Below are 55,620 nucleotides of genomic sequence, written 5' to 3' on the forward strand. Positions count from 1 at the left end.
ACAGTCACGACCTCAAATCCGGTAACTGTCAGATGAAGTCTGAGTTTCTACAAATTAGTGGTCTCGACAATTCTCCAAAGCGCTGCTTAAGTTGCAGAGCTAACGCTGTTCTCACGCCCTCAATCCGTCCCAAGGTACTTGCCGCATCGAGACTCATCTGGCGCGATTCTTCCGTATCTCGCGAAGGAAATGAATGACGCAGGATATGCCCGAGACGCAGGCGGTCTGTCTGCCGCCGGTTGCCGCGGTTACCGATATTGGCAAAGTCGAACAGAAGATCACGGACCTCATGCTTTAAATCGTTGATATTAGTGATATCAAGCATTTCGAATTCGCGGTTGGCTTTGTAAATACGCGTGGCCATCTCATCGGCTACTTCGGTTTTATTACTATTCGCGAGATCAGGTTTGTTGTAGAGCATACCTTTGACCATGGTGCGAATAAGTTGGGAGGTCATCTTGCTGGAGGGTTGTTGGTTTTTAGCGTGGCCTCCCCGGGCCGCGCGTACCCCATAGTGTTTGCCCTCTAGGTTCTTCAGTGCTTCTAGCATCGCCAAGTGACGATTGGCGAGCATCAAGGCCGTGATCATTTCCTGCAAGTAATGCTCATAGGCGGCGGTTGGGCTCGACGTACTCTGTGGTGGCAGGTATTTGTCGTGGATAAACTGCACGTAGACTGCTTGACGAAGGGCAGTGTCGGCATGCTCGATCAACTGTTCTTCAATCGCGACCTGGCCCTGTCGGATAATCAGATCGACTTTTTTGTCCTGGTGAGGCTGGATCTCAAAACTGCCCATCCTTTCATACAGGGTCTGCAATTGTTGATTTTGTGCAGGTGGAGGGGTTCCTAGCTGATTGAACACGCTCTCTACGACATTTTTAGCTTGGGTGAGCAGCATCGTCAAGGTGCCTAAATTAGGCCTTTCTGGGCTTGTCTCGCTGTAATTCCGGAACGACACAATCACATTCCTATCCTGGAAATTGAAGCGACAGGGTAGCAGCGATGCTTAGATTGCGGTGAATCTCCGAGCTGGCGTGGGCATGTGATGCTCTCGTACAGGCGGGTATTTATTTTTATCATGGATCTTCCCAAAGTTGTGGTAGCTGCGTTGCCCGTAAACGCCATCCTTACACTTTGGCTACCTGCAGCTCATGAGTGAGTGCTTGCGGCGGCTCCTTAGAGGTCAAGTAATTAGCCCATCCGGTCATCAGGGCACGTCGCTTGTCGAGAAAGTCAGTGCGAGAGTAGGCTCCCTCGGTTTGGTCGCGCTCGTCGTGAGCGAGCGCCATCTCGCAGACTTCGCGAGGAAAATTTGTGCACTCACCTGACCAATCTCGAAATGAAGAACGAAAACCGTGCCGAGTGATGTGGTCATATTTCATGCCATGCAGAAGGGTGCGTATAGCATTCGCGTGCATCACTCCTGTCTTGCCTTGACCAGGGAAGAGGAAGGGGCTTTCAGGTGTTCTTGGAATGCTTTGAACCAGCACCATGACTTGATCGGCAAGTGGGATTACAAAGGCCACTCGCATCTTCATGCGCTCATCTGGCAGAGACCAAGTGCCAGCTTCCAGGTCAAACTCATCCCAACGTGCGAACCTCACCATATGGGCGCGTGCGCTGGTCATGATCAGCAGTTGGGCTGCCAAGGACGCTAGCGTTGTGTTTGTGCTGAGTTTGGCCATCAATGCTGGCACGTCCTGCCATCGCAAAGCATCAAAGTGCTCACGCTTTCGAGCCTTTTTCTTTTCAGCACGACTCAACAGATTGTCTAAGTGCCCACGCCAGCGAGCAGGGTTCTCACCCTCTCGCAGGTTGCGTGCCTTGGCAGCGTCCAGAACTTGTTCAATCTGCCCACGTACTTCGTCGGCGGTTCTTGTTTTGGTGGCCCAGATGGGTTGCAACACCTTGAGGACCTGGGGAGTACCGATCTCCTCGGCTGACAACTTGCCGATGTGGTCAAAAGCATACAGCTCCAGTTTCCGTAGCCAGCCTTTACGCCACTTTTCTGACCAGGTGCCCCCATGTGCTTCGCAGTACTCTTTCGCGAGCGCCTCGAACTTCAGCTGCTTCGCCTCGCTGGTTCGTTGTGCTTCGAGTTGGGCAGCGCGCTCAATGTCGCGAGCAGCTAGAGGATCTATACCGTCGCTCAATTGGCTGCGTTTAGCACTGGCTTCTTGCCTGGCTTTCTTGAGGCCTACTTCTGGGAATGAACCCAGGCCCATTTCTCTGCGACGGCCTGCCAGTTGGAAGCGAAGTAGCCAGGATTTACGTCCGGTAGATTTGACGACCAACCGTAATCCGTCACCATCCTCATAGGTGCCAGGTTCGGTCAGGTTTTCGACTTGTTTCGGATTCAGCTTACCCATTGGATTTCCCCTGTCGTCCTTTTTGTCCCCCCACTTGTCCCCCCACTTCATCGTCGGATGAGGTCAAATGGCGTTGAGCGCCATTGGACAAGGGGATGCCTAAAACTCCCGTAATAGCTAGGCTATCAGGTGGATTCTCGGATGGGATAGGTTTATTTCGGACAATTAAAAAGCCGGCTTGTGGCCGGCTTCTCGGGGACTGGTTAAGTCTATTTTTGGTAAACCTCACCAGCCTTCAATCGTTCACTCAAGCTCTCGCCCAAGTGATAAAGGGGGCATCAGCGGGAACTCCTCCGCATCGCCGGGCAGGGTGTGTCGGCGCTACGCCAACCCCTGCCAAATGTGCCGGGCATGATACTGGCACTCCTCTCAATTTTCCAGCGTCTGGTCTGATTTAGAGCTGTCGTGGCCGATCAGGTGCTCGTCCAGCGGGACGGGAGGGCGGCGGTTGTTGAGGGTGGACCACCAGAAGACCCAGCCCAGGATGTGTACGTTTTGCTCGAAGCGCTGGTCGTAAGTCAGGAGTTCGTCGGGATGTTCGTTGCTGTTGTGGCTGCGGATGCGCAGGCCGCCGCCGGGGCGGTTGTAGAGGTATTTGATGCGCAGCATGCCGTCGTGTTCGAGGGCGTAGATTTCGCCGTCGATGATTTGCGTGCGGCCACGGTCGATGGCCAGGATGGCGCGGTCCTGGATGATGTCGGTCATGCTGTTGCCGACCATGTAGGCCCCCAAGGCACGTTCGGCGGTGACGTTGAGTTGTTCCAGGGTGTGCAGGGAGAGGCGTAGGCTTTCTTCGGTGTTGAAGGAGGCGTGGAGGGGGATTTCCACGTCGATTTTTTCCGGGCCGCTGCTGGGGCCGCAGAGGTAGTGGCCGCAGTCTTCGCGTGCGGCAGCGTTGTTTGCAGTGTTGGGGCCTTCCAGTTGGTAGTTGGTCGGCGGGTGTTTGGGGCCTTCGCCGGTACGTAGCCAGCGGCTGGTGACACACAGCAGTTCTGCTATTTCGTCGAGCCGGGCCATGGGCACGCCACGCTTGAACCAGTTGTTTACGTGCTGGGGCGTGACGTCGCGATTCTTGGCGAAGTCGGATGCGGAAAGATGAACTTCCCGAAGTAACGTTCTTAAGCGATCACCTGATGTATTCATAAACGCAGAGTTTACTGGCCGGAAAAACAGATCAAATAAACCATGCGTTGAGTTGCTGTATGTAGGTGTTTCCTTATTGCAAGTAAAATCCGAGTGTTTTTGTATTTGGTTAAACACTAGTTGCTGTTTTGTTTACTTGATTGAACTTACTGTTTATTTTTTCCCACAAAAAAAGCCCCGAATGATCGGGGCTTTTTTGATTGCCATGGCAATGAGTAGCGGGGATCAGCCTTTGTAGGCGGCTACCGACTTCATGATCTCGGCACGGGCGGCGTCTGCGTTGCCCCAACCGTCGATCTTCACCCATTTGCCTTTTTCGAGGTCTTTGTAGTTCTCGAAGAAGTGCTTGATCTGCTCCAGCAACAGTGGCGGCAGGTCGGTGTATTCCTTCACGTCGACGTACAGCTGGGACAGCTTGTCGTGTGGTACTGCGATAACTTTGGCATCGCCGCCGCCGTCGTCGGTCATGTTCAGGATGCCAACCGGGCGGGCACGGATGACCGAACCTGGGGTGACCGGGTAAGGAGTCACGACCAGCACGTCGAGGGGGTCACCGTCGTCTGCCAGGGTGTTAGGGATGAAACCGTAGTTGGCCGGGTAGAACATCGGGGTGGCCATGAAACGGTCAACGAACAGGCAGTCGCTGTCTTTGTCGATTTCGTATTTGATCGGCGCATGGTTGGCCGGAATCTCGATGGCGACGTAGATGTCGTTCGGCAGGTCTTTGCCAGCCGGAATCTTGCTGTAGCTCATTGGGCGTTGCCCCCGTTATTGGCCAGGTAAACTGGCCGGATTGGCCTAAAAGTGGCGGCGATTATAGGCATATTCCTGCGCCGATGCCACGCGCCAGACGTCGTACGGTACTTAGCCTTCAGTCTGATAGCGCGGGTCGCTGGCCTGCAGATGTTTCAGGCGGGCCAGTGGATCCTGGCGGTAAAAGTGGCTCAGTTGCTCGTAGACCTGTGGATAACTTTCTGTGAGTAAATCCGGGGCGCTGAAAAAATACTCGCTGGTGACAGCAAAGAATTCCGCAGGGTTTTCCGCCGCGTAGGGGTCGATGGCGGTTTCGGCGTCGGGGTTGTGGTCGAGCTGGCGGTTGAGGTCGTCATAGGCGCCCTGCATCACGCTCGCCCACTCTTGCACGCGCATGTCGCCATGCAACGGCGGCAGGCCATTGGCATCGCCATTGAGCATGTCGAGCTTGTGCGCCAGTTCGTGGATCACCAGGTTGTAGCCTTCCCAATTGCCACTGGCCAGCACGCCCGGCCAGGCGAGGATCACCGGGCCTTGCTGCCAGGCTTCGCCACTGTGTTCGCCGTCCCATTCATGTTCCACGCCGCTGGCGTCGCGATGGCGCTGGGGGCTGCGAAAGTCATCGGGGTAGAGGATGATTTCGTGGAAACCCTGGTACCAGTCCAGGTCGCCTAGGTTCATCAGCGGCAGTTGCGCCTGGGCGGCGAGCAGCAGGCGTTGTTCCTGGTGCAGTTCGACGCCGGGCAGGGCCGTGAGGTGTTTTTCGGTGAGGAACAGGATGCTGGCTTCACGCAGCCATAGATCCTGTTCGGCGCTGATGCCGTCGAGGAAGGTCAGGTGATGGCGCACCCGCTGCCAGGTTTCATCGGCAACGGGATGCTTGGCCAGGATGCGCCGGCGACGCCAGGCGCTGAGGGACCACATGGCCGATCAGTGCGGCTTGGCTTCGGATGAGGTGCGGCCAAAGCGGCTGCGCGCCACGCCAATGATCATCGGCACCAGCGACAGCAAGATGATGAACACCACCAGCAGCGACAGGTTTTTCTTGATGAACGGCACGTTGCCGAAGAAGTAGCCGAGGGTGACCAGGCCACCGACCCAGAGGATGGTGCCCAGCACGCTGAAGCCGAAGAACCGTGGGTAAGGCATTCTGGCGACACCGGCGACGAACGGCGCGAAGGTACGCAGGATCGGCAGGAAGCGCGCCAGGGTCACGGTTTTACCGCCGTGCTTGTCGTAGAAGTCGTGGGTCTTTTGCAGGTAGTCGCGGCGGAAGATTTTCGAGTTGGGATTGCTGAACAAGCGTTCCCCGGCGGTTCGGCCGATCACGTAGTTGGTACTGTCACCCATGATCGCCGCCAGCATCAGCAGGCCGCCCAGCAGGACTGGGTCCATGCCGCCGCCAGCCGCTACGGCACCGGCAATGAACAGCAGCGAATCACCCGGCAGGAATGGCATCACCACCAGGCCGGTTTCGCAAAAAATCACCAGGAACAGGATGGCGTAGATCCACGGACCGTAATTGGTTACCAGCAGGTCGAGGTACACGTCGAGATGCAGGATAAGGTCGAGCGGGTTGAAATCCATGGATGGCACCTGTGTGGACGGCCTGGCTCAGCGGGCCTGTGCGGAAGCTTCGGGTAATAAGGCTACAGGCGTATGCCGATTTTCTTACAGCCCTAAAAGGTCGGCATTATACGGATTGAGTGGTGAAAAGCGTGTTGGTTTTGTAGCGGGGGATGTCGCAGCTATTCTGGCTAGTACTGATCCAAATGTGGGAGCGGGCTTGCTCGCGAATGCGGTGTATCAGTCAACCTATCGATCACTGACCCACCGCATTCGCGAGCAAGCCCGCTCCCACATTTTTGGGGTGTTTGGGCGAATGTGTTCACTCTTCGCTGATCGGTAAGGTGTAGTTCTTGAACTCGGTGTCTTCACGAAAGCCCATGGACTCATAGGTCTTCTGCGCCACGGCGTTATCGCTGCTGGTCGACACGCGCAAACGCACGGCATTGGTTTCCTTGGCCATTTTTTTCGCGGTGCGCATCAGGTTATCGGCCACCAGTTGGCGGCGGGCATCCTCGGCGACGTAGATATCATTGAGGATCCACACCCGCTTCAGTGACAGCGAAGAAAAGCTCGGATACAGCTGGCAAAAGCCAAGCAGCTTGCTGTCGTCGTCATCCGGCAGCGCCAGGTAGATCACCGATTCCTTGCGGCGCAGGCGCTTTTCCAGAAAGGCCCGGGACGAATCAGGAAAGGGCAGCGCGCCGTAGAACTCACGGTATTTGACGAATAATGGGGTTAACAGGTCCAGGTGTTCCAGAGTCGCTTGAGTAATCCGCATGCTAGGCCTCAACTTCTATAGGAATACGACGGCAAACGATCCATTACTCGGGCGCCCGCTGCTTGATGCTGCCTAAAGCGGCTAAAAATCGCAATCGTGTCGGCATCACTCCTTTGGCGGACTGAGCAGGAAGTTGCCTTTCATCAGGTCCGGATCATCCGTTTCAAGGGTCTGAACCTGTGCCTCGTCCTTGAGGTTGACCCCCGACAGTTGCCGCCGGCAGGCCTCGCGCATCAAGTACAGCAGGCGGTGCGCGGCCATGCCGTAGCTCAAGCCCTCCAGGCGCACGTTGGAAATGCAGTTGCGGTACGCATCGGTGAGGCCGACCTTGGGGTTGTAGGTGAAATACAGCCCCAGGCTGTCCGGCGAGCTGAGCCCCGGCCGTTCGCCAATCAGGATCACCACCATTTTTGCGCCGAGCAGTTGCCCGATTTCATCGGCGACCGCGACCCGGCCTTGTTCCACCAGAATCACCGGTGATAACGACCAGCCTTCAGCGTGGGTTTGTTCTTCCATGCGTGTCAGAAACGGCACGGTGTGTTTATGCACCGCCAGCGCCGATAAACCATCGGCCACCACCACTGCCAGGTCCACTCCGCCGGGGTTGGCCTGGGCGTAGTCGCGCAGGGTCTGTGCCGACTCATCGCTCAGGCGCCGCCCCAGGTCCGGGCGCTGCAGGTAGCTGTGGCGGTCGAGTGCGGCGCTGTGCAGCAACAGGCTGTCGCGGCCGCGCTCGGCCATCTGGCGGCTCAATCCGGCATGGTCAAACGGTAGGTGTACCGCATCGCGGGCCTGGGCGTGGGCGAACTGGAAGTCCAGTTGTGCGCCCGTGGGAATGCTGGTGCCGGTGCGGCCCAGGGCAATTCGCGCCGGGGTCAGGCGCCGCAGTTCCAGCCATGGGTTGTCGTTTTCTGGCGTATCAAGCTGCACTTCAGGCTCCTTCTTCATCCCAGTTGCGCCAGGGCATGGCGGAAGGCCGGTGGCAGGTTGTTGCCAAATCGCACCTTGCCATCGGCTTGCGTGAAGATGCCCATTTTCGCCAGCCACTGTTCAAACTCCGGCGCGGGCTTCAAGCCCAGGGTCTGGCGGGCGTAGAGCGCATCGTGAAAGGAGGTGGTCTGGTAGTTGAGCATGATGTCGTCGGAGCCCGGGATGCCCATGATGAAGTTGATCCCGGCCACGCCCAGCAGGGTCAGCAGGGTGTCCATATCATCCTGGTCGGCTTCGGCATGGTTGGTGTAGCAGATGTCGCAACCCATCGGCACGCCCAGCAGCTTGCCGCAGAAGTGGTCTTCGAGGCCGGCGCGGATGATCTGCTTGCCGTTGTACAGGTACTCGGGGCCGATGAAACCGACCACGGTGTTGACCAGAAATGGCTTGAAATGCCTGGCCACGGCATAGGCGCGGGTTTCGCAGGTTTGCTGGTCGATGCCAAAGTGTGCGTTGGCTGATAGGGCGCTGCCTTGCCCTGTCTCGAAATACATCAGGTTTTGCCCCAGGGTCCCGCGATTCAGGCTCAAGCCCGCATCGTAGCCTTCCTGCAACACATTCAGGTTGATCCCGAAGCTGGCGTTGGCTGCTTCGGTGCCGGCAATCGACTGGAACACCAGGTCCAGTGGCACGCCACGGTTGATCGCCTCGATGGAGGTGGTGACGTGGGTCAGCACGCAGGCCTGGGTCGGAATCTCGTAGCGCTGGATGATCGCGTCGAGCATCTCCAGCATGGCGCAGATCGAGGCGATGCTATCGGTGGCCGGGTTGATGCCGATCATGGCGTCGCCGTTGCCATACAAAAGACCGTCGAGAATGCTCGCGGCGATCCCCGCCGGCTCATCCGTGGGGTGGTTGGGTTGCAGGCGTGTGGACAGGCGCCCGCGCAAGCCCAGGGTGCCGCGAAACTGGGTAACGACGCGGATTTTCTGCGCCACCAGCACCAGGTCCTGCACGCGCATGATCTTCGACACGGCGGCGGCCATTTCCGGCGTCAGGCCGGGCGCCAATGCCCGTAGGCTGTGTTCGTCGGCCGCATCGCTGAGCAGCCAGTCGCGCAGGCCGCCAACGGTCAGGTGGCTGACCACGGCAAAAGCCTGCTGGTCGTGGGTGTCGATGATCAGTCGGGTGACTTCATCGCTTTCATAGGGGATCAGCGCTTCTTCAAGGAAGTGCTTCAAGGGAATATTGGCCAGGGCCATTTGTGCTGCCACACGTTCGCCATCGTTCTGCGCGGCAACGCCTGCGAGAAAGTCCCCGGAGCGGGCGGGACTGGCCTTGGCCATCACGTCCTTGAGGCTGTCGAAACGGTAGGTCAAGGCGCCGACCGAATGAGAAAAACTTGCCATACAGACTCTCCATGACGACGCGAGCGGTGGCCCGCGCCGTGGTTTACGGCGTTTAGTGCAAGGCGGCCTCTGCGGCCTGGATCGCCGCGAACTCTTCTTCCGGCGTGCCTGCTACCAAGTGATGCCGACTGTAGAAAGCAAAGTAAGCAATTAATACTCCATAGATGATCGCCGCGCCAATCACCACGCGTGGATCCACCAGGAAGCCCGCGACTACTGCGATACACGCCAGCACCAGAGCCAGGCCCGAGGTGAAGATGCCCCCCGGTGTGCGGTACGGGCGCTCCATTTTGGGGCGACGGATGCGCAGGGTGATATGCGCAGCCATCATCAACACGTAGGAAATGGTCGCGCCAAACACCGCCACCAAAATCAGCAGGTCGCCCTGGCCGGTCAGTGACAGGCCAAAACCGATGATCCCCGGGATCACCAGTGCCAGCACCGGCGCCTTGCTTTTATTGGTCTGCGACAGTTTGCGCGGCAGGTAACCGGCGCGGGACAGGGCGAAGATCTGCCGGGAATAGGCGTAGATGATCGAGAAGAAACTCGCGATCAGTCCGGCCAGGCCCACCAGGTTGACGAAGCTGCCCATCCAGGTCGAGCCGCCGTAGGCCAGGGCCAGGGATTCGACCAGCGGGTTGCCCGATTTGACCAGCGCCAGGGTGCCCGCGCCACCGGGGGCGATCACCAGGATCAGCAGGGCAAAACTGGTCAGCACCACAATCGCGCCGATCAGGCCGCGCGGCAGGTCGCGTTTCGGGTTCTTGGTTTCTTCGGCGGCCAGGGGCACGCCTTCGACGGCGAGGAAGAACCAGATCGCATAGGGGATCGCGGCCCACACGCCAACATAACCAAATGGCAGGAAACTGCTGGCGCCCTTGGCCTCGGTCACCGGGATATCCAGCAGGTTGGCGACGTTGAAGTGCGGCACCATTGCCACCAGGAAGACCCCCAGGGCAATCGCGGCGACGGCGGTGATTACAAACATCAACTTCAATGCTTCACCCACGCCGAAGATGTGGATACCGATAAAGATGATGTAGAACGCCAGGTAGATCATCCAGCCGCCAATGCCAAACAGCGACTCGCAATAGGCACCGATAAACACCGCGATGGCGGCGGGGGCGATGGCGTATTCGATCAAGATCGCAGTGCCGGTGAGGAATCCGCCCCAAGGCCCGAATGCACTGCGGGCAAAACCATAGCCGCCGCCTGCGGTGGGGATCATGGAAGACAGTTCGGCCAGGGAGAAACACATGCACAAGTACATGGTGGCCATCAGCAGCGTGGCGAGGAACATCCCGCCCCAACCACCTTGGGCCAGGCCAAAGTTCCAGCCGGCGTAGTCGCCGGAAATCACATAAGCAACACCGAGGCCGACCAGGAGCACCCAGCCGGCGGCGCCTTTTTTCAGTTCGCGTTGTTGGAAATATTCGGAGCCGACTTTTTCGAAGTCGACGGAGGATCCTGTCGGTTCGCTAGGCATGGGAAAGTACCTTTTTTTATTGTTTTAACATCGGCGGATGTCTGCCGAATGCACGTCGCAACTACTGATGAAGACCCAAATGTGGGAGCGGACTTGCTCGCGAATGCGGTGTATCAGTCAACCTATCCATCACTGACCCACCGCATTCGCGAGCAAGCCCGCTCCCACATTAATTGCATTTCAAGTGTGAGAGCGGGGGAGGGTTAGAAGAACCCCAGCGGGTTGATGTCGTAGCTCACCAGCAGGTTCTTGGTCTGCTGATAGTGATCCAACATCATCTTGTGCGTTTCACGACCCACGCCGGACTTCTTGTAACCACCAAACGCCGCATGCGCGGGGTACAGGTGATAGCAGTTGGTCCACACGCGCCCGGCCTTGATCGCCCGGCCCATGCGGTACGCACGGTTGATATCGCGGGTCCACAAGCCGGCGCCCAGGCCAAACTCGGTGTCGTTGGCGATCGCCAGGGCTTCGGCTTCATCCTTGAAGGTGGTGATGCTGACCACCGGGCCAAAGATTTCTTCCTGGAACACGCGCATCTTGTTGGTGCCCTTGAGCAGGGTCGGCTGGATGTAATAGCCGCTGGCCAGGTCGCCGGTCAGTTTCTCCACCTTGCCGCCGGTCAGCAGCTCTGCACCTTCGCCCTTGGCGATTTCCAGGTATGACAGGATCTTGTCGAATTGCTGCTCGGACGCCTGGGCGCCGACCATGGTGTCGGTGTCCAGCGGGTCGCCACGTTTGATCGACTCGACCTTCTTCATCACCACTTTCATGAAGTCGTCGTAGATCGACTCTTCCACCAGTGCGCGGGATGGGCAGGTGCACACTTCGCCCTGGTTGAAGAACGCCAGCACCAGGCCTTCGGCGGCTTTCTCGATGAACTGCGGCTCGGCTTTCATGATGTCGGCGAAGAAGATGTTCGGCGACTTGCCGCCCAGCTCAACGGTGGACGGAATAATGTTCTCGGCCGCGCAATGCATGATGTGCGAGCCCACTGGCGTGGAGCCGGTAAAGGCGATCTTGGCGATGCGCTTGCTGGTGGCCAGGGCTTCGCCTGCTTCCTTGCCAAAACCGTGTACCACGTTCAGTACGCCCGGTGGCAGCAGGTCGCCGATCACTTCCATCAGCACGTTGATGCCCAGCGGGGTCTGCTCGGCCGGCTTGAGTACCACGCAGTTGCCGGCGGCCAGGGCTGGCGCGAGTTTCCAGGCGGCCATCAGCAGGGGGAAGTTCCACGGGATGATCTGGCCGACCACGCCCAGGGGCTCGTGGAAGTGATAGGCGGCGGTGTGTTCGTTGATCTCGGCGCTGCTGCCTTCCTGGGCGCGGATGCAGCCGGCGAAGTAGCGGAAGTGGTCAGCCGCCAGGGGGATATCGGCGTTGAGGGTTTCGCGCACGGCCTTGCCGTTGTCCCAGGTTTCGGTGACGGCCAGCAGTTCGAGGTTCTGTTCGATGCGGTCGGCGATTTTCAGCAGCACCAGCGAGCGGTCCTGGGCCGAGGTCTTGCCCCAGGCGTCAGCGGCGGCATGGGCGGCGTCCAGCGCCTTGTCGATATCCTTGGCAGTGGAGCGTGGGAAGTCGGCGATGGGCTTGCCGTTCACCGGCGAAGTATTGGTGAAGTAGTTGCCATCGACCGGTGCAACAAATTCGCCACCGATGTAGTTGCCGTACTTGGCCTTGAACGAAACGATAGCGCCTTCAGTACCGGGGTGTGCATAACGCATGGTGGGTATCTCCTGACTTCTTATGTTTATTGGAGTGCAGCGTGGCTGCGCTTGATAAAGCGTAGAGCAAAGGTCGGGCCAGTGCCCTGTGGGCCAGGTAAATCAAGGGCTTGGGGTTTGTTGCAAGGCTTTGCTGTGACAGCTCTGGTACAGCCTATGTGACACTTTGTGCCATAAGCGATACAGCCTGTGACCCATGGGTCGCCCTGGGATTGCAATGCGCCAAGGCCTGGAGGATGCTGGGCGTCCCGGTCCGCGGTGTGTCCCACGCAGCAGGAGAACAATAAGAACATGCACAACGATCATTTCAGCCGCCATGCTCGGCAAGTCCTGACCGTCACCCGTGGGCAAGACCCACAGCACGGCCCCGGCAGCGATCCGTCGATTGCCCGCTCCTGGCTGCGTTGCCTGGAGGATTACCACCTCGACCCGGCGCTGACCATCGCCCCCACCGTGCTGGAGCATGATCGCCTGCTCGAAAGCCGCGAGCGCCTGCAACAAGTGCTGCACATCGCCGGCAATGAAATGAACAATTTGCATCAACAACTTTCCGGCGCCGGTCACGCGGTGCTACTGACCGATGCGCGCGGGGTGATCCTCAATTGCGTCACCGCGTCCAGTGAACGCAAGGTGTTCGAGCGTGCCGGCCTGTGGCTTGGTGCCGATTGGAGCGAGGCCTGCGAAGGCACTAATGGCATTGGCACATGCCTGGTGGAGCGCCAGGCGCTGACCATTCATCGCGACGAACACTTTCGCGGGCGCCACACCGGGCTGACCTGTTCCGCGAGCCCGGTGTTCGACCCTCATGGCGATTTACTGGCTGTACTCGACGTATCGTCGGCCCGCGAAGCGGTTTCGCGCCAGAGCCAGTTCCACACGATGGCGCTGGTCAATCTCTCGGCGAAGATGATCGAGAGCTGCTATTTCCTGCGGCACTTCGAAAACCACTGGTTGCTGCGTTTCCATCTGCAGGCCGAGTCCGTGGGGCTCTTCAGCGAAGGGCTGCTGGCATTCGACGGCGAAGGGCGCATCTGTGCGCTCAACCAAAGCGCGCAGAACTTGCTGGGCCAGCCACGCGGGCGCTTGCTGGGCCTGCCGGTGGAGATGTTTTTCGATTGCACCCTGGATCAATTGCTCGGCCGCGCCAGTGCCAATGCCAGCGCCAGTTGGCCCCTGCGCACTCGTGATGGGCGTAGCCTGTTTGCCGTACTGCGCGGTGAATCCCGCCGCGCACCCAGCCCGGTGGTGCAAGCGCCGCCCAAGGTTGAGCGACCACGCTTGCCAGGGATCTGCCTGGGTGACGAGGCGCTGCAGAATGATTTTCGCAAGGCCCTGCGGGTCTTCGAACGTGACGTGCCGCTGCTGATCAATGGCGAAACCGGCTCCGGCAAGGAGGCCTTTGCCAAAGCCGTGCACCTCGCCAGCCAGCGCGCCGACAAAGCTTTTGTGGCCCTGAACTGCGCGGCCATCCCTGAAAGCCTGATCGAGAGCGAGTTGTTCGGTTATCGCGGCGGCAGCTTCACCGGCGCCCGCAAGGAAGGCATGCGCGGCAAGCTGCAACAGGCCGATGGTGGCACCTTGTTCCTCGATGAAATCGGCGACATGCCCCTGGCATTGCAAACCCGGTTATTAAGGGTGTTGGAAGATCGGCTGGTGGTGCCCATCGGTGGCGAGCCACAAGCGGTGGATGTGCGGATCATCAGTGCAACCCACCGTGATTTGCTGGCGCGGGTGACCAGCGGCACCTTCCGTGAGGACCTGTACTATCGCCTCAATGGGCTGGAAGTTGCGTTGCCTGCGTTGCGAGAGCGCAGTGACAAGTCGCAGCTACTGGACTTTCTGCTGGCACAAGAAGCAGAGGGCCAGGTATTAAAATTGGATGGCGATGCCCGTCAGGCGCTGCTGGACTTTTCCTGGCCGGGTAACGTCCGACAACTGCGTACGGTGCTGCGTACTTTGGCTGCACTGTGTGACGGCGGACGGGTAGGGGGAGACGATTTGCCGGCAATGATTCGCCAGGCACCCTCCCAGGTGAAAAGTACCGAACAGTGGGGCAAGCAGCCGCTGGAGGATGCCGAACGCTTGGCATTGCTGACCACGCTCGAACAGCAGCGCTGGCATATGACCCTGGCCGCAGAGCAGTTGGGCGTCAGTCGCAATACGCTGTACCGCAAGTTACGCAAACATGGCATCGCTTTGCGCTCCGCAGCTGACTGATGTCAAGGGCGGCTCCTGCCCTTTTACGCCTTTTTCGAGCAACTCGCTCACGAGCTCCCTTTTTGAAGGGGGTGGGTGAGCGAGTCGGCGATGTATTGATCAAGTGTGGTAGTTAATAAATATAATTAATGTGATGGCTGTGTGGGTTTTTGGTTGCAGATGAATTGCTGGAAATAGTGTGGTGGGGTAACTATTTAATGGTTTGCTCTTTTGTTGTTTGTGTTGGGGGTTTCTAATTTTAAATATGTATTTTATGGAACTGGAGTTTGTGTTTTTTGTACTTAGGGGGAAGGGATGGTTCATCGCATTATAATTGTAGGGTCTAGGGATGGGTGGTTTTAATAATTATGCATTTTTACAAAGTGGGTGAAGATATGAATATTACAAATATCCCTGTATCAATTCCGCTGCAAGTGAAAGATCCAGTGTCAGGGGCGCCTAGCCAGCAGGCAGCTGCCGGTACGAAAAGTGCCTCAGATTGGAGTACGCCCGTGGATAAGCAGGAGACGCAAGCCTCCAGCGAAGTGAATACAGTTGGTGAAAGTCCGGGTGAAAGCCGTGTGCGTGTCAAGAGGGGGTTTAAGGGGTTTGGCTTCGGAAAATATTCCTTTACAAAGCCACAGCCCCCCAAACCTAAAATCATAGCAAATGGTTATAAACCGAACTCCAGTTTCGGCCCCTCCCGGCCAGTAGGTCCCCCAAACAGTCAGGGGGTGACTAAGTTCAGGGATCTGGTGTTCAAAACGCAGCACCCAGGTTCATCAGTCACTGGCCCGGCCACGCCTGCTGTTGCCAAACCGAAGACATTTGGCGATGTGGCGGCCAATCTGGTTGCTGCTGATCGCCTAGTCAAGGCCGGGGTGTTTAAAACGGACACAAGTTTGAAAACCGTCACACGTGATGCTTTTGTGAATGCCTCTGTAAACGGACTTGTCAGCACACCGTTGAGTATTGGTTCCTACGCGGGGTCTGTCTGGTCTGGCGAAACGATCAAAGGTAATTTTACGGCCAATACCCCGTTACTTCCACCGGCCCATCAGCCGGCCCCAAGTCAGGCCGCTAATGATGCGGCGGCGGTAAACAGTGCAGCAGGACAAGATGCTGCAATGGTTAAGTTGCGTACAGAAAATGCTGAATTAAAAATGCTGTATGCCGTCAATACAATTCAGACCATGATTGAGGGGGGAGATGCTGAGGCCCTTGAAAAAAGTTCGACATGGCCAACTGGCATAAATGAACGCCTTGATCTGATGGAGAAACTCTACGATGCTGCTGAGAAAAACATGGTGGAAGTTTCGGCGGAAAATGATTTTATTTACAGGCCTTATAAGAATGATTCAGTAGCGGTGTCGAAAGATGCTACTGCCAGATTGAATGCGCTGGATAAAAGGTATGAGCATCTCAATAGTGCAGGCATAGGCAGACTGATTGCGGTGCGGGAGGTGGAGGAGGCGAAAAAAACCCAGACGGCATGAGACAAGTTTCATCGTTTCTGATTGGGTAGCTGGAGTGCGTTTTTTTGTTTAGCCAAGGGTGTGCAATCAAGCTTGGTGCTGTGCAGGAATGCCCAAGTAGCGGGCTTGATTGCAACTCTTCGGGACGCAGTAAAAGAGTGCGATTTTTCCCACCCTGCGCTAACCTGCCTCGATGTTTTACGAGGTTGACTATGCACATTCATATTCTCGGTATTTGCGGCACCTTCATGGGCTCAATGGCGGTCCTGGCCAAAGAGCTGGGCCATCATGTCACCGGCTCCGATGCCAACGTTTATCCGCCCATGAGTACGCAGTTGCAGGCTCAAGGCATTGAGCTGACCCAAGGCTACGACCCGGCGCAATTTGACCCGGTCCCGGACCTTGTAGTGATCGGCAATGCCATGTCCCGTGGCAACCCTGCCGTGGAATACGTGCTGAACAAAGGCCTGCCCTACGTCTCCGGCCCGCAATGGCTGGCCGATCATGTGCTGCAAGGCCGCTGGGTGCTGGCGGTGGCGGGTACTCACGGCAAGACCACTACCAGCAGCATGCTGGCCTGGGTGCTGGAGCACGCGGGCATGAGCCCCGGCTTCCTGATCGGCGGTGTGCCGCAGAATTTCTCGGTATCGGCGCGCTTGGGCGACACGCCGTTTTTTGTAATTGAGGCCGATGAATATGACAGCGCCTTCTTCGACAAACGTTCCAAATTCGTTCACTACCGCCCACGCACGGCGATCCTGAACAATCTGGAGTTCGATCATGCGGATATCTTCCCTGATCTGCCGGCCATCGAGCGGCAATTCCATCACCTGGTGCGCACCATCCCCAGCGAAGGCCTGGTGATCCATCCGACTACCGAGCCGGCTTTGCAGCGCGTGATCGAGATGGGCTGCTGGACGCCGGTGCAAACCACTGGCGCGGGCGGCCAATGGCAGGTCAAGTTGCTCCGCGAGGATGGCTCCAGGTTCGAGGTGCTGTTCGAGGGCGAGGCCCAGGGCATTGTCGACTGGGACATGACCGGCCAGCACAACGTCGCCAACGCCCTGGTGACCCTGGCGGCTGCGCGCCATGTCGGTGTGGTGCCAGCCATGGGTATTGCCGCGCTGAGTGCGTTCAAGAGCGTCAAGCGGCGGATGGAAAAGGTCGCTGAAGTGAACGGGATCACCATCTACGACGACTTTGCCCACCACCCCACGGCAATTGCCACCACGCTTGATGGCCTGCGCAAGCGCGTCGGCGATGCGCCGGTGATCGCCATTATCGAGCCACGCTCCAACTCCATGAAACTGGGCGCACACCGCGACGGCCTGCCGGAAAGCGTCAATGATGCCGACCAGGTGGTGTGGTACGCGCCGGCCAACCTTGGTTGGGATCTGGCGGCCGTGGCCAAACTCTGCAGCGTGCCGTCGATTGTCAGTGATTCGCTGGAAGGCATCATCGAACGGGTCAAGAGCCAGGCCAAACCCGGCACTCACGTGGTGATCATGAGCAACGGCGGTTTCGGCGGCCTGCACGGCAAACTCGCCGAGGCCCTGCAGTGAGCGGGCCGGAGCGCGTCACCCTGGCGATGACCGGCGCGTCCGGTGCGCCTTATGGGTTGCGCCTGCTGGACTGCCTGGTGCGCGAAGACCGCGAGGTGTACTTCCTGATTTCCAAGGCGGCGCAGTTGGTGATGGCCACCGAGACGGATGTCTCGCTGCCGCCCAAAGTGCAGATGATGCAGGCCTTCCTTACCGAATACACCGGCGCGGCGGCGGGGCAGATCAAGGTCTACGGCAAGGAAGACTGGATGTCGCCGGTGGCTTCCGGTTCCGGTGCGCCGGCGGCGATGGTGGTGGTGCCGTGCTCTACGGGCACCTTGTCGGCCATCGCCACCGGGGCCTGCAACAATTTGATCGAGCGCGCGGCCGACGTGACCTTGAAGGAGCGCCGTCAGTTGATCCTGGTGCCGCGCGAGGCGCCGTATTCGAGCATTCACCTGGAGCACATGCTCAAGTTGTCGAACATGGGCGTGACCATCTTGCCGGCGTCCCCGGGCTTTTATCACCAGCCGCAGACCATCGATGACCTCGTGGATTTTGTGGTGGCACGGATCCTCAACCTGCTGAATATCCCCCAGGACATGCTGCCGCGTTGGGGTGAGCATCATTTGAGCAGCGATGAATAAAGCGCTGTTGATCGTGCTGGCGCTGCACCTGGCGGGTTGCGCCACGGCGCGCACCCTGGATGCAGCGAAACCCGGCGCGCCGGTGGTCTATGCGGGGACGCGCCTGGACTTGTATGCGATGCAGGGTGGTTGTTGCGCCATGGATCGCTTCGGTGCGCAAGCGCCGAGCTATCCGGGTCTTGATCTGCCAGCCAGTGCGTTGCTCGACACGCTGTTGTTGCCGCTGTCGGCGTTGACGGTGTTGGGGGTTGGGTTTAATGCTACGGGTGGGTTGTAGCCTGTAGCGATGGATGTTGTCTGGGCGGGCCCTATCGCAGGCAAGCCAGCTCCCACACTTGAATGGATTCACAAATCAAATGTAGGAGCTGGCTTGCCAGCGATGAGGCCCATGCAGGCACCGCAGACTCACTTGCCGAGTTTACGCAACTCATCCGACTCGACAACCCGCACCCCGTCCTGCTCCTCCAGCGCCAGGCGCCACATGGCCCGGGCCAGTTCACACACTTCGATGCCGCGATACTTGCCGGGAATCAGCCGCGACAACGGCCCTGCGAGCTTTTCCGCCAGCCGGGTTTCCAGGCGCTCGCCCAACAGCAGCGAAGGTCGCACGATGGTCAGTTGTGGCCAGCCCTGGGCTTTCAAGGCCTGCTCCATTTCGCCCTTGACGCGGTTATAGAACACCGAGGATTTCGGATCGGCGCCAATCGCGCTGATTACGATCAGGTGCCGCGCTCCCATTTCCCGGGCACGCTTGCCGAACGCCACGACCATGTCCAGGTCGACGGCGCGGAAAGCCGCCTCCGACCCCGCCTTTTTCAGGGTGGTGCCCAGGCAGCAGAAGGCCAGGTCCACCCGCCCGCTCAGTTGCGGCAGGAATACCGCCGGGTCGCCGACGGGGTTTTCCAGGTGCGGGTGTTCGGCCAGCGGGCGACGGCTGGGTGCCAGTACGCGGGTGACGGTGGGCTCGTTGAGCAGGCGGTCCAGCAGATGTTCCCCGGTCAAGCCCGAGGCTCCGGCAAGCAATATATGCTGAGGCGTCAAGTACATGGTGTTTCCCCCCTTGATACAGTTTCAGCTTAGTTGCTCTTTGCTTCCTTGCTATTGATAGAGACGCTTTCCAGCGCCTTTCGTGCCTGCTGTTTACGTAATGATTGCCAGCGGGCGATGACGCTCTTGGGGGCCCAGATCTGCGGTTCGGAGGCTTCGAAATTGTCGGCCATCTCTCGTTCGGTCACATGCCGTTGCGCCAGCTTGAAGGCGTGCTGCAAGTCGTCGGTCTGGTTCAGGGCCTGGGCGAACAGTGCGTCGCCAAAGTAGGTGAAGTCGGCTTCTTCCGAGCAGCCGAACGACACACGATCGGCGCGCGAGGCGGTCATGATCAGGGTGTGTTCATCCTTGAGCGCCGGGATGAACCCACCGGAGTAGCACGCGGAAATAACAATGACCTTGTCGCGGTTTTTCAGTGGCGCCATCACGGCGGCCAGTTCGTCGCTCGGCAGGTCGGCCAATTCCATGCGCGGTTGGTCGAGCACCAGTTGGTGTTCGTGGGTGCCATGGCTGGTCAGGTAGATAAACACCAGATCTTCGGGGCCGGTGCGTTCGGCCAGGGTCTGTATGGCACGGCGCAGGCTTTCGCGGGTCGCCATCGGGCGGTCGGCGATATGGTCGCGGTGGTTGACCAGGCGGATCTGGCCGCGTGCGCCGAAGCGACTGGCCAGCAGGTTGCTGACATAGTCGGCCTCGCGCAGGAATACGCTTTGCTTGCCGTCACCAGCCACCACCAGGCTGTACAGCTCGACGGCCGGGGTAGACGCCGGCACGGCCGCGAGGGCCTCATCAAGTAAGTGGCCCTGGGCCAGTACTCCGACTTCGAGGGTATCGGGCAACAGCTTGCCGTCGGCATCGCGCACGCGCAGGCCGTTGAGCCAGGTTCCGGCTTGCACGGTGCCGTCGGTGAGCACCAGGGTGCCCTGGCCCTGATAACTGTCGTTGTCGAAGCCGCCGACGTAGAAGCTGCCGTCGCTGAGGTTCAGGCGCCCTTCACCGGTAAAGCGCCAATCACTGAATTGCCCGATGTAATGGCTGCCATCCACACCGGTCAGTTCGCCCTTGCCGCTCAGGGCGCCTTCGCGGAACTCGCCGGTCCACACGTCGCCATCGGCGTTTTCATAACGACCCTTGCCGTTGAGTTGGTTCTGCTTGAAGTGGCCGATGTACATGTCGCCTTCGGCACTGTTGAAGGTGCCGTTGCCTTCCAGTTGGCCGTTGACGAAGTGACCGCTGAACTGGTTGCCACTGTCGTCGTTGCGCTGGCCTTCACCGTTGGGCTTGCCGTGGGCGAACAGCCCCTGGTATTGACTGCCGTCCGCCAGCTCCAGGCGCCCGAGGCCGGAATACTGGTCGTCCTTGAACTCGCCGCGATAGGTCATTTGCCCCTCTTTGAGGGTGCCTTCGCCATTGCGCCGGCCTTGTTTGAAGCCGCCGACGTAGGTGTTGGCCGCCGTGGTCAGGGTGCCCTGGCCATCAAACAGACCTTGCTGGAACTGCCCTTTATAGACTTCGCCGTTGCTGCCGTGCCATTCACCCTGGCCGTGCCACTGGCCCTTGTCGAATTGCCCGGCGTACCAACTGCCATTGGGGTAGTCCACCCGGCCCTGGCCTTGCAGCAGCCCATCGACCACATCCCCGCGATAACGCCCGCCGTCCGGCAGCCGTGCGTCGGGCGGCAACAGGGATTCGCCGTCGCCGCAAGCGGTGAGCAACAAGGCCAGAGCAAGGGGAACGATTGGGCGCATAGCGGGATCCGGATAATTGAGCGCCGAGTATGCCGCAGCGGGGGAAGCTATACCTAGTGGTCTGTGTGGTAATCAGGACTTGTCGGCGATGGCGTCGGCAAAAACGCCGTCGCCGGCAAGTTGGCTCCTACATGTGCATCAGACGAAGCAGAGTGATAACGACTCGGCGATATAGGCGGGTTTTTCCTGGCCGTCGATTTCCAGGGTGCAGGTCGCCTTGAGTAACCACTGGCCAGGTTTTTTCTCGGTTGCGTCGGTAAGGGTCACTGCCAGGCGCACCTTGGAATTGACTTTAACCGGCTGGATAAACCGCACGCTGTCCAGGCCGTAGTTGACGGCCATCTTCAAGCCTTCAGGCATGATCAGGATGTCTTCGATCAGCTTGGGGATCAGCGACAACGACAGGAAGCCATGGGCAATGGTGCTGCCAAATGGGGTCTGGGCGGCTTTCACCGGGTCGACGTGGATGAACTGATAGTCGCCGGTGGCTTCTGCGAACAGGTTGATACGCTCCTGGTCGATGGTGAGCCATGCGGAACGTCCCAGTTCCTTGCCGACATAATCATTGAGTTGCGCTACAGGTACGAAGGGCATTGCGACTCTCCTTGGTTCATCAATCTATTCCCCTGTAGGGGCGAGCCTGCTCGCGAAGAACCCAATGTCACCGCGTACTGCCTGGGTGCGCGCGTTATCGTTGACGATTTTCGCGAGCAAGCTCGCTCCTACAGGGGGGATGTTGTTTTCGGTGGATTACAGAGAACCAATGTAGATCATCATGGGCCAATGGTCCGGTCAACCCACCATGCTTTTGGCGAATGCCAGTTCATAGGGGCTGCATGCTTATAATGGCCAAGGGCTTTTGGAGGGAAGGCAGATGTTGTTACGCGGTTTGACTTGGCTGGTGTTGTTCCAATTGCTGGGCACGGCGATCAATCATTTGTTCCTGCCGGTCTTGCCGGGGCCGATTGTCGGCCTGCTGTTGCTGCTGGCGTATCTGGTGTGGCGCGGCGAAGTCGGCGAGCCGTTGAGCCTGGCGGCCAGCAGCCTGTTGCGTTACCTGCCGTTGCTGCTGGTGCCGCCGGCGGTGGGGGTGATGGTGTATGCCAAGGACATTGCTGCCGATTTCTGGGCCATCGTCGGCGCGCTGGTGTTATCGCTGGTGATCGCCATGGGCTTTGTCGGCGTGTTGATGCAAAAGCTGGTCAAGCGCCAGGCACGGCGGGAGGAGGGGCAATGACCTTCGATTGGCAGGGCGCGTGGGCCGCGGTGATCCACCATCCTTTATTTGGCATCGGCATTACCCTGGGTGCCTATCAACTGGTACTGGCGGGGTATGAAAAGACCCGCTGGATCTTCCTGCAACCGGTGCTGGTATCGATGTTGCTGGTGATCGGCGTGTTGCTGGGGTGTGGGCTGACCTACGTCGAGTACCGCAAAAGCACCGAGATCATGAGCATCCTGTTGGGCCCGGCCACCGTGGCGCTGGCGGTGCCGCTGTATCTGAACCTGCGACGGATTCGTCAGCTGTTCTGGCCGATTTTTACTACGCTGGTGGTGGGTGGTGTGTTTGCCACCGGCCTGTGTGTGTGGCTGGGATGGTGGTTTGGTGCCGAACACATGGTGCTGATGACCATGGCGCCCAAGTCGGTGACCTCGCCCATCGCCATGCTGGTGGCCGAGCAGATCGGTGGCGTCGCGGCACTGGCGGCGGTGTTCGTGCTGATCACCGGGGTGATTGGTGCGATGATCGGGCCGGCCTACCTGTCGCGCCTGGGGGTACACAGCCCGGAGGCGCGGGGCATGGCCCTGGGCATGACCGCCCATGCTGTCGGCACCTCGGTGGCCTTGCAGGAAAGCGAGGAGTGCGGCGCCTTTGCCGCATTGGCGATGAGTTTGATGGGCGTGGCCACGGCAGTGTTCCTGCCACTGGCCGTGTCTTTGGCGATTTAAGTCGGGTTTAAGGAACGCTTTATGAGTCTGGCGCTGTTCCCTCTCAATACCGTGCTGTTTCCAGGCTGCACCCTCGACCTGCAACTGTTCGAGGCGCGCTACCTGGACATGATCGGCCGCTGCATGAAAAAGGGCGAAGGCTTCGGCGTGGTCTGCATCCTTGATGGCCAGGAAGTCGGCCTGGCACCCGATGGCTATGCAGTGATTGGTTGCGAAGCGCTGATTCGTGATTTCAAGCAGCAGGACAATGGCTTGCTGGGGATTCGTGTCGAGGGTGGGCGCAGGTTTCGGGTGCGCGAGGCGGATGTGCAGCGCGATCAACTGTTGGTAGCAGATGTCGAGTGGCTGGAAGACCTCCCCGAGCGCCCGTTGGACGAGGAGGATGCTGATTTGTTGGCGCTGCTTGAGGCCCTGGCGGAGCACCCGATGGTCGCCTCGCTGGACATGGGTGCCGATGCGCAGGGGCAGCAGGTGTTGGGCAACCGCCTTGCCTACCTGTTGCCGTTCACCGACGCCGACAAGATCGAGTTGCTGCAACTCGACGACCCCCAGCAGCGTCTGGATGCGATCCAATTGCTGCTGGATGAGTTGCAGGGTGAACTGTTTCCCTGAGCCGGGTTGCCTCGGATTTATCCACGCAAGGTTCGGATTTTTCTTCGATGCCGGGTGCCCATCGCCTGAAATAGTGGAGCTTCAGCCACTACTGTCAGGGAATGAACATGATTCGATTGTCGCCATCGGAGCAGCCGATCTGGGATGCTTTTTTTGTCAGTGTGACCGCGCAATTGATTCAGCAGGCCGGCGATCGTGGCCCGGAGTACATTGCCGAGCGGGCTGCCGAAATCGCCGATGAGATGTTGTTCGAACGCCGGGAGCGCTGCGCTGAACGGCGTAGCGCTCCCGTGGACTGGGTCGGTCCGGCCTAGATCAGTAGGCGTAGCGCAGCAGGGCGTGGGAGGTCCCGGTCAGGGCAAAGAACCCCAGAACCGCCACGCATCCCGGCACGATCAGCCACCACACCTTTGGCGTCATGGGTGGTAGCGAGCTCTGGCGCTGGCTCAGCGTCAGGCTGAAGGCGCAAACCGTCATTGCTAGCAAGGTGCCAGCCAGGATGTCGCTCGGCCAGTGCGCCCCCAGATACACCCGTGACAGTGCAATGGCGGCGGCCGGGATCGCTCCCAGCAGCAGCCAGGCCAGGCGCATGCGAATCGGTTGGTCGCGACCGGCCAGCACCGCCAGCGCGAGGAAGAACGCAAATGAGCCCGAGGCGTGACCGCTAGGCATGCTGAAGCTGGTCAGGGGGTCGACGAGGATTTCTGGTCGGCCACGGGCAAAGAACAGCTTGCTCCCGGTATTGATCAGCGCGGCGCCCAGCAGTGTGGCGCCGACAAAGATCCCCTGGCGCCATTGCCGTGCCAGGAACAGCAGGCCGGTCAGCACGGCGCTGGCGACGAACATCTTCTTGAACTCACCCAACTGCGTGATCATCACCATGACCCGGTCCATGGTCGGGCTGCGATGCTCCTGGACCAGGGCCATCAAGCCCTGGTCAAAGTGGTTCAGGTACGGATAACCGATAAACATCGCAATCAACAAGGCCAGGCTGGCGCAGCCCACCCACAGCGTGGCCCGGCGGTGGCCGCGCAGGGTGCTGTTGAGGGCGATACCGAACAACACGGCCAGACAGGCGGCAACCACCCCAGCCTCAGGCCAGAACCCTTCGGGCAGCGGCAGGCGGAACGCTGCACCTGCGGCCCAGCCAGGCAACAGGTAGGCGACCGACCAGCCAGCGGCGGCCAGCACGCTGACGGCAGCAAAGCGCGGGAATGGCATGTCGCACATCCCGGCGACCATGGGCAGCATGGGGCGCAGCGGGCCAATGAAGCGTCCTACCAGCAGGCTGACGATGCCGTACTTCTGAAAGTAGGCTTCGGCACCGTCCATCCATTCGGGATGATGACGCAGGCCGGGCAGGCGCCGGATATTCTGGTGGAAATGCCGACCCAGGTAGTAGGAAATCCCATCGCCCAGCAGCCCGCCGAGCAAGCCCAGCAGCAGGGTTTCGCCCAGGGACAACGCACCACTGCCGGCCAGTGCGGCAATGGCGAACAGCAACACCGTACCTGGCACGATAATCCCGGCAATGGCCAGGCACTCCACAAACGCGACGATAAACACCGCCGCCGCCAGCCATTGCGGGTTAAGGGTCAGCCAGCCAGTAATGCCATCGAGCCATGGGCCCATACAATCACTCCATCAATGGTCGTATCCTCTGTAGGGGCGAGCTTGCTCGCGAAAATCGCTAACGATAACGCGGGCATCCTGGATAAACCTGGCGCCTGGACGTTTTTCGCGAGCAAGCTCGCCCCTACAAGAGGACGCAGGTTTTCAAATCAAAACGTAGTCGCGGCCTTCGACCTGACCGCGTCGCAACGGGTTCCGTGTGCAATACGCCGCATAGCCGGCGTCGACGAAGCGATACATCAAGTGTTCATCCCGCCCACCGGGAATGCCCAGGCGGGTGGTCTGGATAATCTGCGCGGGCGTAAGGCTCACATCCTCGACGTACAGTCGCAGCGGGTCGAAGCGCTTGGCGTCCCACATTGGCACCTTCAAACCCAAGGCCTTGCACAGCAGTGTTTGCCCGGCGCAGAGCTTCTGTGCCGGGCGCGGCCGGCCGCTGGCGTCAGGGTTGTTCAGCAGCATTTGCGCCAGGCTGCCCGGCCCTGAGACCTCATCCACCCACGGGTAGGCCGACTTGATCAGCACGGCATTGCCCGGCCCTTGGGCGCTGAAGTTCAGGGAGTCGCCACCACGGGCGTAGTACATATAGATGTGCCCGCCATCCAGAAACAAAGCCTTACGCTTTTCTGTGTAGCCGAGGGATGCATGGCTGCCTTTTTCGGCCAGGTAATAGGCCTCGGTTTCAATAATTCGCGCCGACAGCCACACATCTCCGGCGCGATGGCGGATGACTTTGCCCAGCAAATCTTTCGCGAGCGTTTGCGCGTCGCGGTCGAAAAAGCCATCAGGCAGGGGGCTGGCGGGGATCTTGGGCGAAAAACTGGACATGACGATTGACGGTTGCGCAGGCCAAATGTGACAGGATGATATCAACTCCAGGCTTAATCACCGCTGAACGTCGTCTTTTTGCAGTTCATTTCGACCATCCGCCCCTCACCGCTGTCCGTAGGACGGCGCGACAGCTATAATCTGCCGCTTTCCTCTTTGCCAAGACCTCCAGACCATGACTGAGTCCGTTCTTGACTACATGACCCGCCTGGGTCGCGCTGCCCGTCAGGCCTCGCGGTTGATCGCCCGTGCGAGCACTGCGCAGAAGAACCGTGCCCTGCTGGCTGCCGCCGACGCTCTGGATGCCTCGCGCTCCGAGCTGATCGCCGCCAACGAGCAGGACCTGGCCAATGGCCGGGCCAATGGTCTGGAACCGGCACTGCTCGATCGCCTGGCGCTGACGCCGGCACGTATCGACGACATGATCGAAGGCCTGCGCCAGGTGGCCAAGCTGCCTGACCCCATCGGTGAAATCCGCGACATGCGCTACCTGCCGTCCGGGATCCAGGTCGGCAAGATGCGCGTGCCCCTGGGTGTGATCGGCATCATCTATGAGTCGCGTCCGAACGTGACCATCGACGCTGCGAGCCTGTGCCTCAAGTCCGGCAACGCCACCATCCTGCGTGGCGGCTCCGAGGCCATCAACTCCAACCGCGCCATCGCCGCCTGCATCCAGCAAGGCCTGGCCGTGGCCGAGTTGCCAGCACACGTGGTGCAAGTGGTGGAAACCACCGACCGCGCTGCCGTGGGCGCGCTGATCACCATGCCTGAATTTGTCGACGTGATCGTGCCGCGCGGTGGCAAGAGCCTGATCGAGCGCGTCAGCCGCGATGCCAAGGTGCCAGTGATCAAGCATTTGGATGGCGTCTGCCACGTATATATCGACATTGCGGCCGATCTCGACAAGGCGATCCGCATTGCCGATAACGCCAAGACCCACCGCTACGCGCCGTGCAACACCATGGAAACCCTGTTGGTCCACGCCGGCATTGCCGAGCGCGTGTTGCCGCCATTGGCTGCGATCTATCGTGACAAGGGTGTTGAGCTGCGCGGCTGCGAGCGTACCCGGGCGTTGCTGGGCGGCGATGTAATCGAAGCCACTGAGCAGGATTGGTACACCGAATACACCGCGCCGATCCTGTCGATTCGGATCGTTGATGACCTGGACCAGGCCATCGAGCACATCAATACCTACGGCTCCAAGCACACCGATGCGATTGTTTCCGAGCATTTCAGCGATGCCCGGCGTTTCCTCACCGAAGTGGACTCCGCGTCGGTGATGATCAACGCTTCGACACGCTTTGCCGACGGCTTTGAATATGGCCTGGGGGCGGAGATCGGTATTTCCACCGATAAGCTCCACGCCCGTGGCCCGGTTGGCCTGGAAGGCTTGACCAGCGAGAAGTACGTGGTCTTTGGCGATGGCCATGTGCGCACTTGATGGGTAAACGCATCGGGCTGCTCGGCGGTACCTTCGACCCCGTGCACATCGGCCATTTGCGCAGTGCCCTGGAAGTGGCGGATACCCTCGGGCTGGAAGAGCTGCGGCTGATCCCCAACGCCAGGCCGCCGCACCGGGATACACCGCAGGTCAGCGCGCAGGAGCGCCTGGCAATGGTGCAGTGCGCGGTGGCCGGGATTGCCCCGTTGGTGGTGGACGACCGCGAGCTCAAGCGCGATAAACCGTCCTACACTATCGACACCCTGGAACAGACGCGGGCCGAGTTGGCTGCCGATGACCAGTTGTTTCTGCTTTTGGGCTGGGACGCATTTTGCGGCCTGCCCACTTGGCATCGCTGGGAAGAGTTGCTCCAGCATTGCCACATCCTGGTTTTGCAACGCCCGGATGCCGACAGCGAACCGCCGGATGCCTTGCGCAACCTGCTGGCAGCGCGGTCGGTAAGTGACCCACAGGCCCTGACCGGGCCGAGTGGGAATATTGCATTCGTCTGGCAGACCCCGCTTGCGGTGTCCGCCACCCAGATCCGTCAACTGCTGGCCAGCGGTAAGTCGGTACGTTTCCTGGTGCCTGACGCGGTCCTGGCCTACATCGATGCGCACGGGCTTTACCGTGCGTCGAACTGAAAAGGCGCGCTTGAAGGCACGAATAGTCGTGTATTGAAGCGCCCGAACTAATGAGCAAAACGAGTTTTATATGACGAACAAAGACGTAAGCAAAGTTAAGCGCAAAGGCACCTTCAAGAGCGCACCGTTGCCGGTGGAAGCCCTGCTGGTCCCGGCTCCTGAGGGCGAAGCGCTGGTAGCGCTGGCCGTCGCCGCCCTGGAAGACGTGAAGGCCCAGGACATCCAGGTCCTGGACGTGCGCGACAAGCAAAGCATCACCGACTTCATGATCATCGCCACCGGTACTTCCAACCGCCAGATCGGCGCGATGCTGGACAAGGTCCGCGAAGCCGTCAAAGCCCAGGGCGTCAAGCCATTGGGTGAAGAAGGCAAGGGCGACAGCGACTGGGTACTGGCTGACCTGGACACGGTGATCGTGCACATGATGACCAGCAACGCTCGCCAGTTCTACGACCTGGAGCGCTTGTGGAAAGGTGCCGAGCAGAGCCGTGCCGCCGATGGCAAGCACCACAGCCCTGAAGTCGGCCACGCGCACTTCGACAAGCTCAACAAAGACCAGGAATAAGGAACGGCTGTGCGCTTGCGCCTGATCGCTGTCGGTTCACGCATGCCCAAGTGGGTGGAAGAAGGCTGGCATGAATATGCCAAGCGTCTGCCATCCGAACTGGCGCTGGAGCTGGTGGAAATACCGCTCAACACCCGGGGCAAGAACGCCGATGTGGCGCGCTTTATCCGTCAGGAAGGCGAGGCGATGCTGGCCAAGGTCGGTCCCAACGAGCGCATCGTCACCCTTGAGGTGCACGGCAAGCCCTGGAGCACCGAGCAGTTGGCGGTGGAACTGGATCGCTGGCGCCTGGATTCGCGCACGGTCAACTTCATGGTCGGCGGCCCCGAGGGGCTGGCGCCGGAAGTCTGCGCGCGGGCCGACCAGCGCTGGTCGCTGTCGCCCCTGACGCTGCCGCATCCGCTGGTACGGATCCTGATCGGTGAACAGCTGTATCGCGCCTGGACAGTCCTGTCCGGGCACCCTTATCACAAATAGTCTGCGCCCTGCCTGATGACCCAGCCGATCCGCATCAAGGACCACGAGAAAGACGCACGTCTTGTACGCGCGCGTGTGATCTTTGGCGCGATCGCGGTGGTGGTGCTGATGTGCGTGTTGATCGCCCGTCTGTATTACTTGCAGGTGATCCAGTACGAATATCACTCCACGCTGTCGGAAAACAACCGGGTGCATGTGCAGCCGATTCCGCCGACCCGTGGCCTGATTTTCGACCGCAATGGCGTGGTGATCGCCGATAACCGGCCCAGTTTCAGCCTGAGCATGACCCGCGAGCGCTCCGGTGACTGGCAGCAGATCCTCGATGTGATTGTCGAGGTGCTGCAACTGACTCCGGAAGACCGGGTAATCTTCGAAAAGCGCATGAAGCAGGGGCGGCGTCCGTTTGAACCGGTGCCGATCCTGTTTGAGCTGACTGAAGAGCAGATCGCCAGGATCGCGGTGAACCAGTTCCGCCTGCCGGGTGTGGAGGTGGTGGCGCAGTTGGTGCGCCATTACCCGCAAGGGGCGCACTTTGCCCACTCGGTCGGTTACATGGGGCGGATCAACGAAAAAGAGCTGAAAACCCTCGATCCGGTCAACTACAGCGGCACCCACCACATCGGCAAGACCGGTATCGAGCGTTTCTACGAGCCGGAACTGCACGGCCAGGTGGGTTACGAGGAAGTCGAGACCAACGCTCGTGGCCGTGTGTTGCGGGTACTCAAGCGGACCGACCCGATCCCCGGCAAGGACATTGTCCTGAGCCTGGATATCAAGTTGCAGGAGGCCGCAGAAATGGCCCTTGGCGGCCGGCGCGGCGCGGTGGTTGCGCTGGATCCGAACACCGGCGAGGTCCTGGCAATGGTCAGCCAGCCGAGTTTCGACCCCAACCTGTTTGTGACCGGGATCAGCTTCAAGGCCTATGCCGAGTTGCGCGACTCCATCGACCGGCCGCTGTTCAACCGGGTGCTGCGCGGTCTGTATCCGCCGGGTTCGACCATCAAGCCGGCGGTGGCGATTGCCGGCCTGGATGCTGGTGTGGTCACCGCTTCCAGCCGGGTCTACGATCCGGGTTACTACATGTTGCCCAACTACGATCACAAATACCGTAACTGGAACCGCACCGGCGACGGCTATGTGGACCTGGATACGGCGATCATGCGTTCCAACGACACCTACTTCTATGACCTGGCCCACAAGCTGGGGATCGATCGTTTGTCGACCTACATGGGCAAGTTCGGCCTCGGTCAGAAAGTGTCCCTGGACATGTTTGAAGAATCCCCAGGCCTGATGCCTTCCCGGGAATGGAAGCGCGCCACCCGTCGCCAGGCCTGGTTCCCTGGCGAGACCCTGATCCTGGGGATCGGCCAGGGCTACATGCAGGCCACGCCCTTGCAACTGGCCCAGGCCACGGCGCTGGTGGCCAGCAAGGGCAAGTGGATTCGCCCGCACCTGGCCAAGACCATCGAGGGTGAAAAGCCGGTGGATGACAACCCGATCCCGGACATCATCCTGCGTGACCCATCCGACTGGGCCAAGGTCAACCACGGCATGCAACAAGTGATGCACGGTGCGCGGGGCACTGCGCGCAAGGCGGCTACCGGTGCGCAGTACCGGATTGCCGGCAAGAGCGGTACCGCCCAGGTGGTCGCGATCAAGCAGGGCGAGAAATACGACCGCTCCAAGGTTCAGGAGCGCCATCGTGACCACGCCTTGTTCGTCGGTTTCGCCCCGGCCGACAACCCGAAAATCACCGTAGCAGTCATGGTCGAAAACGGTGAGTCCGGTTCGGGTGTGGCCGCTCCGGTGGTGCGCCAGATCATGGACGCCTGGTTGCTGGATCAGGACGGCAAGCTCAAGCCTGAGTTTGCCAACCCTTCAAGCGCGGAGGCTACGGCCCGTGAAGAGTAATTTTGACCGCATCCTCTCCAGTGAAGATGTGATGCGTCGCCGCGCCACCTTGTTGCAGCGCATGCACATTGATGGCCCGTTGCTGATCCTGCTGCTGACCCTGGCGGCTGGCAGCCTGTTTGTCCTGTATTCGGCCAGCGGCAAGAACTGGGACCTGTTGATCAAACAGGCGTCGTCGTTCGGTCTGGGCCTGTTGTCGATGGTGGTCATCGCCCAGCTGGAACCGCGTTTCATGGCGCGCTGGGTACCGCTGGGGTATGTCGCCGGCGTCCTGTTGCTAGTGGTGGTGGATGTCATGGGGCATAACGCCATGGGTGCCACCCGCTGGATCAACATCCCGGGGGTGATTCGCTTCCAGCCGTCGGAATTCATGAAGATCCTGATGCCGGCCACCATCGCCTGGTACCTGGCCAAGCGCACGTTGCCGCCGCAGCTCAAGCACGTGGGGATCAGCCTGATCCTGATCGGCATTCCGTTCATTCTGATTGTGCGCCAGCCAGACCTTGGCACCGGCCTGCTGATCCTTGCGGGCGGTGCGTTCGTGCTGTTCATGGGCGGCCTGCGCTGGCGCTGGATCGTCAGTGTGCTGGTGGCGGCCGTGCCGGTGGCGATCGCCATGTGGTTCTTTTTCATGCACGATTATCAGAAGCAGCGGGTGCTGACCTTCCTCGATCCCGAGAGCGATCCGTTGGGCACCGGCTGGAATATCATCCAGTCCAAGGCCGCCATCGGTTCCGGCGGGGTGTTTGGCAAGGGCTGGCTGCTCGGCACCCAGTCGCACCTGGACTTCCTGCCGGAAAGCCACACCGACTTTATTATCGCGGTGATGGGCGAAGAGTTCGGCCTGGTGGGCATTTGCGCGCTGCTGCTGATCTACTTGCTGTTGATCGGGCGCGGCCTGGTAATCACCGCGCAAGCGCAGACGTTGTTCGGCAAATTGCTGGCCGGTGCGCTGACAATGACTTTTTTTGTTTACGTTTTCGTCAACATCGGTATGGTCAGTGGCCTGCTGCCGGTGGTTGGGGTGCCGTTGCCGTTCATTAGCTACGGCGGAACTTCGCTGGTGACATTACTGTCAGCGTTTGGGGTTTTGATGTCGATCCATACCCATCGTAAGTGGATCGCACAGGTTTGAATAAGGTGAAGATGTCAATGCAAGTAATGCGCGGCTGGGCTGCTCGGTATGCGTCCTGTCTGGGCCTGTTGGGCGCCTTCGGCGTTTCACCGCAGGCCTTGGCCGGCGATTACGACGGCTCGCCCCAGGTCGCCGAATTTGTCGGTGAGATGACCCGTGACTACGGTTTCGCCGGCGAACAGCTGATGGGCGTGTTCCGCGAGGCTCAGCGCAAGCAGGCGATCCTCGACGCGATCTCCCGGCCCGCCGAGCGCGTCAAACAGTGGAAGGAATATCGCCCGATGTTCCTCACCGACGCCCGTGTGGCACGGGGTGTGGACTTCTGGCGCCAGCACGAGGCCGTGCTGGCTCGTGCCGAGAAAGAATACGGCGTGCCGGCCCAGGTGATCGTGTCGATCATCGGTGTTGAAACCTTTTATGGGCGCAATACCGGCAGTTATCGGGTGATCGATGCCTTGTCGACCCTGGGCTTCGATTACCCGCCTCGCGCCGAATTCTTCCGCAAGGAACTGCGTGAGTTCCTGCTGCTGGCCCGTGAAGAGCAGGTCGACCCACTGACCCTCAAAGGCTCCTACGCCGGGGCCATGGGCCTGCCACAGTTCATGCCCAGCAGCTTTCGCGCCTACGCCGTGGATTTTGACGGTGACGGCCACATCAATATCTGGAGCAATCCCGATGATGCCATTGGCAGCGTTGCCAGTTACTTCAAGCGTCATGGCTGGGTAGGTGGCGAACCGGTGGTGATCCGTGCGGATGTCACGGGGGATCGCGCCGATGAAGGCCTGACCCAGGGTATCGAACCGGTGAAAACCGTCGGGGAGTTGCGGGCGCTGGGCTGGTCAAGTCATGATGCGCTGCGCGATGATATGCCGGTTACTGCCTTCCGCCTGGAAGGCGCCGATGGCCCTGAATACTGGATGGGCCTGAAGAATTTTTACGCAATCACGCGTTATAACCGCAGTGTGATGTACGCCATGGCCGTGCATCAGCTGTCAGACATGCTGGTTCAAGCACGGGGCGTCAAGTAATGCGGGTATCGCCAATCAATAAACCGCTCAAGCTGGTGGCGCTGGCCGCATTGTCCTTGCTGGTTGTCAGTTGTTCCACCAGCCGTGCGCCGACGCAGAAGGCCGCTGGCCCGGTAGTCCGCGCGCAGCCTGGGCTGGATATCAACCGGGCCCACAAGGACGGCGCGCCGTGGTGGGACGTCGACGTCTCGCGTATCCCGGATGCCACGCCGACCTTGCATACCGGCAACTATAAGGCCAACCCCTACACTGTACTGGGCAAGACCTACTTCCCGCTGCAAGAGTCCAAGAACTACGTGCAATCGGGCACAGCGTCCTGGTACGGCACCAAGTTCCACGGCCAGAACACCGCCAACGGCGAGGTGTACGACCTGTACGGCATGAGCGCGGCGCACAAGACCTTGCCGCTGCCGGCCTATGTACGGGTGACCAACCTGGACAACAACCGCGTGGTGATCCTGCGGGTCAACGACCGCGGGCCGTTCTATTCCGACCGAATCATCGACTTGTCCTACGCTGCCGCGAAAAAACTCGGTTATGCCGAATCCGGCACGGCGCGGGTCAAGGTCGAAGGCATCGACCCGGCCCAATACTGGGCGCAGCGCGGCAAGCCGGCGCCGTTGATGCTCAACGAACCACAAAGCGCACAGCCGCAGATCACCGCCTCGGCGGGCAAGGTCGAACAGTGGACGCCGCCGCCCCAGCAACACGCTGCGCCAGTCGTGGCCGTGCCACAGGCGGCGCCGGGCAGTGCAGCGGGCGGGCAGTACCTGCAAGTCGGCGCTTTCGCCAACCCGGATGCGGCAGAACTGTTAAGGTCCAAGCTCAGCGGGATGGTCAGCGCGCCGGTATTTATCAGCTCCATCGTGCGTAACCAGCAGACCCTGCACCGGGTACGCCTGGGCCCCATCGGCTCGGCGGGCGAAATTGCCCAAGTGCAGAACAGCGTGCGATTGGCCAACCTGGGTCAGCCCAGCGTGGTCAGCGCTGAATAAACAGTAGCGGATCGAGGGTGCTGGCGCGCTTGCGTGCCGGGGCCCTGGTTGCAGGCTCGTCGAATAATAAAAACCCGAAGGCAAGGGTTGAGCTGGCAACTGAATACGCGACAGCCTGGCAACGGGTTGTCTGAATGTTTTGCCCGCGAGGGCAAGTTTCCATAAGCAATTTCGAGAGACGGATGAACATCACCACCTTAGCCAAACGCCTGTGCCTGCTTGTCCCGCTGATCATCGCGCCCGCTGCCTGGGCCGTCGAAATGATGCCAGCTCCACCGCAACTGGCTGCCAAGTCCTACGTGCTCATGGATGCCGCCAGCGGCAACGTGCTGGTCGAAAACAACGGTGACCAGCGCCTGCCGCCAGCCAGCCTGACCAAGCTGATGACCGCCTACATCGCAACCCTGGAAATTCGTCGTGGCCAGATCGGTGAAAACGATCCGGTGACCGTCAGCGAAAACGCCTGGCGTACCGGCGGTTCGCGGATGTTCATCAAGGTCGGCTCCCAGGTGACTGTCAGCGACCTGCTGCACGGCATCATCATCCAGTCCGGCAACGACGCCAGCGTCGCCCTGGCCGAGCACATTGCCGGCAGCGAAGATGCATTCGCCGACATGATGAACAAAACCGTGACTGACCTGGGCATGACCAACAGCCACTTCATGAACCCGACTGGCCTGCCAAACCCAGACCACTACTCGTCGGCCCATGACATGGCGATCCTGGCGCGCGCGATCATTCGTGTCGACCCGGTGCACTACGCCATCTACTCCCAGAAAGAGTTCTTCTGGAACAACATCAAGCAACCTAACCGCAACCTGTTGCTGTGGCGCGACAAGACCGTCGACGGTCTGAAAACCGGCCACACTGACGAAGCGGGCTACTGCATGGTGTCCTCGGCAGTACGTGACGGCCAACGCCTGATTGCCGTGGTGTTCGGCACCAACAGTGAACAGGCCCGAGCGGCTGAAACCCAGAAGCTCTTGACCTACGGTTTCCGCTTCTTCGAAACCCAGACCTTCTACCAGAAGGGCGCTGAACTGGCCCAGGCTCCGGTCTGGAAAGGTACCGAGCGTCAAGTCAAGGCCGGCCTGGCTGACGACCTGACCCTGACCATGCCTAAAGGCCAACTGAAGAAACTGGCTGCCAGCATGACCATGAACCCACAACTGACCGCGCCAATCGCCAAGGGCGATGTGATCGGTAAAGTCGAAGTGAAGCTGGACGACAAAGTCGTACACAGTGCCGATCTGATCGCACTCGACGCTGTTGAGGAAGGTGGTATCTTCCGCCGCGTGTGGGATAGCATCCGTCTATTCTTCTACGGCTTGTTCAACTGATTGTGTGCACCCGCAAAGCCCCGCGTTGATCCGACGCGGGGCTTTGCTCGTCGCCACGGCTTACCGCTTACGAGGCCGTTACGCCATGACCGATAAAGAAGTAAAGGCGCCAAAGATCGAATTCCCGGTGGTGGACTATCCCATCAAGGTGATCAGCGATACCGGTGTCGGCCGCAAAGACCTGATCCTCGAAATCGTGCGCAAGCACGCTACGATCAACGATCAGCGCGTGGATGAGCGATCCAGCTCTACCGGCAAATACACCACGATCCAGTTGCACATCGTTGCGACTGATCAAGACCAGCTCTACAACATCAACAGTGAACTGCGGGCCACCGGCTTCGTGCACATGGTGTTGTGATGTCACAGGTCCTGGGCTTTCGCGAGCTTGGCCAGATGGCCTACGAGCCGGTCTGGCATGCGATGCAACGGTTCACCAACGAGCGCGGCACTTCGGCTCCTGATGAAATCTGGCTGGTGGAACACCCGCCGGTATTCACCCAGGGCCAGGCCGGCAAGGCTGAGCATCTACTGCTTCCGGGTGATATTCCGGTGGTGCAGGTCGACCGAGGTGGCCAAGTGACTTACCATGGCCCCGGGCAACTGGTGGCCTATCTGCTATTGGATGTGCGCAAGCTGGGGTTTGGCGTGCGTGATCTGGTCAGTCGCATGGAAACCTGCCTGATCGAGCTGTTGGCCAGCTACGGCGTAACCGCGGCAGCCAAGCCCGATGCACCAGGTGTGTATGTCGACGGCGCGAAAATCGCCTCTCTGGGCCTGCGCATCCGCCATGGTTGTTCCTTTCACGGCCTGGCCCTGAACGTGGACATGGACCTGGCGCCGTTTCGCCGGATCAATCCCTGTGGTTACGCCGGTTTGGCCATGACCCAGTTGAGCGATCATGCAACACCCATAGAATTTGCCGAGGTAAGTGCCCGGCTGCGCGCGCAGCTCGTCAAACACCTCGACTATGCTGAGCAGACGACCCTGACGGGCGGAATCGACTGATATGACTACTGATGTTGTGCAAACCATGATCCCGACGCTGGACATTACCGACCGTCCGGCCCCGGCTCCGCGTGCCAAGGTGGAAGCCGGCGTCAAGCTGCGCGGCGCCGAGAAGGTTGCACGCATCCCGGTGAAGATCATCCCGACCACCGAACTGCCGAAAAAGCCCGACTGGATCCGCGTACGCATCCCGGTCTCGCCGGAAGTCGACCGTATCAAGGCCCTGCTGCGCAAACACAAGCTGCACAGCGTGTGTGAAGAGGCCTCTTGCCCGAACCTGGGTGAGTGTTTCTCCGGCGGCACCGCGACGTTCATGATCATGGGTGATATCTGCACCCGTCGTTGCCCGTTCTGCGACGTTGGCCACGGCCGGCCCAAGCCTTTGGACGTCAACGAGCCAGAAAGCCTGGCCATCGCCATTGCCGACCTGAAACTCAAGTACGTGGTGATCACCTCGGTAGACCGCGATGACCTGCGTGACGGCGGCGCCCAGCACTTTGCCGACTGCATCCGCGAAATCCGCAAACTGTCGCCGAACGTGATGCTCGAAACCCTGGTCCCTGACTACCGTGGCCGGATGGACGTGGCGCTGGAAATCACCGCCGCCGAGCCGCCAGATGTGTTCAACCACAACCTGGAAACCGTGCCACGCCTGTACAAGGCCGCGCGTCCGGGCTCGGACTACCAGTGGTCGCTGACCCTGCTGCAGAAATTCAAGCAGATGATGCCGCACATCCCGACCAAATCCGGCCTGATGCTGGGCCTGGGCGAAACCGACGAAGAAGTGATCGAAGTCATGAAGCGCATGCGCGAACACGACATCGACATGTTGACCCTCGGCCAATACCTGCAACCGTCGCGCAGTCACTTGCCAGTGCAGCGCTTCGTGCACCCGGACACCTTTGCCTGGTTTGCCGAAGAAGGCTACAAGATGGGCTTCAAGAACGTTGCCTCGGGCCCGCTGGTACGTTCGTCGTACCACGCCGACGAACAGGCCAAGCTGGTCAAGGCGAGCCTGGTTTCGTAAGCCGCACCGCAGAATCAATGTGGAATGCGGGCTTGTGTGGGAGCGGGCTTGCCCGCGATAGCATCACCTCGGTGCAACTGATATACCGAGGCGCCTGCATCGCGAGCAAGCCCGCTCCCACATTGGGTTCTGCGTTACAGATAGGGAGAACATGGATGACCGCTCAACCGAGTGCCGTCGTACCCGCGTTGCGAGTTGAAGGCACTATCGGCCTGATCGCCCCCGCCGGCCCCGCCGCACTGGATGTGGAAAAGGCCGGGCAATGGATGCGTACCCGTGGCTACGAGCTGCGGATCTTCTCGGGGGTGTATGAGCGCGACGGCTACCTGGCCGGCAGCGACAAAGTACGCCTGCGTGACCTGCATGCGGCCTTCGCCGACCCAGATATCGACGCCATCTTCTGCCTGCGCGGTGGCTACGGCACCCCGCGCTTGCTCGACGGTGTGGATTTTGCCCTGCTGGCCGCCAACCCCAAGCCTTTCGTCGGCTACAGCGATATCACCGCGTTGCACCTGGCAATCAGCCGCTACGCCGGTTTTGTGACCTTCCACGGCCCGATGCTCAATGCCGACCTGCTGGGTGACAAGCAACAGCCCACCGAATCATCGCTGTTCAGCCTGCTGCGTGGCCAACTGGGCGCAGGCAGTGTGCTGGCGCACCCGGTGGCCTACCCGTTGACCACCGTTGAGCCAGGCATCGCCAGTGGGCGCCTGCTGGGGGGCAACCTGTCAATGATCGCGGCCGTGATGGGCACGCCGTTCGAAATCGATGCCGAGGGCATCATCCTGTTTATCGAGGACGTCAACGAACCGATCTACCGCATCGACCGCCTGCTGACGCATTTGCGCCTGGCGGGCAAGTTGGCGCAGGTTCGCGGTGTGCTGGTGGGGGATGTGGCAGGGGTGGATAGCGTTGCACTGGAGCGGCTGTTGAAGCAGACCTTCGAGCCGTTATGCATCCCGGTCCTGGCTGGCTGGCGCAGCGGCCATTGCGACCCGAACCTGACCTTGCCGATGGGCGCCTTGGTAAGACTGGATGCGGGGGAGCAGCGGTTGGTGCTGGAGCAGGATGTGGTGTTCAAACCCTGAGTATTTAGTCGTCTGTCAGGCCGTTATCGCGGGCTTGCCCGCGATAACGGCAGTTGCCTTACGCAGTTCTAGCGGTTCTGCAAGGATTCCAGCAACTTCACCGTCGGATACCCATCCGCCGGCCAGCCCAGCGACTGCTGCGCCGCACGAATCGCCTTGCGCGTATTGGCGCCGATAATCCCATCCGGGTTGCCAGCGTCATAACCCTTGGCGCTCAACACCGTCTGCAGCTCGATACGCTGGGAGCGGGTCAGTGGCAGTTCGTCCGTTGGCCAATCCCCGCGAATCACCCCGCCACCGCCAAAGCGCTCGGACAACAGGCCGACCGCCAGGGCGTAGGACGACGAGTTGTTGTACTTGAGGATTGCGCGGAAGTTATCCAGCACCAGGAACGCCGGGCCACGATGGCCGGCCGGCAGCAGCAGGGCGGCGGACAGCGCCTCGACATTGGGCGGGACGCTGGCACCGGGCGGCACCTGCAGCCCGAGTTTCAGCCATTCACCCACCGGCTTGCGCACTACGCCATCAGCCAGGGCGTAATCGAAGTTTGCCGGCAATTGCTGCACCTCAAAGCCCCACGGCTGGCCTTTCTGCCAGCCGGAGCTTTGCAGGTAGTGCGCGGTGGAGGCGAGGGCGTCGGCGGAACTGTTCCAGATGTCGCGGCGCCCGTCACCGTCGAAGTCCACCGCGTGGGTGTTGTAGGTGGTTGGAATGAATTGGGTCTGGCCCATGGCGCCGGCCCAGGAGCCGCGCATCTGCTCGGCCGGGATATCACCGTGCTGGATGATTTGCAGCGCGGCCAGCAATTGCGCCTGGGCGAATGCCGGGCGACGGCCTTCGTAGGCCAGGGTCGCCAGGGAGCGGATCACCGAATTGTTGCCCTGGAACGAGCCGAAGTTGCTTTCCATGCCCCATACCGAGACCAATACCTGGCGATCCACGCCGTAGCGTTGTTCGATGCTTTGCAGGATATCGGCATGCTTGATCAGCAATGCCTGGCCGTTACGCACGCGCAACGCCGACAAGGCGCCGTTGAGGTATTCCCACACCGGCCGGGAAAACTCCGGCTGGCTGCGGTCGGCACGGATGATCGCCATGTCAGGGGTAACGTTGGCGAAGGCGCTGTCGAACACTGCAGGCGTAATGCCGGCTTTCAGGGCTTCGACGCGAAAACCTGCCTGCCATTCGGCGAAGGTCTGGGTCGGTTGGATATCAAGATTGGTCACGGCCAGGGGCGCAACTACGGCAGGTGCGGCAACCGGTGCGGGCAGGAACGTAGGCAGGGGCTGAGCGTCGGCGGCGGTAGGTTTTTCGGCGCAGGCGACTAACAGGATCAGGCTGGAGGCAGCAATCAATTGGCGAAGGTGCCAACGACGGGAAAGACTAGAGGGCATGCACAGGTCCAGGAAATACGAATCAGGTGCAGACCTTATCATGCCAGAGGGGCGCTTGCCTTCAGGCAGCCAGAAAGTAAGAAGCCTCCCAGCTATTAGACTGGAAGGCTTCGCGGCGGTAGCTGCCTTTGCCTTTGCCGGCTCGTTCCTGGCGACTGCGGAACAACGGCTGGGCAATGAGGGATTTGGCCTTGTTGGGGCCATGCTTGGATGGCTTTTTGCTCATGATCGGTGCTCTCCGATGGGTGGGTGATGCGGTGCGAATCATCTGCCGAAGTTTGCCGGCTGTCCAGCCCGGCGCGATGTAGGACATGGCCTCGGTCTGAATGTGAAATGCCGGCTTGTGTGGGAGCGGGCTTGCTCGCGAAAGCGCAGTGTCAGTCACCTGGTCCATTGACTGACACACCGTCTTCGCGAGCAAGCCCGCTCCCACATTGGTTTTGTATTGCTCTGGGGATTTGTTATTCGGCGGGGAGTGCCAGGCGTTGGCCTGACATAAGCAGCGACAAACGGCTCAAACTCATCCACGGCGACCCGGCAGCCTGGCCCTTGATCTGCGCATCGATGCGCTGGGCTTCGAGCAACAATTGCGCCCAGCGTTGCGCCGAGTGCCGTTGCAGGGCCTTGCTCATCAGTGGCTTGCGCTTGTCCCACACGGGTGGACGGGCCTGGCTGAAGCATTTGTCCAGTGGCGTGCCTTGGCTGTATTGCAGGGCAATATTGGCCAGCACGCGCAGTTCGCGGGCCAGGGCCCAGAGAATCACTGGCGGCTCCACGCCTTCGCCGCGCAGCCCTTCGAGCATGCGCAGGGCATGCGCCGGTTCGCCATTGAGAATCGCGTCCACCAGCCCGAATACGTCAAAACGCGCACTGTCGGCCACCGCACCTTGCACGGTTTCGACGGTGATTTGCCCGTCTTCGGCCATCAGCTTGAGTTTTTCGATTTCCTGGGCGGCGGCCAGCAGGTTGCCCTCGACCCGAGCAGCAATCAGCTCGACAGCATCCTGGGTGGCAGACAGCCCGGCTTGCGACAGGCGCTGGCGAATCCATTGCGGTAACTGGTTGCTGTCGACAGGCCAGATCTGGATGAACTGGGTTTGCGCCCCTTCCACCAGCGCTTTGCCCCACTTGGTCTTCTGCGCACTGCCATCGAGCTTGGGCAAGCTGATCAGCAACAGCGTGTCCTCGGCAGGGCGAGCACAGTATTCCATCAGGGCTGCCGCGCCTTTGTCGCCGGGCTTGCCCGAGGGCAGGCGCAATTCCAACAGGCGTTTTTCGGCAAACAGCGACATGCTGGCCCCGGCCTGGAGCAGGGTGCCCCAGTCGAAGCTGGCGTCGGCGCTGAACACCTGGCGTTCATCAAAGCCTTGCTGGCGCGCAGCTTGGCGAATGGCGTCGGCGGCTTCCTGGCACAGCAGCGGGTCATCGCCGCTGACGATGTACACAGGCGCAAGACTGCCTTGCAGGTGTTTGGCGAGTTGGGCGGGGGCGAGTTTCATAGGCTGGGTGGACGGGGCGCATGACGCGCCCCGTCTGGTTTACTCGGCTGGGACTTCAACAGGCGATTGCTTGGGGATGCTGTTTTCATAGTCTTGCGCGGCTTTCAGCGCCTCGGCATCCGCCTTGGCCTTGGCGTCGGCAGTCTGCTGCAGGGCATCCAGTTGGGCCGGGCTGATCATCTGCAGACGCAGGACCATACGCTGGACCAGGTCACGGCGCATTTCATTGCGCACCTGGTTGACCTCGGTATCCGAACCGACAAGGTTGTTACCGTCATGCGTCACGACTTTCTGCACTTGCAGCTTGTCGCTGATCAGTGGCAACTGGTCGTGGCCCTGGATCTGGAACACGAGCACGCTGCTCAGCTCAATGTCCGAAGAGCGACCGGCGCTGGCGTAGCTGAGGTTGCGCTGGGTTTCTTTCTCGTCGACCAGCACCAGTTTGTAAGCTGCGCCGGAATAGACTTTGACGCCGCTGTTTTCCAGGGTTTGACGCAGCTGAGTCACGGTTTCACCATAGGCGTTGCGTGCGCTGACATCCAGCTCCTTGATAGCCAGCTCAGTAGTGCCGGTGCCGCGCAGCTGGAAGCCGCAAGCGCTCAACAATACGGCAAGGCCCATAACCAGCAGGTTGCGTTTGATCATTTTATTGCTCCCCTTGAAACCATGTGGGCCTTATCGAGGCCCTGGAGGTTTTGTTCGGCGCCAAGGCTCTTGCCCTGGCGCCCGATCCGATTAGCTAGCGACGATATTGACCAGTTTGCCGGGCACCACGATCACTTTGCGGATCGTCAGGCCTTCGGTGAAACGCAGCACGTTTTCGTTGCAGCGCGCAGCTGCCTCGACTTCTTCACGGCTGGCGCTGGCAGGCATGTCGATCTGGCCGCGCAGCTTGCCGTTGACCTGAATCACCAGTTGCAGCGTGTCCTGTACCAGGGCGCTGTCATCCGCGACCGGCCATGTAGCGTCGATCACCGCGCCGCTGTGGCCCAATTGGCTCCACAGGTCGTGGCTGATGTGCGGGGTGATCGGCGCCAGCAGCAGGACGACAGTTTCCAGGCCTTCCTGTACCAGCGCACGGTCCTGCTCGGTGACCTGCGGGGCTTTTTCCAGCACGTTCATCAACGTCATCACCTGGGCGATGGCGGTGTTGAACTTGTGGTGCTGGCCCACGTCCTGGCTGGCTTGCTTGATGGCCAGGTGGGTGCTGCGGCGAATCAGTTTTTGCTCGTCGTTCAGCGACGCCACGTCCAGTTTGCCCGGCAAGCCCTGGCTGATATGGGCATGCGCCAGGCGCCAGACGCGCTTGAGGAAGCGGTGCGAGCCTTCGACGCCGGAGTCGGACCATTCGGCGCTCATGTCGGGCGGCGAGGCGAACATCATGAACAGGCGGCAGGTATCGGCGCCGAACTGGTCGATCATCGACTGAGGGTCAACGCCGTTGTTTTTCGACTTGGCCATCTTCTCGGTGCCGCCGATTTCCACCGGCAGGCCGTCGGATTTCAACTTGGCGCTGATCACCTTGGCCTTGCTGTCACGCTCGAGCTCAACGTCCGCCGGGTTGAACCAGGTATAGGCGCCATTGGCTTCGCGGCGATAGTAAGTCTCGGCGATCACCATGCCTTGGGTCAGCAGGTTCTTGAACGGCTCGTCGGAGCTCACCAGGCCTTCGTCACGCATCAGCTTATGGAAGAAGCGCGCGTAGAGCAGGTGAAGAATCGCGTGCTCGATACCGCCGATGTACTGGTCCACCGGCAACCAGTGGTCGGCTGCGGATTTTTCCACCAGGCCGCCTTCATAGTGTGGCGAGGCGTAACGGGCGTAATACCACGAGGACTCGACGAAGGTGTCCATGGTGTCGGTTTCACGCTTTGCAGGTGCACCGCATTTCGGGCAACTGCACGCGTAGAACTCGGGCATGCGCGCCAATGGCGAGCCGGCGCCGTCCGGCACCACATCTTCTGGCAGCACGACCGGCAGTTGATCTTCTGGCACCGGCACGTCGCCACAGCTTTCGCAGTGGATGATCGGGATCGGGCAGCCCCAGTAGCGCTGGCGGCTGATGCCCCAGTCGCGCAGGCGGAACTGGGTGCGCGAGGCGCCGAGGTTTTTCTTGATCAGTGCGACTTCCATGGCGTCGAAGGCACCGACGAAGTCCAGGCCGTCAAACTCGCCGGAGTTGATCAGGGTGCCGTGCTCGCCGTAGGCGTCTTGCCACGGGGCCGGGTTGGTATCGCCGGAGCTGGTACGCACCACTGACTTGATCGGCAGGTTGTACTTGGTGGCGAACTCGAAGTCGCGCTCGTCATGGGCCGGCACGGCCATTACTGCACCATCGCCGTAGTGCATCAGCACATAGTTGGCGACCCATACCGGCAGTTTCTCGCCGGTCAGCGGGTGCTCGACGAACAGCGAGGTCGGCAGGCCTTTTTTCTCCTGGGTGGCGACGTCGGCTTCAGCCACGCTGCCGCCTTTGCATTCGGCGATGAACGCCTGCAGCTCAGGGTTGTTCTGTGCAGCCTGGGTGGCCAGCGGGTGTTCCGCGGCCACGGCCACGTAGGTGGCGCCCATCAGGGTGTCCGGACGGGTAGTGAAGACTTTCAGTGCGCCCTCTGCGCCGATGGAATCGACGTTGTACGGGAACTGCACTTCCATGCCCTTGGACTTGCCGATCCAGTTGCGCTGCATGGTCTTGACTTGCTCGGGCCAGCCCGGCAGATCGTCGAGGCTCGACAAGAGTTCATCCGCGTAGGCGGTGATCTTGAAGTAGTACATCGGGATTTCGCGCTTTTCGATCAGCGCGCCGGAACGCCAGCCGCGGCCGTCGATCACTTGTTCGTTGGCCAGCACGGTCTGGTCGATCGGATCCCAGTTCACGGTGCCGCTTTTTTTGTAGATCACGCCTTTTTCGAACAGGCGAGTGAACAGCCATTGTTCCCAGCGATAGTAATCGGGCTTGCAGGTGGTCACTTCGCGGGACCAGTCCACGGCCAGGCCCAGGCTGCGCAACTGGGTCTTCATGTAGGCGATGTTTTCGTAGGTCCACTTGGCGGGCGCTACGTTGTTCTTCATCGCGGCGTTTTCCGCCGGCATGCCGAAGGCATCCCAACCCATGGGTTGCAGGACGTTCTTGCCGAGCATGCGCTGGTAGCGGGAGATCACGTCGCCGATGGTGTAGTTACGCACGTGCCCCATGTGTAGTTTGCCGCTGGGGTAAGGGAACATCGATAGGCAGTAGAAAGTCTCCTTGCCTGGCTGTTCACTGACTTCAAAGGACTTTTGCTCGTCCCAGAAGGTTTGGGCGGCATTTTCTATTTCACGGGGCTGATATTGTTCGTGCATGGCTACTTTTGAACTGAATAGGGGTGGCCTAATCCTCTTCGGTGCAACGTTCGGGTTGATCGACACCAAACAGCGGCGCGTCCGTGCCCAAACCCTGCGGGAAGTGGAGTTACAGGAAGCGCCGTAGCATACATGACCCCACTCTATCGAGGGAAACCCTGATTGCGCAGCGCAGGCCGTTGGTCGCGGCGTGCGGTTGGTTGCGTCAGCACAGCTACGCTGTTTATTGGGGAGTGAGACTTATCTTTAATGAGGTGAGGGGATGGTTGATTCGCAGCGAATGAGAACGAAACCGCAAGTGTATGAAGGACTGATCGACCGCTTGGGTCGAGCACTGGACGCAGCAAGAACCGCAGGCCGATTGCGTGACGAGCGGCCTGATGAGCTGGAACTGCGAGGCTTGAGCCCCGCAGAGTTTGAAGTGATCAAGGCCTACCTGGACTTGAACGCGTGCCCAATCCCGCAATGGGTGGCTCCTGTGCCAGCCAGGGAGCCGGTGCGATCGTCCAAGGTGGTATGGCTCAAGGACTTGTCGGCCGGCCGCGGCCCGGAAAAGCTGCGGTCTGCACGATTCAAGTAACTTGATCAGCGTTATCCGCCGCTTGTAAAGATTGTCGCTAAACCCCGTTACACCTTAGGCTTCGGGCATCTTTGGAGATGCTCGATGCCTATTCGTTATTTCATCAAACAATTATTGCTGCCGCCCGGCATTCTCTTGCTGTTGCTGGCCCTTGCCTGGTGGTTTCGTCGCAGCCGCCCGCGCTTGGCCGGGGTGTGCTTTGCCTTGGGGTTTGGCGGGATGTGGCTGATCAGTTTGCCGGTAATGGTGGAGTGGGGCGCACGCACGTTGGAAACCGAACCGCCGTTGGCCCTGGAGGACTGGGCCAGCCTGGCGCAACGAGCCGATGCCATTGTGGTGTTGGGCTCGGGTCGTGAGCGGGGCGATCCGGCCTGGGGCGCTGATCAGCCGACCGGTGTCGGCCTTGAGCGCCAGCGCTATGCCGCGCGATTGGCCAAGGCGTCGGGGCTGCCGGTGCTGGTCACCGGCGGCTTGCACTATGGCACGCCGCCCAGCGAGGCGGAGTTGATGGCGGTGTCGATGCAGCAAGACTTTGGTGTGGTCGTGCGCTGGAAGGAAGAGCGCAGCCGTACTACCTGGGAAAATGCACAGATGAGCGCCGAGATCCTGTTGCCCCAGGGCGTCAAGCGCGTGGTGGTTGTGACCCAGGCCTGGCATATGCCGCGTTCAGTGTGGAGCTTCGAGAAAGCCGGCTTTACCGTGGTGCCGGCCCCGGTCGGCTTCCTGGGCGTGGACAACGCCCGGCCGCTGGGCGGCTGGATGCCGGAGTTCAAGTCGATCTGGCAGAGCGGGCAGTTGATCAATGAGGCGGTGGGGCAGGTGGGTTACCGCCTGTTCTACCGTTAACGCCACACATCAACCTGTGGGAGCAAGCCCGCTCCCACATTAGGTTTGGGTTTTGTGTTTTTCTGCCTAGACAGTCTTGGCCATGCGCCCGGCCAGCAGTGCCCAGCCAAACAGCCCCAGGCACAGGATGATCAGCGGCCACGAGCGCCATTGCAGGTACGGCGTCAGGTTGTGCATCGGCACCACTTCCCCGTAGAGAATGCCGCGCTCGAACTGCGGGATCTGCTCGGTGATCTGCCCAAACGGGTTGATCAGGCCGGTCACGCCGTTGTTGGTGGCGCGGATCATCCAGCGGCCGGCCTCCAGGGCACGCATCTGGGCCATTTGCAGGTGCTGCAAGGGGCCGATGGAGGTGCCGAACCAGGTGTCATTGCTGATGGTCAGCAGCAAGTCGCTGCGGGCGGCGAGGTCTGCGGCGAACTCCGGGTAGACCACTTCGTAGCAGATATACGGGGCGATCTGATAGCCCTTGGCTTGCAGCAGAGCCTGGTCTTCGGGGCCACGGGCAAAGTCCGACATCGGCAGGTCGAAGAACGCAATCAGTCCGCGCAGCACATCCTGCAGCGGCACGTACTCGCCAAAGGGCACCAGTTTCTGCTTCAAATAGGTGCCATCACCCTGGCCGACCACGGTGATGCCATTGAAGTAGCGCTTTTCATGGCGTACTTCCTGGCGAATCGGCACACCGGTGATCATTGCGCCGTTCCGGTCGGCGGCGAACTTGCCCATCATCCCCAGGTAGCCCTCGACGGACTCCTTGAGCACGGGCACGGCGGTTTCCGGCCAGATCAGCAGGTCCACGCGCTTGGAGGCAAAGCTCATGTCGCGGTACAGCGCCAGTTGCTCGTTGAGCTGCGCCGGGTCCCATTTCATGCTCTGCTCGACATTGCCCTGGATCGCCGCGACGGTCAGCGGTTCACCTGCGGGGCTGGTCCAGGCGTGGTGCTTGAGCGCCAGGCCAATGGCCCATGGTGCGACCAGCAGTACCAGGCCGGCGCCGACAAACACGTTGCGCCTGGCTGCCAGCAGTCGCGGCAGGTTAACCATCAGCGCAGCGCTCAGGGCCAGGGCAAAGGAAATCAGCCACACCCCGCCCAGCGGCGCGAGCCCGGCCAGCGGCCCGTCGAGTTGGCTGTAGCCGGAGTACAGCCAGGGGAAACCGGTGAGGAACCAGCCGCGAAATGCTTCCTGGCCCACCCACAGTGCGGCAAACGCCAAGGCATCGGCCAGCGGCGCTTCGTTACGGCGGATCCAGCGCGCCCAGAGCCAGGCAGGCAGGGCAAAGAACAGGGCAATCGCAGCGGTGAACGCCAGCATCAGCAGCCCGGCCAGCAGCACCGAAGCCCCGCCGAAGTGATGGATGCTGTAGTAAATCCAACTGGTGCCCGCGCCAAACAGGCCGAAACCGAAACACCAACCACACCCGAAGGCCTGGCGCGGGGTCAGTTGGCGCATCCCGGCATAGAACACCCCGACCGCCACCAGTGCCAGCGGCCAGATATCGAACGGCGCCAGCGCCAGGGTGGTGATAGCACCGGCCACCACGGCCAGCAGGTTACCGGGCCAGCCGGGTGCGGTGAGACGGCGCATATCAGTCCTTAGCGGGCAATAGGTGTCAGGCGGATCAGGTGGATGCGACGGCTGTCGGCATTCAGGATGCGGAAGCGATAGGCGCCGATCTCGGTGGTTTCGTTACGCTTGGGTAGATGGCCAAACGCACTCATCACCAGGCCGCCCACGGTATCGAACTCATCGTCGGAGAATTCGCTGTCGAAGAACTCGTTGAAGTTCTCGATCGGCGTCAGCGCCTTGATCAGGAAGTCACCGCTGGGCAGTGGCTTGATGTAGCTGTCTTCTTCGACGTCGTGTTCGTCTTCGATATCGCCGACGATCTGTTCGAGCACGTCTTCAATAGTTACCAGGCCGGCAACGCCGCCGTATTCGTCAATGACGATGGCCATGTGATTGTGGTTGGCGCGAAACTCGCGCAGCAGCACATTCAGGCGCTTGGATTCAGGCACGAAAGTGGCAGGACGCAGCAGGTCCTTGATGTTGAAGCTGTCGCCGTTCTCCTTGAGGATCAGCGGCAACAAGTCCTTGGCCAGCAGGACACCCATGACTTCATCATGGTTTTCGCCGATCACCGGGTAGCGCGAGTGCGCCGAGTCGATCACGGCCGGGAGGAATTCGCGTGGGGTCTGGGTCGCCTTGATGCTGATCATCTGCGAGCGTGGGACCATGATGTCCCGCACTTGCAGGTCAGCCACCTGGATGGCGCCCTCGACGATGGCCAGCGCTTCGCTGTCCAGCAACTTGTTCTGATGGGCCTCGCGCAGAAGCTCCAGCAGCTCCTTGCGGTTTTTCGGCTCGTGGGCAAAAGCCTGGGTCAGTTTGCCCAGCCATGACTTTTGCCCGTTGCTCGATCGGTCTTCGCTCATAGCGATTACTCTAAATCCTTGATTGTTTCAGTTGAGTGTCGATTAGTGTTCGTCGTCTGCATACGGGTCAGGATGACCCAACTCTGCAAGCAACGTTCGTTCCAGTGCTTCCATTTCTTCGGCTTCCTCATCATCTATATGGTCGTAACCCAACAGATGCAAGCAGCCGTGCATGACCAAGTGGGCCCAGTGGGCCTCAAGAGCCTTGCCTTGTTCCTTCGCCTCGCGCTCTACCACCGCGACGCAGATCACCAGGTCACCCAGCAGCGGGATATCCAGCAGTTCATCCGGTACGTCGGCGGGAAATGACAGCACGTTGGTTGCGTAGTCTTTCTGGCGCCAGGTGTGATTCAGCTCGCGGCCTTCAGGCTCGTCCACCAGACGAATGGTCAGTTCCGAGTCGGCGGTGCGCTGGCGCAGGGCCAGTGTGCACCATTGGCGAAACTGTTCTTCGCTGGGGGCTGGCGCTTGGGTGGCCAGTTGCAGGTCAAGCTCAAGCATCGCGGCGGTTGTCCTTGGACAGGCCGTCGTCGCGGTGTTCGAAGCGCTCGTAGGCCTCGACAATGCGCTGGACCAGCGGGTGACGCACCACATCCTTGGGCATGAAGTGGGTAAAGCTGATCCCCGGCACGTCCTTGAGGACTTCGATCACCTGGCCCAGTCCCGACTTGGTGCCCTTGGGCAGGTCGACCTGGGTGATATCCCCGGTGATCACTGCCGTGGAGCCGAAGCCGATCCGGGTCAGGAACATCTTCATCTGCTCGACCGTGGTGTTCTGGCTTTCGTCGAGGATGATAAAGCTGTTGTTCAGGGTCCGACCGCGCATATAGGCCAGCGGGGCGATCTCAATCACCTGGCGTTCGATCAGCTTGGCGACGTATTCGAAGCCGAGCATTTCATACAGCGCATCGTAGAGCGGGCGCAGGTAGGGGTCGATCTTCTGGGCCAGGTCGCCGGGCAGAAAGCCCAGTTTCTCGCCGGCTTCGACCGCCGGGCGCACCAACAGGATGCGTCGCACCTGTTCGCGCTCCAGGGCGTCAACCGCACAGGCGACGGCCAGGTAAGTCTTGCCGGTACCGGCCGGGCCGATGCCGAAGTTGATGTCGTTGCCGAGGATCTCTTTGACATAGCGCTGCTGATTCAAGCCGCGTGGGCGAATCATGCCTTTTTTGGTGCGCAGCGCCACGCTGGCTTCGGCCACCGGGTTGTTGGCCAGGTCTTCTACGGCGGATTCCTGCAGGTACAGGTGCACGGTTTCCGGCGACAGCTCGCTACCCTTGGTTTCACGGTAGAGGCGACGCAGCAGGTTTTCTGCAGACGTAGTGTGCTGGGGTTCACCAATGAGCTCGAACTGATTGCCGCGGTTGCGGATCTCGATGCTCAGGCGTTGTTCGATCAGGCGCAGGTGCTCGTCGAACTGTCCGCACAGGTTGGCGAAACGGCGAGCCTCAAACGGCTCAAGGAGAAAACGATGGGGTTCTGCTATGGGTGCGTTCAAGGTTGCTTTTAGCCGCCCTTTGGCTGTTTAGGTGAAATAGAGGATAACGCCAGCTGCCGGTGTGCGAAAGCACTTAAGTTATCGGAATGCTGCACGGTTTCAATGTGGGAGCGGGCTTGCTCGCGATAGCGGTGTGTCAGTCAATGCATCTGTCACTGATCCGCCGCATTCGCGAGCAAGCCCGCTCCCACATTTTGATCTCCATCAGTCAGGCGTATTGACGGGCTACTGGATCAGCGAGCCGCGCAGCGAGTGCGGTTGCGCCGCGTCGATGTGCACGTCGGCGAACTGGCCGATCAGCGTCGGGTTATCGCAGCGGAAGTTGACGATCCGGTTGTTCTCGGTCCGTCCCTGCAATTCGCCCGGGTCTTTCTTCGAGTAATCGGTAACCAGGATGCGCTGGGTTGAACCGACCATTTGTCGGCTGATCTCGAAACCCTGCTGGTTGAGGCGATGCTGCAGCGCGTTCAGGCGCTCCTTTTTCAGCGCCTCCGGAGTTTCGTCCGCGAGGTCGGCGGCCGGTGTGCCGGGGCGCTGGCTGTAGACGAAGGAGTAGGAGAAATCGAACCCGACGTCTTCAATCAGCTTCATGGTCTGCTCGAAGTCTTTTTCGGTCTCGCCGGGGAAGCCGACAATAAAGTCCGAACTGATGCAGATGCCCGGCACGGCGGCGCGCAGTTTACGCAGCTTGGACTTGTACTCCAGGGCCGTGTGGTTGCGCTTCATCGCCGACAGGATGCGGTCCGAGCCCGATTGCACCGGCAAGTGCAGGTGTTTGACCAGCTCCGGCACTTCGGCGTGGGCCTGGATCAGGCTGTCGGAGAATTCCAGTGGGTGCGAGGTGGTGTAGCGGATCCGCTCGATACCGTCCACCGCCGCGACCACGCGGATCAGTTCGGCCAGGTCCGCCAGGCGCCCGTCGTGGGTCTGGCCACGATAGCCGTTGACGTTCTGCCCCAGCAGGGTCACTTCACGCACGCCGTTTTCGGCCAAGTGGATGATTTCCGCCAGCACATCGTCGAACGGCCGACTGACTTCTTCACCCCGGGTATAAGGCACCACGCAGAAGGTGCAGTACTTGCTGCAACCTTCCATCACCGACACGTAGGCGCTCGGGCCGTCGATGCGTGGCTCGGGCAAATGGTCGAATTTTTCGATTTCCGGGAACGAGACGTCCACCTGCGGCAACTTGGTGATGCGCGCAGCGTCGATCATCTCCGGCAGGCGGTGCAGGGTCTGCGGGCCAAAGACCACGTCGACATAAGGTGCACGGTCGCGAATGGCCGCGCCTTCCTGGCTGGCGACGCAACCGCCGACGGCGATCACCATGTCCGGGTTGGCCAGTTTCAATTCACGCCAGCGGCCCAGTTGCGAGTAGACCCGGTCCTGGGCCCGTTCGCGGATCGAACAGGTATTGAGCAGGATCACGTCGGCATCTTCGGCGCGCGCCGTGACTTCCAGGGCCTGATGTTCACCCAGCAGATCGACCATGCGCGAGCTGTCGTACTCGTTCATCTGGCAACCGTGGGTTTCGATGTAAAGCTTCTTGGCCATGGGAATCGTCAACTGGTGGTAAAGAACCGCGCATTATAGGGGGCATGCCCATTGGTTCCTAGCACTGTGCATCGGGTGCCATGCTATAGTTCGCGCCCTCATTTATATCCGCCGATGTGCTACCCGCCCCCCATGACCAAACGTGAAGCTCCAATCTACAAGGTGATTTTCCTTAACCAGGGCCAGGTGTTCGAAATGTACGCCAAGCAGATCTATCAAAGTGATCTGTGGGGCTTCCTGGAAGTGGAAGAGTTCGTCTTTGGCGAGCGCACGCAACTGGTCGTCGATCCGGGCGAGGAAAAGCTCAAGGCCCAGTTCGAAGGCGTGGTGCGCAGTTTTGTGCCGATGCATTCGATTGTGCGCATCGATGAAGTCGAGCGCCTGGGCACGCCGAAGATCAGCGAAGCGCGGGGCATGAGCAATGTCATGCCGTTTCCGATGCCGATGCCTGAGAAGTAGTCTTTTAGACCGCATCGACCCCTTCGCGAGCAAGCCCGCTCCCACATTTTGATTTGTGAACACATTCAAATGTGGGAGCTGGCTTGCCTGCGATGGCGTCAGAAGGGTTTAGATAATGTCAGGGCAGCGGCGAGAAAGGCGAACGCCCATCCGCACTCTGCAATTCCTGCAAGTAATTGCGGAAAATCTGCCCCAGCACCTGGGTCGCCACTTCCAACTCGTCGCGCTGCATGTGCTCGGCCACTTCGTCGGCGGTGTCGAGCGCATCTTCGGCGCCATTGACCGCCGCCATCTTCAGCACGATATACGCCTGCACGTTATTGGCCGGCACACCTTCCCCATGAAAGAACATGCTGCCCAGCTTGAATTGGGCTTGCGCATGCCCCTGCAACGAGGCTTTCTCGAAAAAGCTCAGGGCTTTATTGAGGTCACGGGAGGGATTCTTGTCGTCATAGAAAAATTCGCCCAACTCGTATTGCGCCTGCGCATCCCCGCCATCGGCCAGGGTCTGGCAGGCGCTCAGGGCCTCGGCCTGGCTTTCTGGCTGAGTATTGAGGGTGCAACGACCCATCGCTGGGATCAACAACGAGTTGCCGCCCGCTTGTGCATGCGCAAGCAGCGGTTGAAGGAGCAACAGGCAGCCCAGAACCAGGGTGCGGCCGGTGCGTTTCATGGGAATCGACTTACCTCTGACGGGGCGCGTGGAACCACGTGGGGATCCAATAAGCGCGCATTATGAAATAAGCAGGCCTCTGCTTACAAAGTCTTTACTCGTTTTTCTGCTGCGTGGGCAAGTTATCTGCCGGATTGCAGGTGATTTCTCGAAAAAAGAAGGAAATTTCTGTAAGCAAGGTAGCAAATCTGACGCCGCCAGGGGCGACGTCAGGTTTTGGCTGGCTTACTTCAGTGCGGCGAAGGCACGCTCGGCAGCATCCAGGGTCAGTTTCAGCTCGGCTTCGCCATGGGCGATGGAGGTGAAGCCGGCTTCAAAGGCACTCGGTGCCAGGTACACACCGCCTTCGAGCATCAGGTGGAAGAAGCGCTTGAACAGGTTGGCATCGCTGCCCATCACATCGTCAAAGGTCACGATGTCGTCGGCGCCACTGAAATACAGGCCGAACATGCCACCGGCCTGGGTGGTGACGAACGGGATGCCCACCGCATCGGCGCGTTGTTGCAGGCCGTCCAGCAGGCGCGTGGTGTAGTCGGTCAACTCGGCATGGAAGCCCGGGCGGCTGATCAGGCGCAGGGTAGTCAGGCCGGCGGCCATGGCCAACGGGTTACCGGACAGGGTGCCGGCCTGGTAGACCGGGCCCAGTGGCGCGATGTGCTGCATGATTTCGCGCTTGCCGCCGAAGCAGCCCACCGGCATGCCGCCGCCGATGATCTTGCCGAAGGTGCTCAGGTCCGGCGTGACGCCGTAGTAAGCCTGGGCGCCGCCGAGGGCAACACGGAAACCGGTCATCACTTCGTCGAAAATCAATACCACGCCGTGTTTGTCGCACTGCTCGCGCAGGCCTTCGAGGAAACCCGGCGCCGGTGGCACGCAGTTCATGTTGCCGGCGACCGGCTCGACGATGATGCACGCCACGTCCTGGCCGACTTCGCTGAGCATTGTTTCGACGGCAGCGATGTCATTGAAAGGCAGCGTCAGGGTGTGCTTGGCGAACGCCGCCGGCACGCCGGCCGAGCTTGGTACGCCCTGGGTCAGCAGGCCCGAACCGGCCTTGACCAACAGGCTGTCGGAGTGGCCGTGGTAGCAGCCTTCGAACTTGATGATGCTGTCGCGGCCGGTGAATCCACGGGCCAGGCGGATCGCGCTCATGGTCGCCTCGGTGCCGGAGCTGACCATGCGCACCATCTCCATCGACGGCACGATCGAGCACACCAGGTCCGCCATTTCGGTTTCCATGGCGGTTGGCGCGCCGTAGGACAGGCCATGCTCCAGTTGCTTGCGCACCGCGTCCAGCACGTCGGGGTGGCTGTGGCCGAGGATCATCGGGCCCCAGGAACCCACGTAGTCCACATAGCGCTTGTCATCTTCGTCGGTGACGTAGGCGCCTTCGGCATGCTTGAAGAATAGCGGGGTGCCGCCAACGCTCTTGAACGCACGCACGGGGGAGTTCACACCGCCGGGGATGTGTTTCTGGGCATTGGCAAACAGGGTTTCGGAACGAGACATGGGCAGGCTCTCTGAATTCAGGATTTAAGGAGTTCGTTGAAGGCGCGGGCGCGGCGCGTCACTTCCTGGGGGCTGTCGGCACCGAACAGGCCGTGGACCACGGCCAGCAGGTCGGCGCCGTGCTCGACCAGGGGCGGGGCATTTTCCAGGGTGATACCGCCGATCACGCAGATCGGCACCTGCAAGCGGGCGCGGGCCTGGGCGAGCATTTCGAGGGTGGCTGCCGGGGCGCCGGGTTTGGTGCTGGAGTTGAAGAAACGGCCAAAGGCGACATAGCTGGCGCCTTCGCGCGCGGCCTGTTCGGCCAGTTCGATCTGGCTGTGGCAGGTGGAACCGATGATTGCATGGCGCCCCAGCAGCGCACGGGCCGGGGTCAGCGGGCCGTCGGTCTGGCCGAGGTGGACGCCGACGCCCAGGCGCGCGGCCAGTTCGGCATCGTCATTGATGATCAACTGGGTCTTGTAGCGCGAGCACAGTTCACGCAGGGCTTCGGCTTCGCGCAGGCGCCGGGCCTCGTCGCTGCTTTTATCGCGGTACTGCAGCAACGTCACGCCGCCTTCCAGCGCGGCCTCGACGTAGGATAGGAACTTACCGGCCAATAGTTGGCTGTCGGTAATGGCATACAGGCCACGTAGTTTCATCGAGCAGGCCCCTTGATATTACGAACAGAAATCCAGTGGCAGGCGACGCGGCACAAACTGCCCCTGGCCCAATTGTTCGGCGTCCCGCAGGGTGCGCCAGGTGTAATTGAGTGCCGACTCCACGGCGCTGGCCAGGCCTTCGCCCTGGGCCAGGCGGCCGGCGAGGGCGCTGGCCAGGGTGCAACCGGAGCCATGATAGCTGCCGGGCAGGCGCTGGCAGGTGAAGGTGCGGCGGGTGCCGTCGCGGCTGTACAGGCGATTGTGCACCTCATGCTCGTCGCCGTGGCCGCCGGTGATCAACAGGTGCTTGATGAATGGCAGCAGTTTCTCGGCGCACTGGTCCGCCGTGCCTTCGGGCAGTTCGGCGAGGATGCGCGCTTCAGGCAGGTTGGGCGTGGCAATCAGCGACAAGGGCAACAGCCGCTCGCGCATGGCATAGCCGACCTCGTCCTTGCCCAGGCTGCCACCGCCACCGGCACGCAGCACCGGGTCGCAGACTACCGGCAGGTGCGGGTGCTCCTTGAGCAGTTCGACCACGGTGTCGACCATGACGGTGGAACCGAGCATGCCCAACTTGACCGCTGCGACTTCGGAGTCGCCAAGTACGGCATTGGCCTGGGCCAACACCCACTCGCGGTCGAGTACGCGAAAATCGCTGACATTCACGGTGTTCTGCACGGTCAGCGCGGTC

Annotated in this window: 55 protein-coding genes (1 of these 55 only partly in view); 25 read left to right on the forward strand and 30 right to left on the reverse strand. The window is 60.5% G+C overall.

Annotated elements, in window-relative coordinates:
- Nucleotides 1–28: 28 nt before the first annotated feature.
- The 11 genes from KL786_RS18920 to exaC form a co-directional block, all read right to left on the reverse strand.
- Nucleotides 29–964 carry a hypothetical protein gene (locus KL786_RS18920; RefSeq protein WP_215518597.1) on the reverse strand — a complete coding sequence of 312 codons (936 nt, stop codon included), beginning with the start codon at nucleotides 962–964 and terminating at the stop codon, nucleotides 29–31.
- 163 nt (nucleotides 965–1,127) lie between these two features.
- Nucleotides 1,128–2,369: a tyrosine-type recombinase/integrase gene (locus tag KL786_RS18925; protein ID WP_033898381.1), complete on the reverse strand. Its 1,242-nt coding sequence runs from the start codon at nucleotides 2,367–2,369 to the stop codon at nucleotides 1,128–1,130.
- A gap of 369 nt (nucleotides 2,370–2,738) precedes the next feature.
- Nucleotides 2,739–3,512: a LexA family transcriptional regulator gene (locus KL786_RS18930; protein WP_215518598.1), complete on the reverse strand. Its 774-nt coding sequence runs from the start codon at nucleotides 3,510–3,512 to the stop codon at nucleotides 2,739–2,741.
- Between the two features lie 225 nt (nucleotides 3,513–3,737).
- Entirely contained in the window at nucleotides 3,738–4,265 is a 528-nt protein-coding gene (gene ppa, locus KL786_RS18935; RefSeq protein ID WP_003176323.1) for an inorganic diphosphatase, read from the reverse strand.
- A gap of 111 nt (nucleotides 4,266–4,376) precedes the next feature.
- Nucleotides 4,377–5,189, reverse strand: coding sequence for a M90 family metallopeptidase (locus KL786_RS18940; protein WP_215518599.1), 813 nt, complete (start codon nucleotides 5,187–5,189; stop codon nucleotides 4,377–4,379).
- Nucleotides 5,190–5,195: 6 nt separating this feature from the next.
- A complete protein-coding gene (locus tag KL786_RS18945) occupies nucleotides 5,196–5,852 on the reverse strand; it encodes a DedA family protein (RefSeq protein ID WP_029292285.1) in 657 nt (218 codons plus the stop codon).
- A 301-nt stretch (nucleotides 5,853–6,153) separates the two neighbouring features.
- Nucleotides 6,154–6,612, reverse strand: a complete 459-nt coding sequence (locus KL786_RS18950; protein WP_154842404.1) for a GNAT family N-acetyltransferase — start codon at nucleotides 6,610–6,612, stop codon at nucleotides 6,154–6,156.
- Nucleotides 6,613–6,717: 105 nt separating this feature from the next.
- Nucleotides 6,718–7,560, reverse strand: a complete 843-nt coding sequence (gene eutC / locus KL786_RS18955) for an ethanolamine ammonia-lyase subunit EutC (protein ID WP_215518600.1) — start codon at nucleotides 7,558–7,560, stop codon at nucleotides 6,718–6,720.
- Nucleotides 7,557–8,951, reverse strand: a complete 1,395-nt coding sequence (locus KL786_RS18960; RefSeq protein ID WP_032861663.1) for an ethanolamine ammonia-lyase subunit EutB — start codon at nucleotides 8,949–8,951, stop codon at nucleotides 7,557–7,559. The genes eutC and KL786_RS18960 overlap by 4 nt, the downstream gene beginning before the upstream one ends.
- Before the next feature lie 52 nt (nucleotides 8,952–9,003).
- Nucleotides 9,004–10,437 carry an ethanolamine permease gene (gene eat, locus KL786_RS18965; protein ID WP_032861664.1) on the reverse strand — a complete coding sequence of 478 codons (1,434 nt, stop codon included), beginning with the start codon at nucleotides 10,435–10,437 and terminating at the stop codon, nucleotides 9,004–9,006.
- 203 nt (nucleotides 10,438–10,640) lie between these two features.
- Nucleotides 10,641–12,161 (reverse strand): acetaldehyde dehydrogenase ExaC, encoded by a 1,521-nt coding sequence (gene exaC / locus KL786_RS18970; RefSeq protein WP_032861665.1) that lies wholly within the window; start codon nucleotides 12,159–12,161, stop codon nucleotides 10,641–10,643.
- 291 nt (nucleotides 12,162–12,452) lie between these two features.
- Here exaC and KL786_RS18975 point away from each other — a divergent pair, with 291 nt between their 5' ends.
- The 5 genes from KL786_RS18975 (at nucleotide 12,453) to KL786_RS18995 (ending at nucleotide 18,297) form a co-directional block, all read left to right on the forward strand.
- Nucleotides 12,453–14,378, forward strand: coding sequence for a sigma-54-dependent Fis family transcriptional regulator (locus KL786_RS18975; RefSeq protein WP_215518601.1), 1,926 nt, complete (start codon nucleotides 12,453–12,455; stop codon nucleotides 14,376–14,378).
- Between the two features lie 374 nt (nucleotides 14,379–14,752).
- Nucleotides 14,753–15,853 carry a hypothetical protein gene (locus KL786_RS29625; RefSeq protein ID WP_252193777.1) on the forward strand — a complete coding sequence of 367 codons (1,101 nt, stop codon included), beginning with the start codon at nucleotides 14,753–14,755 and terminating at the stop codon, nucleotides 15,851–15,853.
- Nucleotides 15,854–16,044: 191 nt separating this feature from the next.
- Entirely contained in the window at nucleotides 16,045–17,394 is a 1,350-nt protein-coding gene (gene mpl, locus KL786_RS18985; protein ID WP_032861668.1) for a UDP-N-acetylmuramate:L-alanyl-gamma-D-glutamyl-meso-diaminopimelate ligase, read from the forward strand.
- Nucleotides 17,391–18,020 carry a flavin prenyltransferase UbiX gene (ubiX, locus tag KL786_RS18990; RefSeq protein ID WP_032861669.1) on the forward strand — a complete coding sequence of 210 codons (630 nt, stop codon included), beginning with the start codon at nucleotides 17,391–17,393 and terminating at the stop codon, nucleotides 18,018–18,020. Before mpl ends, ubiX begins: the two co-directional genes overlap by 4 nt.
- Nucleotides 18,013–18,297 carry a YceK/YidQ family lipoprotein gene (locus KL786_RS18995; RefSeq protein WP_215518602.1) on the forward strand — a complete coding sequence of 95 codons (285 nt, stop codon included), beginning with the start codon at nucleotides 18,013–18,015 and terminating at the stop codon, nucleotides 18,295–18,297. The genes ubiX and KL786_RS18995 overlap by 8 nt, the downstream gene beginning before the upstream one ends.
- 128 nt (nucleotides 18,298–18,425) lie before the next feature.
- On the opposite strand, the gene KL786_RS19000 is transcribed toward KL786_RS18995, so the two are convergent.
- The 3 genes from KL786_RS19000 to KL786_RS19010 form a co-directional block, all read right to left on the reverse strand.
- Nucleotides 18,426–19,067 (reverse strand): oxidoreductase, encoded by a 642-nt coding sequence (locus KL786_RS19000; RefSeq protein ID WP_090292147.1) that lies wholly within the window; start codon nucleotides 19,065–19,067, stop codon nucleotides 18,426–18,428.
- Nucleotides 19,068–19,096: 29 nt separating this feature from the next.
- The gene (locus tag KL786_RS19005; RefSeq protein ID WP_215518603.1) at nucleotides 19,097–20,815 is read right to left on the reverse strand and encodes a C13 family peptidase; all 1,719 of its coding nucleotides are present in this window, start codon (nucleotides 20,813–20,815) and stop codon (nucleotides 19,097–19,099) included.
- Nucleotides 20,816–20,953: 138 nt separating this feature from the next.
- Nucleotides 20,954–21,409, reverse strand: a complete 456-nt coding sequence (locus KL786_RS19010; RefSeq protein WP_032861675.1) for a MaoC family dehydratase — start codon at nucleotides 21,407–21,409, stop codon at nucleotides 20,954–20,956.
- Nucleotides 21,410–21,689: 280 nt separating this feature from the next.
- On the opposite strand from KL786_RS19010, the gene KL786_RS19015 reads away from it, so the two are divergent.
- From KL786_RS19015 to KL786_RS19030, 4 genes are all read left to right on the forward strand, one after another.
- Nucleotides 21,690–22,052, forward strand: a complete 363-nt coding sequence (locus tag KL786_RS19015) for a CidA/LrgA family protein (RefSeq protein ID WP_032861676.1) — start codon at nucleotides 21,690–21,692, stop codon at nucleotides 22,050–22,052.
- Entirely contained in the window at nucleotides 22,049–22,765 is a 717-nt protein-coding gene (locus KL786_RS19020; RefSeq protein ID WP_065942795.1) for an LrgB family protein, read from the forward strand. Before KL786_RS19015 ends, KL786_RS19020 begins: the two co-directional genes overlap by 4 nt.
- Nucleotides 22,766–22,786: 21 nt before the next feature.
- The gene (locus KL786_RS19025) at nucleotides 22,787–23,377 is read left to right on the forward strand and encodes an LON peptidase substrate-binding domain-containing protein (RefSeq protein WP_032861680.1); all 591 of its coding nucleotides are present in this window, start codon (nucleotides 22,787–22,789) and stop codon (nucleotides 23,375–23,377) included.
- 107 nt (nucleotides 23,378–23,484) lie between these two features.
- Nucleotides 23,485–23,691: a hypothetical protein gene (locus KL786_RS19030; protein WP_215518604.1), complete on the forward strand. Its 207-nt coding sequence runs from the start codon at nucleotides 23,485–23,487 to the stop codon at nucleotides 23,689–23,691.
- A gap of 1 nt (nucleotide 23,692) precedes the next feature.
- Here the strand turns inward: KL786_RS19030 and KL786_RS19035 are convergent, their stop codons facing one another.
- Together KL786_RS19035 and KL786_RS19040 are read right to left on the reverse strand one after the other, a co-directional pair.
- The gene (locus KL786_RS19035) at nucleotides 23,693–25,009 is read right to left on the reverse strand and encodes a bifunctional DedA family/phosphatase PAP2 family protein (RefSeq protein ID WP_215518605.1); all 1,317 of its coding nucleotides are present in this window, start codon (nucleotides 25,007–25,009) and stop codon (nucleotides 23,693–23,695) included.
- A gap of 144 nt (nucleotides 25,010–25,153) precedes the next feature.
- Complete coding sequence (locus tag KL786_RS19040) at nucleotides 25,154–25,837, reverse strand: DNA-3-methyladenine glycosylase (protein ID WP_215518606.1); 684 nt, start codon at nucleotides 25,835–25,837, stop codon at nucleotides 25,154–25,156.
- A 175-nt stretch (nucleotides 25,838–26,012) separates the two neighbouring features.
- Here KL786_RS19040 and KL786_RS19045 point away from each other — a divergent pair, with 175 nt between their 5' ends.
- From KL786_RS19045 to KL786_RS19105, 13 genes are all read left to right on the forward strand, one after another.
- Nucleotides 26,013–27,278 (forward strand): glutamate-5-semialdehyde dehydrogenase, encoded by a 1,266-nt coding sequence (locus tag KL786_RS19045; RefSeq protein WP_215518607.1) that lies wholly within the window; start codon nucleotides 26,013–26,015, stop codon nucleotides 27,276–27,278.
- Entirely contained in the window at nucleotides 27,278–27,922 is a 645-nt protein-coding gene (nadD, locus tag KL786_RS19050) for a nicotinate-nucleotide adenylyltransferase (protein WP_032861688.1), read from the forward strand. The genes KL786_RS19045 and nadD overlap by 1 nt, the downstream gene beginning before the upstream one ends.
- A gap of 70 nt (nucleotides 27,923–27,992) precedes the next feature.
- Nucleotides 27,993–28,487, forward strand: a complete 495-nt coding sequence (rsfS, locus tag KL786_RS19055; RefSeq protein ID WP_032861691.1) for a ribosome silencing factor — start codon at nucleotides 27,993–27,995, stop codon at nucleotides 28,485–28,487.
- Between the two features lie 9 nt (nucleotides 28,488–28,496).
- Complete coding sequence (gene rlmH / locus KL786_RS19060) at nucleotides 28,497–28,964, forward strand: 23S rRNA (pseudouridine(1915)-N(3))-methyltransferase RlmH (protein WP_003185785.1); 468 nt, start codon at nucleotides 28,497–28,499, stop codon at nucleotides 28,962–28,964.
- Nucleotides 28,965–28,979: 15 nt separating this feature from the next.
- Nucleotides 28,980–30,875 carry a penicillin-binding protein 2 gene (mrdA, locus tag KL786_RS19065; protein WP_215518608.1) on the forward strand — a complete coding sequence of 632 codons (1,896 nt, stop codon included), beginning with the start codon at nucleotides 28,980–28,982 and terminating at the stop codon, nucleotides 30,873–30,875.
- A gap of 31 nt (nucleotides 30,876–30,906) precedes the next feature.
- Complete coding sequence (gene rodA / locus KL786_RS19070; RefSeq protein ID WP_050593408.1) at nucleotides 30,907–32,010, forward strand: rod shape-determining protein RodA; 1,104 nt, start codon at nucleotides 30,907–30,909, stop codon at nucleotides 32,008–32,010.
- Between the two features lie 17 nt (nucleotides 32,011–32,027).
- Nucleotides 32,028–33,038, forward strand: a complete 1,011-nt coding sequence (gene mltB / locus KL786_RS19075) for a lytic murein transglycosylase B (RefSeq protein WP_215518609.1) — start codon at nucleotides 32,028–32,030, stop codon at nucleotides 33,036–33,038.
- Entirely contained in the window at nucleotides 33,038–34,033 is a 996-nt protein-coding gene (locus tag KL786_RS19080) for a septal ring lytic transglycosylase RlpA family protein (protein ID WP_032861700.1), read from the forward strand. The genes mltB and KL786_RS19080 overlap by 1 nt, the downstream gene beginning before the upstream one ends.
- A 182-nt stretch (nucleotides 34,034–34,215) precedes the next feature.
- Nucleotides 34,216–35,373 carry a D-alanyl-D-alanine carboxypeptidase family protein gene (locus KL786_RS19085; protein WP_029292257.1) on the forward strand — a complete coding sequence of 386 codons (1,158 nt, stop codon included), beginning with the start codon at nucleotides 34,216–34,218 and terminating at the stop codon, nucleotides 35,371–35,373.
- A gap of 85 nt (nucleotides 35,374–35,458) precedes the next feature.
- Nucleotides 35,459–35,734, forward strand: coding sequence for a DUF493 domain-containing protein (locus tag KL786_RS19090; RefSeq protein WP_015886061.1), 276 nt, complete (start codon nucleotides 35,459–35,461; stop codon nucleotides 35,732–35,734).
- Nucleotides 35,734–36,381, forward strand: coding sequence for a lipoyl(octanoyl) transferase LipB (gene lipB, locus KL786_RS19095; RefSeq protein ID WP_032861701.1), 648 nt, complete (start codon nucleotides 35,734–35,736; stop codon nucleotides 36,379–36,381). Before KL786_RS19090 ends, lipB begins: the two co-directional genes overlap by 1 nt.
- A 25-nt stretch (nucleotides 36,382–36,406) precedes the next feature.
- Complete coding sequence (gene lipA / locus KL786_RS19100; protein WP_162237654.1) at nucleotides 36,407–37,408, forward strand: lipoyl synthase; 1,002 nt, start codon at nucleotides 36,407–36,409, stop codon at nucleotides 37,406–37,408.
- Between the two features lie 155 nt (nucleotides 37,409–37,563).
- Nucleotides 37,564–38,496 (forward strand): S66 peptidase family protein, encoded by a 933-nt coding sequence (locus tag KL786_RS19105; RefSeq protein ID WP_215518610.1) that lies wholly within the window; start codon nucleotides 37,564–37,566, stop codon nucleotides 38,494–38,496.
- Nucleotides 38,497–38,564: 68 nt separating this feature from the next.
- Here the strand turns inward: KL786_RS19105 and KL786_RS19110 are convergent, their stop codons facing one another.
- From KL786_RS19110 to leuS, 5 genes are all read right to left on the reverse strand, one after another.
- Complete coding sequence (locus tag KL786_RS19110) at nucleotides 38,565–39,890, reverse strand: lytic murein transglycosylase (RefSeq protein WP_215518611.1); 1,326 nt, start codon at nucleotides 39,888–39,890, stop codon at nucleotides 38,565–38,567.
- Between the two features lie 61 nt (nucleotides 39,891–39,951).
- Nucleotides 39,952–40,116, reverse strand: a complete 165-nt coding sequence (gene arfA, locus KL786_RS19115; protein WP_032861705.1) for an alternative ribosome rescue factor ArfA — start codon at nucleotides 40,114–40,116, stop codon at nucleotides 39,952–39,954.
- A 235-nt stretch (nucleotides 40,117–40,351) separates the two neighbouring features.
- Entirely contained in the window at nucleotides 40,352–41,389 is a 1,038-nt protein-coding gene (holA, locus tag KL786_RS19120; RefSeq protein ID WP_032861707.1) for a DNA polymerase III subunit delta, read from the reverse strand.
- 39 nt (nucleotides 41,390–41,428) lie between these two features.
- The gene (locus tag KL786_RS19125) at nucleotides 41,429–42,034 is read right to left on the reverse strand and encodes an LPS-assembly lipoprotein LptE (protein ID WP_215518612.1); all 606 of its coding nucleotides are present in this window, start codon (nucleotides 42,032–42,034) and stop codon (nucleotides 41,429–41,431) included.
- Nucleotides 42,035–42,124: 90 nt separating this feature from the next.
- The gene (gene leuS / locus KL786_RS19130) at nucleotides 42,125–44,731 is read right to left on the reverse strand and encodes a leucine--tRNA ligase (protein ID WP_215518613.1); all 2,607 of its coding nucleotides are present in this window, start codon (nucleotides 44,729–44,731) and stop codon (nucleotides 42,125–42,127) included.
- A gap of 262 nt (nucleotides 44,732–44,993) precedes the next feature.
- Between leuS and KL786_RS19135 the strand changes: the two genes are divergently transcribed.
- Entirely contained in the window at nucleotides 44,994–45,311 is a 318-nt protein-coding gene (locus tag KL786_RS19135; RefSeq protein ID WP_215518614.1) for a hypothetical protein, read from the forward strand.
- A gap of 84 nt (nucleotides 45,312–45,395) precedes the next feature.
- Nucleotides 45,396–46,157, forward strand: a complete 762-nt coding sequence (locus tag KL786_RS19140) for a YdcF family protein (RefSeq protein ID WP_215518615.1) — start codon at nucleotides 45,396–45,398, stop codon at nucleotides 46,155–46,157.
- Nucleotides 46,158–46,223: 66 nt separating this feature from the next.
- Here the strand turns inward: KL786_RS19140 and lnt are convergent, their stop codons facing one another.
- The 5 genes from lnt to miaB all read right to left on the reverse strand — a co-directional run bounded on the left by lnt (nucleotide 46,224) and on the right by miaB (nucleotide 51,647).
- A complete protein-coding gene (lnt, locus tag KL786_RS19145) occupies nucleotides 46,224–47,747 on the reverse strand; it encodes an apolipoprotein N-acyltransferase (RefSeq protein ID WP_215518616.1) in 1,524 nt (507 codons plus the stop codon).
- Nucleotides 47,748–47,755: 8 nt separating this feature from the next.
- Nucleotides 47,756–48,595, reverse strand: a complete 840-nt coding sequence (locus KL786_RS19150) for a CorC family transporter (RefSeq protein WP_032861714.1) — start codon at nucleotides 48,593–48,595, stop codon at nucleotides 47,756–47,758.
- A gap of 42 nt (nucleotides 48,596–48,637) precedes the next feature.
- Nucleotides 48,638–49,096, reverse strand: a complete 459-nt coding sequence (ybeY, locus tag KL786_RS19155) for an rRNA maturation RNase YbeY (RefSeq protein WP_065942800.1) — start codon at nucleotides 49,094–49,096, stop codon at nucleotides 48,638–48,640.
- Nucleotides 49,089–50,093, reverse strand: coding sequence for a PhoH family protein (locus KL786_RS19160; RefSeq protein WP_029292238.1), 1,005 nt, complete (start codon nucleotides 50,091–50,093; stop codon nucleotides 49,089–49,091). The genes ybeY and KL786_RS19160 overlap by 8 nt, the downstream gene beginning before the upstream one ends.
- 225 nt (nucleotides 50,094–50,318) lie before the next feature.
- Nucleotides 50,319–51,647: a tRNA (N6-isopentenyl adenosine(37)-C2)-methylthiotransferase MiaB gene (miaB, locus tag KL786_RS19165; protein WP_215518617.1), complete on the reverse strand. Its 1,329-nt coding sequence runs from the start codon at nucleotides 51,645–51,647 to the stop codon at nucleotides 50,319–50,321.
- A gap of 132 nt (nucleotides 51,648–51,779) precedes the next feature.
- Between miaB and KL786_RS19170 the strand changes: the two genes are divergently transcribed.
- Nucleotides 51,780–52,106, forward strand: coding sequence for a DUF1820 family protein (locus tag KL786_RS19170; protein WP_003215457.1), 327 nt, complete (start codon nucleotides 51,780–51,782; stop codon nucleotides 52,104–52,106).
- A gap of 118 nt (nucleotides 52,107–52,224) precedes the next feature.
- Here KL786_RS19170 and KL786_RS19175 read toward each other — a convergent pair whose 3' ends face one another.
- The 4 genes from KL786_RS19175 to KL786_RS19190 all read right to left on the reverse strand — a co-directional run.
- Nucleotides 52,225–52,779: a tetratricopeptide repeat protein gene (locus tag KL786_RS19175; protein WP_215518618.1), complete on the reverse strand. Its 555-nt coding sequence runs from the start codon at nucleotides 52,777–52,779 to the stop codon at nucleotides 52,225–52,227.
- A gap of 225 nt (nucleotides 52,780–53,004) precedes the next feature.
- Nucleotides 53,005–54,288 carry a glutamate-1-semialdehyde 2,1-aminomutase gene (gene hemL / locus KL786_RS19180; protein WP_215518619.1) on the reverse strand — a complete coding sequence of 428 codons (1,284 nt, stop codon included), beginning with the start codon at nucleotides 54,286–54,288 and terminating at the stop codon, nucleotides 53,005–53,007.
- Between the two features lie 17 nt (nucleotides 54,289–54,305).
- Nucleotides 54,306–54,929 carry a thiamine phosphate synthase gene (thiE, locus tag KL786_RS19185; RefSeq protein ID WP_032861719.1) on the reverse strand — a complete coding sequence of 208 codons (624 nt, stop codon included), beginning with the start codon at nucleotides 54,927–54,929 and terminating at the stop codon, nucleotides 54,306–54,308.
- A gap of 18 nt (nucleotides 54,930–54,947) precedes the next feature.
- Nucleotides 54,948–55,620, reverse strand: the 3' portion of a protein-coding gene (locus KL786_RS19190) for a hydroxymethylpyrimidine/phosphomethylpyrimidine kinase (protein WP_215518620.1). 125 nt of this gene lie beyond the right edge of the window; only the last 673 of its 798 coding nucleotides appear in the window; its start codon lies off the right edge, out of view — the gene reads right to left on this strand; its stop codon occupies nucleotides 54,948–54,950.

The sequence above is a fragment of the Pseudomonas sp. TAE6080 genome (genome assembly GCF_018732265.1).
GTDB classification, from domain to species: Bacteria; Pseudomonadota; Gammaproteobacteria; order Pseudomonadales; family Pseudomonadaceae; genus Aquipseudomonas; species Aquipseudomonas brenneri.

Coding starts and splice junctions, on each gene's coding strand:
- KL786_RS18925 (WP_033898381.1), bottom strand. CDS start 2,369: ATGGGTAAGCTGAATCCGAAACAAGTCGAAAACCTGACCGAACCTGGC.
- KL786_RS18930 (WP_215518598.1), bottom strand. CDS start 3,512: ATGAATACATCAGGTGATCGCTTAAGAACGTTACTTCGGGAAGTTCAT.
- ppa (WP_003176323.1), bottom strand. CDS start 4,265: ATGAGCTACAGCAAGATTCCGGCTGGCAAAGACCTGCCGAACGACATC.
- KL786_RS18940 (WP_215518599.1), bottom strand. CDS start 5,189: ATGTGGTCCCTCAGCGCCTGGCGTCGCCGGCGCATCCTGGCCAAGCAT.
- KL786_RS18945 (WP_029292285.1), bottom strand. CDS start 5,852: ATGGATTTCAACCCGCTCGACCTTATCCTGCATCTCGACGTGTACCTC.
- KL786_RS18950 (WP_154842404.1), bottom strand. CDS start 6,612: ATGCGGATTACTCAAGCGACTCTGGAACACCTGGACCTGTTAACCCCA.
- eutC (WP_215518600.1), bottom strand. CDS start 7,560: ATGAAGAAGGAGCCTGAAGTGCAGCTTGATACGCCAGAAAACGACAAC.
- KL786_RS18960 (WP_032861663.1), bottom strand. CDS start 8,951: ATGGCAAGTTTTTCTCATTCGGTCGGCGCCTTGACCTACCGTTTCGAC.
- eat (WP_032861664.1), bottom strand. CDS start 10,437: ATGCCTAGCGAACCGACAGGATCCTCCGTCGACTTCGAAAAAGTCGGC.
- exaC (WP_032861665.1), bottom strand. CDS start 12,161: ATGCGTTATGCACACCCCGGTACTGAAGGCGCTATCGTTTCGTTCAAG.
- KL786_RS18975 (WP_215518601.1), top strand. CDS start 12,453: ATGCACAACGATCATTTCAGCCGCCATGCTCGGCAAGTCCTGACCGTC.
- KL786_RS29625 (WP_252193777.1), top strand. CDS start 14,753: ATGAATATTACAAATATCCCTGTATCAATTCCGCTGCAAGTGAAAGAT.
- mpl (WP_032861668.1), top strand. CDS start 16,045: ATGCACATTCATATTCTCGGTATTTGCGGCACCTTCATGGGCTCAATG.
- KL786_RS18995 (WP_215518602.1), top strand. CDS start 18,013: ATGAATAAAGCGCTGTTGATCGTGCTGGCGCTGCACCTGGCGGGTTGC.
- KL786_RS19000 (WP_090292147.1), bottom strand. CDS start 19,067: ATGTACTTGACGCCTCAGCATATATTGCTTGCCGGAGCCTCGGGCTTG.
- KL786_RS19005 (WP_215518603.1), bottom strand. CDS start 20,815: ATGCGCCCAATCGTTCCCCTTGCTCTGGCCTTGTTGCTCACCGCTTGC.
- KL786_RS19010 (WP_032861675.1), bottom strand. CDS start 21,409: ATGCCCTTCGTACCTGTAGCGCAACTCAATGATTATGTCGGCAAGGAA.
- KL786_RS19015 (WP_032861676.1), top strand. CDS start 21,690: ATGTTGTTACGCGGTTTGACTTGGCTGGTGTTGTTCCAATTGCTGGGC.
- KL786_RS19020 (WP_065942795.1), top strand. CDS start 22,049: ATGACCTTCGATTGGCAGGGCGCGTGGGCCGCGGTGATCCACCATCCT.
- KL786_RS19025 (WP_032861680.1), top strand. CDS start 22,787: ATGAGTCTGGCGCTGTTCCCTCTCAATACCGTGCTGTTTCCAGGCTGC.
- KL786_RS19030 (WP_215518604.1), top strand. CDS start 23,485: ATGATTCGATTGTCGCCATCGGAGCAGCCGATCTGGGATGCTTTTTTT.
- KL786_RS19035 (WP_215518605.1), bottom strand. CDS start 25,009: ATGGGCCCATGGCTCGATGGCATTACTGGCTGGCTGACCCTTAACCCG.
- KL786_RS19040 (WP_215518606.1), bottom strand. CDS start 25,837: ATGTCCAGTTTTTCGCCCAAGATCCCCGCCAGCCCCCTGCCTGATGGC.
- KL786_RS19045 (WP_215518607.1), top strand. CDS start 26,013: ATGACTGAGTCCGTTCTTGACTACATGACCCGCCTGGGTCGCGCTGCC.
- nadD (WP_032861688.1), top strand. CDS start 27,278: ATGGGTAAACGCATCGGGCTGCTCGGCGGTACCTTCGACCCCGTGCAC.
- rsfS (WP_032861691.1), top strand. CDS start 27,993: ATGACGAACAAAGACGTAAGCAAAGTTAAGCGCAAAGGCACCTTCAAG.
- mrdA (WP_215518608.1), top strand. CDS start 28,980: ATGACCCAGCCGATCCGCATCAAGGACCACGAGAAAGACGCACGTCTT.
- rodA (WP_050593408.1), top strand. CDS start 30,907: ATGCGTCGCCGCGCCACCTTGTTGCAGCGCATGCACATTGATGGCCCG.
- mltB (WP_215518609.1), top strand. CDS start 32,028: ATGCAAGTAATGCGCGGCTGGGCTGCTCGGTATGCGTCCTGTCTGGGC.
- KL786_RS19080 (WP_032861700.1), top strand. CDS start 33,038: ATGCGGGTATCGCCAATCAATAAACCGCTCAAGCTGGTGGCGCTGGCC.
- KL786_RS19085 (WP_029292257.1), top strand. CDS start 34,216: ATGAACATCACCACCTTAGCCAAACGCCTGTGCCTGCTTGTCCCGCTG.
- KL786_RS19090 (WP_015886061.1), top strand. CDS start 35,459: ATGACCGATAAAGAAGTAAAGGCGCCAAAGATCGAATTCCCGGTGGTG.
- lipB (WP_032861701.1), top strand. CDS start 35,734: ATGTCACAGGTCCTGGGCTTTCGCGAGCTTGGCCAGATGGCCTACGAG.
- lipA (WP_162237654.1), top strand. CDS start 36,407: ATGATCCCGACGCTGGACATTACCGACCGTCCGGCCCCGGCTCCGCGT.
- KL786_RS19105 (WP_215518610.1), top strand. CDS start 37,564: ATGACCGCTCAACCGAGTGCCGTCGTACCCGCGTTGCGAGTTGAAGGC.
- KL786_RS19110 (WP_215518611.1), bottom strand. CDS start 39,890: ATGCCCTCTAGTCTTTCCCGTCGTTGGCACCTTCGCCAATTGATTGCT.
- arfA (WP_032861705.1), bottom strand. CDS start 40,116: ATGAGCAAAAAGCCATCCAAGCATGGCCCCAACAAGGCCAAATCCCTC.
- holA (WP_032861707.1), bottom strand. CDS start 41,389: ATGAAACTCGCCCCCGCCCAACTCGCCAAACACCTGCAAGGCAGTCTT.
- KL786_RS19125 (WP_215518612.1), bottom strand. CDS start 42,034: ATGATCAAACGCAACCTGCTGGTTATGGGCCTTGCCGTATTGTTGAGC.
- leuS (WP_215518613.1), bottom strand. CDS start 44,731: ATGCACGAACAATATCAGCCCCGTGAAATAGAAAATGCCGCCCAAACC.
- KL786_RS19135 (WP_215518614.1), top strand. CDS start 44,994: ATGGTTGATTCGCAGCGAATGAGAACGAAACCGCAAGTGTATGAAGGA.
- KL786_RS19140 (WP_215518615.1), top strand. CDS start 45,396: ATGCCTATTCGTTATTTCATCAAACAATTATTGCTGCCGCCCGGCATT.
- lnt (WP_215518616.1), bottom strand. CDS start 47,747: ATGCGCCGTCTCACCGCACCCGGCTGGCCCGGTAACCTGCTGGCCGTG.
- KL786_RS19150 (WP_032861714.1), bottom strand. CDS start 48,595: ATGAGCGAAGACCGATCGAGCAACGGGCAAAAGTCATGGCTGGGCAAA.
- ybeY (WP_065942800.1), bottom strand. CDS start 49,096: ATGCTTGAGCTTGACCTGCAACTGGCCACCCAAGCGCCAGCCCCCAGC.
- miaB (WP_215518617.1), bottom strand. CDS start 51,647: ATGGCCAAGAAGCTTTACATCGAAACCCACGGTTGCCAGATGAACGAG.
- KL786_RS19170 (WP_003215457.1), top strand. CDS start 51,780: ATGACCAAACGTGAAGCTCCAATCTACAAGGTGATTTTCCTTAACCAG.
- KL786_RS19175 (WP_215518618.1), bottom strand. CDS start 52,779: ATGAAACGCACCGGCCGCACCCTGGTTCTGGGCTGCCTGTTGCTCCTT.
- hemL (WP_215518619.1), bottom strand. CDS start 54,288: ATGTCTCGTTCCGAAACCCTGTTTGCCAATGCCCAGAAACACATCCCC.
- thiE (WP_032861719.1), bottom strand. CDS start 54,929: ATGAAACTACGTGGCCTGTATGCCATTACCGACAGCCAACTATTGGCC.